The sequence below is a fragment of the Paenacidovorax caeni genome (assembly GCF_001298675.1).
Taxonomy (GTDB): domain Bacteria; phylum Pseudomonadota; class Gammaproteobacteria; order Burkholderiales; family Burkholderiaceae_C; genus Paenacidovorax; species Paenacidovorax caeni.
This window is the reverse complement of sequence record NZ_CYIG01000002.1, coordinates 111,083-159,864: the sequence shown is the minus strand read 5'-3', so window position 1 is coordinate 159,864 and position 48,782 is coordinate 111,083. Positions and strand designations below refer to the sequence as shown.

Genomic DNA, 48,782 nt, shown 5'->3' with positions numbered 1-48,782 from the left:
CATCGGCACAGGGCTGCTGTGCGAGAACAGTCACGGGTAACAGCGTCGGGGTGCCCGATTGCCAATGACCCAGCTTCATCCAGTGACGCAGCAGATTGGCATTGACGCCGTTGCGCAGCGCCAGACCCGCGACCGATGCGCCCGGTCTGCTGGCCTGTTCGACCAGCCAAGCCTTGAAGGTTGAGAAATAGATGTGCTTGCCGTTGCGAAGGGTGCGCTCAACCTTCGGGCCGCTCCACTCAGGGGTATGTCCACTGTCTTGCATATGGACGCATGCTGACCTGCTCCCCTCGGCCCGGCAACAAGGGCCTTGAGGCCACGCTTACTCAACACCTCTGACTGTGGCAGAAGATTGATCTTTGCCTTGGGTTTTTACGATATTTCCACGATAATAAAAAAATGGAAGAAAAAGACGTTGTCAAAGCCTTGGCGGCCCTGGCCCAGCCGAGCCGACTCCGCGTGTTTCGAGCCCTTGTGGCCTGCGGCAAAGAGGGGGCGACACCTGGTGCATTGGTAGACACCTTGGAAGTGCCTGCAGCCACGTTGTCGTTTCACCTCAAAGAACTCCTCAACGCCGGCCTGGTGTCTCAGGAGCGCAGTGGTCGCAATCTGATCTACCGCGCAGAGTACGCGCGGATGAACGAGGTGCTTTCTTATCTCACAAGCAATTGCTGCCAGGGCGCGCCTTGCTTGGATGAGTCCGCCACCACGTGTGGATGCTGAACACCATTTCCCCATGAAGCACCGTCCCATCCTCTGGCATTCATCGTCCGTCATCCTCTTTCAAGGAGTTCCAGCATGACAAGCATTCAAATCTTCGATCCGGCCCTGTGTTGCAGCACCGGTGTGTGCGGCGTGGACGTGGACCAGAACCTCGTGACCTTCGCGGCCGATGTGGATTGGGCCCGACAGAACGGTGCGCGGATCGAGCGTTTCAATCTGTCTCAGCAGCCCATGGCGTTTGCCGAGAACGCCATCGTGAAAGGGCTGCTGGAGCGCACCGGTCAGACCGCGCTGCCTGTGACGCTGGTGGAGGGTCAGCTGGCACTGGCGGGCCGCTATCCCTCTCGGGACGAACTGAGCCGCTGGGCGGGACTTCAAGCGCCACCGGCGCAGCCCCAGGCAGCCGCATCGTGCTGTTCCGCCGGTCGTTGCTGCTGAATCGCAGGAGTTCATCGTGCGTTTTCTCCAGAACCCACCACGCTACCTGTTCTTCACCGGCAAAGGGGGCGTAGGCAAAACGTCCATCGCCTGCGCGTGCGCCGTCGAACTGGCGGACGCTGGCAAAAAAGTGCTGCTGGTCAGTACCGACCCTGCCTCCAATGTCGGGCAGGTGTTCGGCGTCACCATTGGCAACCACATCACCGCCATTGCCAGCGTGCCCAGGCTGTCTGCACTGGAAATCGATCCGCAAGGTGCCGCGCAGGCCTACCGCGACCGGATCGTTGGGCCCGTGCGGGGTGTGCTACCCGATGACGTGGTCAACGGCATCGAGGAGCAGCTCTCAGGCGCGTGCACGACGGAAATTGCTGCATTCGACGAGTTCACCGGCCTGCTGACCGATGCGCGCCTGACCGCAGGCTTTGACCACATCATCTTTGATACGGCCCCCACGGGCCACACCATTCGCCTGCTGCAACTGCCTGGGGCATGGAGCGGGTTTCTGGACGCGGGCAAGGGCGATGCGTCTTGCCTGGGGCCGCTGGCAGGTCTGGAAAAACAACGCACCCAATACAAGGCCGCCGTGCAGGCCTTGGCCGATCCGGGGCGCACGCGCCTGGTGCTGGTGGCGCGTGCCCAGGCCGCGACCTTGCGCGAGGCGAATCGCACCCACCAGGAGTTGGCCGCCATCGGCCTGTCACAGCAATATCTGGTGGTCAACGGCGTGCTGCCCGTGGAGGCCCTGCACGCCGATCCGCTGGCCGCAGCGATCCACCAGCGCGAAGCGTTGGCGCTGGCGAACATGTCCGATGCACTCCAGGCCTTGCCACAAGACCGTCTGGCGCTCAAACCCTTCAATCTGGTGGGGCTGGAAGCGCTGCGCCATTTGCTCAATGACACGCCGGTTGCTGCCAGCACGGCGCCCTCGGCGGTGCCGACACCACAGGCACCGAACCTGTCGCAGTTGGTGGACGACATCGCTGCCGACGGCCATGGCCTGGTCATGCTGATGGGCAAAGGTGGCGTCGGCAAAACCACCCTGGCCGCCGCCGTGGCGGTGGAGCTGGCGCACCGGGGCTTGCCGGTGCACCTGACCACGTCCGACCCGGCCGCGCATCTTGCGCAGACCTTGGACGGCACGCTGGACAACCTGACGGTCAGCCGGATTGACCCCCACGAAGTCACCGAACGGTATCGCGCGCATGTGCTGTCCACCAAAGGGGCGAAGCTGGACGCAGAAGGCCGGGCCATGCTCGAAGAAGACCTGCGCTCACCGTGCACCGAGGAGATTGCAGTGTTTCAGGCCTTCTCCCGCATCATCCGCGAGGCGGGCAAAAAGTTCGTGGTCATGGACACCGCCCCGACCGGGCACACCCTGCTGCTGCTCGACGCCACGGGGGCCTACCACCGCGACATCGTGCGCCAGATGGGGGATACCGGCGTCCACTTCACCACGCCCATGATGCAGCTGCAGGACCCCAAGCAAACCAAGGTCCTGATCGTCACATTGGCCGAGACCACGCCCGTCCTCGAAGCCGCCAATCTGCAGGCCGATCTGCGACGCGCGGGCATTGAGCCCTGGGCCTGGGTCATCAACAACAGCCTGGCCGCCTGCGCGCCTGCTGCACCGTTGTTGCGTCAACGCGCCCGCAATGAACTGCGGGAAATCGAAGCCGTCGCCACACAGCACGCCCAGCGCTATGCACTGGTGCCGCTGATGGAAAACGAACCGGTCGGTGTTCAGCGTCTGCTGGACTTGGCCGGCCACTGCCTCGCGAAGGTCTGAATGATGGGCGTTTTTGAGCGTTACCTGACCGTGTGGGTCGGGCTGGGAATTCTTGCGGGCGTCGGGCTCGGACTCGTCATGCCTGGCGTTTTCCAGGCCGTGGCCGCGCTGGAGATCGCGCAGGTGAACCTGGTGGTGGCCATCTTCATCTGGATCATGATCTATCCGATGATGATCCAGATCGACTGGCATGCGGTGAAGGATGTGGGCAAGAAGCCTCAGGGCCTGATGCTTACGCTGGTGGTCAACTGGCTGATCAAGCCTTTCACCATGGCAGCGCTGGGCGTGCTGTTCTTTCAGTACGTCTTTGCGGGCTGGGTCGATCCGCAAGCGGCCAGCGAGTACATCGCCGGCATGATTCTGCTGGGCGTGGCCCCCTGCACGGCAATGGTGTTTGTTTGGAGCCAGTTGGTCAAAGGCGATGCCAACTACACCCTGGTGCAGGTGTCGGTGAACGACCTGATCATGGTCGTCGCCTTTGCCCCGATTGCCGCGTTTCTGCTCGGCGTGACCAACGTGACCGTGCCCTGGGAAACGCTGCTGCTCTCGACCGTGCTGTATGTGGTGCTGCCCTTGCTGGCGGGCATGGCCACCCGGCAGCTGCTGGTGAAACAGTCGCCCACGGCATTGGGGCAGTTTGTGGCGCGCCTCAAGCCCTGGTCGGTGGTGGGCCTGATTGCCACCGTGGTACTGCTGTTCGGTTTTCAGGCGGGCACCATTGTCGAGAAGCCCGGTGTGATTGCACTCATCGCCGTGCCGCTGATCCTGCAGTCCTACGGCATCTTCTTCATCAGCTGGTGGGGCGCCCGCTGGTTCAAGCTACCGCACGACATCGCCGGCCCGGCCTGCCTGATCGGCACCTCCAACTTCTTCGAGCTGGCCGTGGCGGTGGCGATTTCGCTGTTCGGCTTGAATTCGGGGGCTGCGCTGGCCACCGTGGTCGGCGTGCTGGTAGAGGTGCCGGTGATGCTATCGCTGGTGGCCATCGTCAACGCCTGGAAACCCCGTACCGCCTGAACCGTGGAGCATCCCATGACCACCATCACCATCTATCACAACCCCGCCTGCGGCACCTCGCGCAACGTGCTGGCCCTCATCCGCAACAGCGGTGTGGAGCCCACCATCATTGAGTACCTCAAGAATCCGCCCACCACGCAGCAGATCCAGTCCTGGCTGAGCGCCATGGGCGCCACCGTGCGCCAAGTGCTGCGAGAAAAGGGCACGCCTTACGCCGAGCTGGACCTGGGCAACCCGAAATGGACAGATGAAGAATTGCTGGACTTCATCCAGCAGCACCCCATCCTGCTCAACCGCCCCTTCGTGATCACGCCGCTGGGTGTACGGCTGTGCCGTCCCTCCGAGGTCGTCCTCGATATCCTGCCGGATCCGCAGCAGGGGGCGTTCGCCAAGGAAGATGGCGAAATCGTCATCGATGCAAAGGGCTGCCGTGTCTAAGCCAGTGACCAGTCCCCTGGCCGACCTGCCGCAGGTGCAGGCTGAACATTTCCGTGTGCCCGACCCCTCGCAGTTGCAGCGTCCGCACGCAGCCCATCCGCCACGCATCCTGCTGCTGTACGGCTCCGTGCGCGCGCGCTCCTTCAGTCGTCTGCTGGTCGAGGAAGCGGCCCGGCTGCTGCAGGCCATGGGCGCGGAAACACGCATCTTCAACCCCAGTGGACTGCCTTTGCCCGACGACGCGCCGGACACCCACCCCAAGGTGCAGGAACTGCGTGAACTGACCCTCTGGTCCGAAGGCATGGTGTGGTGTTCACCCGAGCGCCACGGAGCCATGACCAGCATCATGAAAGCCCAGATCGACTGGATTCCCCTGGCGGCCGGTGCCGTTCGCCCCACCCAAGGCAAGACGCTGGCGGTGATGCAGGTCTGTGGCGGCTCGCAGTCCTTCAATGCGGTCAACCAGATGCGCGTGCTGGGGCGCTGGATGCGCATGGTCACCATTCCCAACCAGTCGTCCGTGGCCAAGGCCTTCCAGGAGTTTGACGACAACGACCGGATGAAGCCGTCGAGTTACCACGACCGGGTGGTCGACGTGATGGAGGAGCTGGTCAAGTTCACCTGGCTGACCCGCGATGTCTCGCCCTACCTCGTGGACCGCTACAGCGAACGCAAGGAAAGTGCCGAAGAACTCATGCGGCGGGTCAATCTGTCCAAGGCCGTTTGAGAGCCTGCTTGCGATCTTTTCATCGGGCACGAGGAAAAGAGCGGAAACAGGCGCTGGGCCAATATGCTGGCGGGGTGCCCCAGCCCCGTGATGGCGCGGATACCGCGCATCTGGCGCCCCGTGTCCGGCCTTCGGGCTAGCGGACGGGGCGTGCTGATTTTTGCAGCATGCCCCGGCTCTCGATGAACCGGACCACATCGGCCACGCCCGCCAGGGTCTTGAGGTTGGTCATCACAAAGGGCTTGAGGCCCTGGGCATGGGTGCGCATGCGCTCGGTGTCGGCCCGCATCACGTCGAGGTTGGCGCCGACGTGGGGCGCCAGGTCGGTCTTGTTGATGATGAACAGGTCGCTTTTGGTGATGCCGGGGCCGCCCTTGCGGGGGATTTTCTCGCCCGCGGCCACGTCGATGACGTAGATGGTGAGGTCGCTCAGCTCGGGGCTGAAGGTGGCGGCCAGGTTGTCGCCGCCGCTCTCGACGAAGACGATGTCGGCGTTGGGGAACTCGCCCAGCATGCGGTCGATGGCCTCCAGATTGATGGAGCAGTCTTCGCGGATGGCGGTGTGGGGGCAGCCGCCGGTCTCCACGCCCAGGATGCGCTCGGGCGGCAGGGCGCCGCTCACGGTGAGCAGGCGCTGGTCTTCCTTGGTGTAAATGTCGTTGGTGATGGCGATGAGGTCGTAGTCCTCGCGCATGGCTTTGCACAGCATTTCCAGCAGCGTGGTCTTGCCCGAGCCCACGGGGCCGCCGATGCCCACGCGCAGCGGGGGCAGGGGCTTGGTGCGGCGGGGGATGTGGTGCAGTGCGTTGGTCATGGTGTTTGTTACTATTAAATCAATAGCTGCTAGCGCTTGCTGGATAAGCGCTAGGAGCGAAAAAGCCTTGAATATTGCACCTCGTGCTGGCTGCTGAGGATGGCGAGCATGGGCGAGAAGGCCTGGCGCTCGCTGTCCGTCAGGCCGATGGCATGGTCGGCCGCGGCGGGGATGGCGTCGGCCAGGCGGGCCAGGATGCGCTGGCCCGCGCTTTGGCCCAGCTGCATGGACTTGAGGGCGGCCTGCACCATGTTCTCGGCCCAGCCGAAGGCGTAGGCCAGCAGCACATCGTGCACGCTGGCCTGCGTGGCGGATGCGGCCAGCGCAAAGGCCACCGGGTAGGTGGGCGGCAGGGCGGCCAGGTGGCGCACGGCGGGCATCAGGGTCTCGTCACCCTGGTGCTGGTTGCGCAGCCAGTCGGCCATGGAGCGGCCCATCTGCTCGGCTTGCAGGCGCAGTTCGCTGGTTTCGCGGGTGTGCAGCACCCAGTGGTTCAGCGCGGTCACCTGCGCGAAGTCGTTGCGCCGCCAGGCGCCCACGGCCTTGGCAATTAACGCCATATCGCCCCGGGCCTGGGTGATGTGCAACTGGTCGAGCAGCCATTCGGCCACGGCCGCCTCGCTGGCGATGCCGGCGTTTTCAATGGCGCTTTCGAGCCCTTCGGAATACGAAAAGCCCCCCACGGGCAGCGCGGGCGAGGCAAGCCAGATGAGCTGCAGCAGGCTGGCTGCAGGCAAGGGCGTGGGGTGGTCCGGTGGCATGGCGGGGGTGGCTTGTCAGCCCCTCAGTGGCTGTGCCCGTGGTCACCGTGGGCATGACCGTGGCCATGACCGTGGCTGTGTCCATGGTCATGCCCGCCGCCATGCCCTGCGGCATAGGCGCCGCCCTCGGGTTCAAAGGGCAGGTCTTGCGCTGTCACGATGAGGTGCATCGCACGCAGCATGTCGGCCAGCACATGGTCGGGTTCGATCTTGAGGTGGTCGCGCTGCAGCTCGATCGGCACGTGCCGGTTGCCCAGGTGGTAGGCCGCGCGCGTCAGGTCGAACGGGGTGCCGTGCTGGGGGCAGTGCGTGATGACCAGTACCGGCTGCGGCGCGGCCCGCACGCGCACCAGCGAGCCGTCTTCGGCCACCAGCACGTCACCGCCGCGCACCAGCGTGCCCCGGGGCAGAAAAATGCCCAGTGCGCGCCCGGTCGAGTCGGTGGCAGCGAAGCGGCTTTTCTGGCGCACGTCCCAGTCGAGTTCGACGGTGGCGGCGCGCTGGATCAGCACAGGGGCCAGGCCCTGGCCCCGGGGGATGAGTTTGGAGACCTGGATCATCGTCAGAACAGGAAATAGCGCTGCGCCATCGGCAGCACCGTGGCGGGTTCGCAGGTGAGCAACTGGCCGTCGGCGCGCACGGTGTAGGTCTGCGCGTCGATCTCCATGCGGGGCGTGTAGCTGTTGTGCACCATGTCGCGTTTGCGGATGCCCCGGATATTGCGCACCGCGCTCAAGGTTTTGCGCAAGCCAAAGCGCTCGCCAATGCCCGCCTGGAGCCCCGCTTGCGAGACGAAGGTGAGCGAGGTCTTGGCGATGGCGCCGCCAAACGCGCCGAACATGGGGCGGTAGTGCACGGGCTGGGGCGTGGGGATGGAGGCATTCGGGTCGCCCATGGCGGCCATGGCGATCAGGCCGCCCTTGAGGATGAGCGCGGGCTTCACGCCAAAGAAGGCGGGCTTCCAGACCACGATGTCGGCCCACTTGCCCACTTCGAGCGAGCCCACCTCGTGGCTGATGCCGTGGGCAATGGCGGGGTTGATGGTGTACTTGGCCACGTAGCGCTTGATGCGCGTGTTGTCGTTGCGGGCGCTGTCGCCTTGCAGGCTACCGCGCTGCACTTTCATCTTGTGCGCCGTCTGCCAGGTGCGCAGGATGACTTCGCCCACGCGGCCCATGGCCTGGCTGTCGCTGCTCATCATGCTGATGGCGCCCAGGTCGTGCAGGATGTCTTCGGCGGCAATCGTCTCTTTGCGGATGCGGCTTTCGGCAAAGGCCAGGTCTTCGGCAATGCTGGCGTCGAGGTGGTGGCACACCATGAGCATGTCCACATGCTCGTCCAGCGTGTTGTGCGTGTACGGCATGGTGGGGTTGGTGGACGATGGCAAAAAGTTGTCCTCGCCCACCACGCGCAGGATGTCGGGCGCGTGCCCGCCGCCCGCGCCTTCGGTGTGGAAGGCGCAGATACCGCGCCCGCCCACGGCGGCGATGGTGTTCTCCACAAACCCCGATTCATTGAGCGTGTCGGAGTGGATGGCGACTTGCGTGTCGGTGGCCTCGGCCACGTCCAGGCAGTTGCTGATGGCCGAGGGCGTGGTGCCCCAGTCTTCGTGCAGCTTGAGGCCAATGGCGCCCGCATTGATCTGCTCATGCAGCGCGTCGGGCAGGCTGGCATTGCCCTTGCCGAGAAAGCCCAGGTTCATGGGAAAGGCATCGGCCGCCTGCAGCATGCGCTCCATGTTGAACGGGCCGGACGTGCAGGTGGTGGCCAGCGTGCCGGTAGCGGGGCCGGTGCCGCCGCCCAGCATGGTGGTCACGCCGCTGGCCAGGGCCTCTTCCACCTGCTGCGGGCAGATGAAGTGGATGTGGCTGTCGATGCCGCCCGCAGTGGCGATGCTGCCCTCGCAGCTGATGACCTCGGTGCCCGGGCCGATGACGATGTCCACGCCCGGCTGCGTGTCGGGGTTGCCCGCCTTGCCGATGGCGGCGATGCGCCCGGCGCGCAGGCCGATGTCGGCCTTGAAGATGCCCGTGTGGTCCACCACCAGGGCGTTGGTCAGCACCGTGTCCACGGCGCCTTGTGCGTTGGTGCGCTGGCTTTGCGCCATGCCGTCGCGGATGGTCTTGCCGCCGCCAAACTTCACCTCTTCGCCATAGCTGCCAGCGCGCAGGGTGTGGTCGGCCTCGACTTCCAGGATGAGCTCGGTGTCGGCCAGGCGCAGCCGGTCGCCCACGGTGGGGCCGAACATTTCGGCGTAGGCGCGTCGTCCAATGGTTGCCATGGTGGGTGTGCTCCGCAAGAACTGATGACTATATTTTTGATAGCTGCTAGCGCTTATCCAGAAAGCGCTAGAGGCCAATTTGGCTTGAAACTTCGTTCTGCAGTGCGCCCTGGGTGAGGCCCTGGAAGCCGTACACCCGGCGCTCGCCGGCGTAGTCCACCAGCTCCACGGTGCGCTCCTGGCCGGGCTCAAAGCGCACGGCAGTGCCCGACGCAATGTTCAGCCGCATGCCGCGCGCGGCGGCGCGGTCAAAGCCCAGGGCCTTGTTGGTCTCGGCAAAGTGGTAGTGCGAGCCGACCTGGATCGGGCGGTCGCCGGTGTTGCGCACCACGAGGGTCAGCGTGCGGCGGCCGGTGTTGAGCGGGTGGTGGCCCGCATCGGTGAAGAGTTCGCCGGGGATCATTGCGTGCTCCTGGTAGCCGGTCGATGGTTCAGGCCATGTGCGCCAGCAGCGCGCCACCGAACGCGGCCACGCCCGCGCCCGTGGCCCGCGCCAGCCATGCGTGGCGCTGGCGCAGCGCCCAGCCTGCGGCCAGCCCCGCACCATGCAGCAGCACGGTGGCGGCCAGCATGCCCGCCAGGGTTTGCCAGGCGCTGTCGCTGCCTGCCAGCTCGACGCCGTGGGCCACGCCGTGGAACACGGCAAACACCCCCACGCCCAGCGCCGCCACCAGGCCCGGCACGCGCAGGCGCGACACCACGAGCAGCCCGGTGGCCAGCAGCGACGCGGCAATCATGGGCTCCACCGCAGGCAGTGCCATGCCCTGCAAGCCCAGCACGGCGCCCGCCAGCAGCATGGCGGCAAAGCCCACGGGGCCCCACAGCAGATCGCGCCCGGCGCTGCGCGCAGCCAGGGCGCTCCACAGGCCCACGGCCACCATGGCGGCCAGGTGATCCAGGCCCAGGAGCGGGTGGGCCAAGCCGCTGAGGAAGCTGTTGTGGATGTGGAATTCTGCGCCCGTATGGGCGCTGGCGCTTGTGCTGAGGGCGCTAGCAGCTATGAAAAGAAGAGCGGCCGTGTGGCGGTGTGAGAGGGCGATGCGCATGTGGGCTCCACAGAGAGAAGAGGGGGAATAGAAAGTAGAAGGGGGTTCAGACGATCGGCTGGTGCACGGTGACGAGCTTGGTGCCGTCGGGGAAGGTGGCCTCCACCTGGATGTCCGGGATCATCTCGGCGATGCCCTCCATCACGTCGGCACGGGTCAGCACGCTGCGGCCCTCGCTCATCAGCTGCGCCACGGTCTTGCCATCGCGCGCGCCCTCCATCACGGCGGCGCTGATCAGGGCCACCGCCTCGGGGTAGTTGAGCTTCAGCCCCCGGGCCTTGCGGCGCTCGGCCAGCAGGGCGGCGGTGAAAATCAGCAGCTTGTCTTTTTCGCGGGGAGTCAGTTCCATATCGCTTCGCTTCCACATCAGGCCGCGCGGCGGCCAAGGCAGGCCGAACGCGGGGGCGGTTCCATGGTGCTCGTTCATGCAATTGCCGTGCCGCCTTCTTGTGGCTGCCAGGGCGCCCACGGGATGGCGAGGCCGCGGGCACGCCCGTGCTTGGTGCGCACGCCAGCGCGCACCACAGTGGTGCTGCGCACCATGTTGGAGTGCAAGACGAGGTGGGTTAATGGCCGGGGCTCAGCGTGCTGCCAGTCGGTCGTAGAGTTCGCCCAACTGGCGCGGCAACTGGGCGGCGGTCTCGGCCACGCGGTAGTTACGCCAGCCGAAGATGCGGCGTACGTAGGCGTCAGCCCCGGGGTCGACCACCAGGCCCTGGCACTGCACGCCCAGGCGCCGCGCGGCCAGCACGGCGGCGCGGGCATCTTCGGTGAGGTAGCGGGCATCGAACACGTCGATGTCCGACGGTGCGCCGTCGGTGATGAGCACGATGGCGCGCGGGCCGGCGGGCTCGACCAGCAGGCAGCGCGTGGCATGGCGCAGCGCAGCGCCGATGCGGGTGGACCCGGCAGCGCGGGTGCCCAGGATGCGCTGCGTGTGCACCGCATCTAGCGGCGTGCCGAAGTCCAGCAGCCGCAGGTATTGCACCGCAGCGCGGGTGTTGGAGGCAAAGCCGTGGATGGCGATGCGGTCGTGCCCGGCCTGGGCGGCACGCGCCAGCAGCAGCGCTGCCTGCTGCTCGACGGCCAGCAAGGGCTGCGTGCTGCCGGCGGCAACGTCGCCGGTGGAGGCCGACAGGTCGAGCAACACCAGCACGCTGCAGCGCGGCGCCTCGATGCCGGGGCGCACGAACAGCCGCCCATCGGGTGCCAGCGCCAGGCGCCGTTCCACCTGCACATCGATGGCGGCGTCGAGATCGAGCTCTTCACCTTCCCACTGCCGGCGCAGGCGCTGGTTGCGGCTCAGACGGCGCCGGCTGCGCCAGGGCGTGGTGGGCTCGGGTGCGGGCGGCAAGCCGTGAAGTGTTGCGGCCGGGGGCACGACCTCGCGCACGGTGCACCAGTCGGTGCGTTCGCGCTGCAGGCGGTAGTCCCATTCCGGGTAGAGGTGGCAGATGCCCTCGTCGATGGGTTGTTCTTCGGCATCGGTCGGCGGAGTGTCGGCCGCTGACGCGTCGGCGGGCGGGGGTGGCGCGGCGGGTACCTGCAGCGCTTCGGTGGTGTCGTCGGCCGTGGCGCCGTACTGCCAAAGGTAGCTATGGTCGTCGCGGTAGGCGGCCGGCACCACGCACTGCTGCGGGTCTAGCCGCACGCGCATCTGGCCCAGGTCGTTGGCGAGGATGGAGGCCAGGCGCCGGAAGGCGGCGTGGTCCGCCAGACCGTGGTCATGGCGGGTGGCGGCAAACAGTGTGCGGCCCTTGTGCACCCAGTGGTTGCCGTCGGCATAGCTGTCGTCGAGCAGCGCGCGGCCCAGGCGGGCCAGCAGGCTGGGCACGTCCAGCCCGTGCGGGTCGTGCGCCGGCTGGGCCTGCAGGAACCAGCGGCGCACGCCGGGCAGGCGCTGCATCAACAGCGCTTCAACGCGCGCATCCTCGATCATTGACGCCACGGCCAGGCCCAGTGGCTTGAGCGTGCCCGCAGACTGGGCCTGTGACGAATACAGCAGGTGCGCCGCTGCGTGGGCAATGGCCGCGCGTGCCAGCGTGGCATCCTGCATGACCGCCGCCGGCAGCAGCAGGTGCGTCGTACTGAGCACGGCGCGCGGGGCCGCAGACGGCGATGGTGAGGCGCCGGCCAGTGTTTGCAGCGTGAGCGTGCGCCGGCTCAGACCACCGAGCAGCAGGCCCAGCGCGGCAAGGGTGGGGGTGTCAGCGTCGGCGCGGCACATCGCGGCACATCGCGGCTCAGGGGAAGTGGGCATCCACGAGCTGGCGCAACGCGGCCAGCAGGTCCGGGTCGTCGGTCAGCGCGCGCGTCAGTGTCATCTCGCAGCTGTCGCGCGGGGCCACGCCGTCGCGGATCAGGATGCCGGCATAGATGAGCATACGGGTGGAGATGCCTTCGTCCAGGCCCTGCTGGCGCAGCGCACGCGAGCCCTGCGCCACGCCGACCAGTTGCGCGGCCAGCGCGGCGTCGATACCAGCCTCGTGCGCCACGATCTCGGTTTCCACCGTCGCGTCGGGGTAGTCGAACTCCAGCGCCGCGAAGCGCTGGCGGGTGGACGGCTTCATGTCCTTGGCCGCGCTCTGGTAGCCCGGGTTGTAGGAGACCACAAGCTGGAAGTCTGGGTGGGCGTGCACCAGCTCGCCCTTGCGGTCCAGCGGCAGCATGCGGCGCGCGTCGGTCAGCGGGTGGATGACCACCGTGGTGTCCTGGCGCGCCTCCACCACCTCATCGAGGTAGCAGATCGCGCCATGGCGCGCCGCCAGCGTGAGCGGCCCGTCGTGCCAGCGCGTGCCGTCGGCGTCGAGCAGCCAGCGACCCACCAGGTCGGCCGCCGTCATGTCCTCGTTGCAGGCCAGTGTCACCAGCGGGCGGCCGAGCTTCCAGGCCATGTACTCCACGAAGCGTGTCTTGCCGCAGCCGGTCGGCCCCTTGAGGATGAGCGGCAGGCGGTGGGCGTAGGCGTGCTGGTACAGCGCCACCTCGCCACTGCATGGGCGGTAGTAGGGCGCTTCGGTGATGCGGTAAGCCGCGAGCGGATCGGAGACAGGGGCAGGAGCAGACACGGCGCAGCCTCGGGACAACAGGGGACATGCCGGCCCGGGCACCGGGCCGGCGGTGGTGGCTCAGCGGTGGCTGGGGGCCTCGTTCGGGATGCCGTCAATCGGGCACTCGGCCGTGCCGACGGTGGAGCGCGTGAACGACTCGACCTGCTTGCGTGTGCCTTCGGGGTCGCTGATCCACTTGCCGTAGAACTCATACGGGCAGGCGGCTACCCCCTTGGCGTCATCCCCGCTTTCGCCGGAATTGATCTTGCCGGTGTAGCCACGGTGCAGCAGCTTGAACAGGTGGTTCTCGCTCTGGCCGTTCTTGCGGAAGTCGCGGATCAGGCTCTTGGACAGCGCTGCGTACTGCACGCCCATTTCCTCTTCCCCGCATTCACCCAGCGTGCGGCCGTCGAAGCCGATGAGCGCGCTGTGGCCGAAGTAGCTGTAGACGCCATCCCAGCCGGTGGCGTTGGCCACGGCCACGTAGCTGTTGTTGGCCCAGGCCATGGCCTTGGCCATCAGCACCTGCTGGTCTTTGGCCGGGTACATGTAACCCTGGCAGCGCACGATGAGTTCGGCGCCCTTCATGGCGCAGTCGCGCCAGATCTCCGGGTAGTTGCCGTCGTCGCAGATGATGAGACTGACCTTCAGGCCCTTGGGGCCTTCGCTCACATAGGTGCAGTTGCCGGGGTACCAGCCTTCGATCGGCACCCAGGGCATGATCTTGCGGTACTTCTGCACGATCTCGCCCTGGTCGTTCATCAGGATGAGTGTGTTGTAGGGCGCCTTGTTCGGGTGCTCTTCATGGCGTTCACCGGTGAGCGAGAAAACGCCCCAGACCTTGGCCTTGCGGCAGGCCTCGGCAAAGATGGCGGTCTCCTCGCCCGGCACGGCGGCGGCGGTGTCGTACATCTCCTTGGCGTCGTACATGATGCCGTGGGTGCTGTACTCGGGGAAGATCACCAGGTCCATACCGGGCAGGCCCTGCTTCATGCCGACCACCATGTCGGCGATCTTGCGTGCATTGGCCAGCACTTCGGCCTTGGTGTGCAGGCGCGGCATCTTGTAGTTGACGACGGCAACGCCGACGGTGTCGTTGCTGCTGGAAATATCGCCGTGGATCATGTCTTTTCTCCTTCGGAGTGAGTGTTTCGTTTATTGGGTTGGTATGAGAGGCTGCTTTTCCCACCCCCTATCCCCCCCTCGCCCCTTTCCACCGCCGCGGGGCGGAAAGGGGCGGGGGGATAGGGAGGGGAAGAAGAGGCGCACATAAAGAAGCACGACAACAAAAGAAGAAACCTCAGTGACTGATCATCCAAGGCCGCTTGGAGGGAAAGGCCTTGGCGCCATTGGGCGCCGTCACCGTGGCCCCACGCTTGCCGCTGGTCGAGCAACAACCACACCCTGCCGGGTGCTTGAGCCGCCCGTACGAGCCATCGCGCGAGGAACGCGGGGCATGCGATGCCCGTTCGTTGGTCTCGTGCGCGCGGCGCGTCTCGCTGCTCAGGCAAGCCAGGCGTGGTGCAGCCACGAACACGCGCGTGGAGGCAGTGCCGCAGTCCGGGCAGCTGCAAGGCTCATCGCGCTGCGACAGGCTGCGCAGCGCCTCGAAGCCGCCGCAGTCCGGACAGGCGTAGTCATAGGTGGGCATGCAGGGCTCCTGGGGCTTACTTCTTGTCGGGCGAGATCGGCATCTGCACGCTGCCGTCGATGAACTTCACCGGGCCGGCGGCCGTGGGGTTGATGTCGAAGTCGAAGATCTCGGTCGGCAGCCACAGCGTGGCGCAGGCGTTGGGTACGTCCACCACACCGCTGATGTGGCCCTGCACCGGTGCTGTGCCGAGAATGGAGTAGGCCTGGGCGCCGCTGTAGCCGAACTTCTTCAGGTACTCGATGGCGTTCAGGCAGGCCTGGCGGTAGGCCACGGTCACATCCAGGTAGTGCTGCTTGCCTTGCTCGTCGACCGAGACACCTTCGAAGATCAGGTAGTCCTTGTAGTTGGGCGTGATCGGGCTGGGTTTGAAGATCGGGTTCTTGATGCCGTACTTGGCCACGCCGCCCTTGATGAGGTTGACGCGCATGTGGACCCAGCCAGCCATCTCGATAGCACCGCAGAAGGTGATCTCACCGTCGCCCTGGCTGAAGTGCAGGTCGCCCACGCTCAGGCCGCCGCCATCCACATAGACCGGGAAGAAGATGCGCGAGCCGCGCGACAGGTCCTTGATGTCGCAGTTGCCACCGTGCTCGCGAGGCGGCACGGTGCGGGCGCCTTCGGCGGCCACTCTGTTGGCAACATCCCCCTGGGCCTTGCCGCAGTGCGCGGTGGCCGCAAAGGGGGGGTTGGCCAGGCCGGGCACGCGGTCGGGGTCGGTGGCGATCAACTCGGCCTCGCGCTTGTTCCACTCGTCGAGCATCTTCTTGTCGGGCAGGCAGCCGATCAGGCCCGGGTGGATCAGGCCGGCGTATTCCACGCCCGGCACGTGGCGGCTCTTGGTGAACATGCCGTTGAAGTCCCAGATCGACTTCTGCGCCAGCGGGAAGTGGTCCGTCAGGAAGCCGCCGCCGTTCTGCTTGCTGAAGAAGCCGTTGAAGCCCCACTGGCTGTCGTCCCTGGCGCCGATGTCCAGCAGGTCCACCACCAGCAGGTCGCCAGGTTCTGCGCCCTGCACGCCCACCGGGCCTGAGAGGTAGTGCACGGTGGTGAGGTCGACGTCACGCACGTCGTCCGCACTGTCGTTGTTTTTGATGTAGCCGCCGGTCCAGTCGTAGGTCTCGAGGATGAAGTCGTCGCCTGGCTTGACCCACACGGCAATCGGGATGTCCGGGTGCCAGCGGTTGTGCACCAGCGGGTTGCTTGGGGCGGGTTGGGTCAGATCAACTTTGATGAGGGTGTCAGCCATGGTGATGCTCCTTGAGGACGAAAGAAAACGGATGGATCAGACGGATGGATTTCAGACAGAGAGATAGGACTTGATGCGATTGACGTCGGTCTGCTCGCGCAGCGTCTCGTGCACGAGGCGGCCGCCTTCGATGACGAACAGGCGGTCGGCCACGTCCATGGCAAAGGACAGCACCTGCTCGGACACAACGATGGTGATCTCGCGCAGCTTGCGGATCTCGTTAAGCGCCTTGGCGATGTCCTTGATGATGGAAGGCTGGATGCCTTCGGTGGGCTCGTCGAGCAGCAGTACCTTGGGGTCGGTCACCAAGGCGCGGGCAATCGCCAGCTGCTGCTGCTGCCCGCCCGAGAGGTTGCCGCCCTTGCGCCGGCGCATGTCCCACAGCACGGGGAACAGCGCGTAGATCTCGTCCGGGATCTGCTTGGTTCTGGAGTTCTCCAATCCGGTCTCGATGTTCTCCTCCACCGTGAGCGTGGGGAAGATCATGCGACCCTGAGGCACGTAGGCAATGCCCTTGGCGACGCGCTGGTAGCTTTCGTCTTTAGAGACGTCCTGGCCCGCGACTTCGATGCGACCGGACTTCAGCGGCAGCACACCCATGAGGCTTTTAAACAGCGTGGTCTTGCCCATGCCATTGCGGCCCATGATGGCAACCGTCTCGTTCTTGTGCCCTTCGAAGGAGATGCCGTGCAGCGCTTCGCTCTGGCCATAGGCCGTGTACATGTCGGTGACTTTGAGCATGGTGTGTTCTCCGGAGAAATCAGTGGCCCAGGTAGACGTCGATCACTTTGGGGTCAGCCTGCACCGCCTCCATGGAGCCCTCGGCGAGGATCTTTCCCTGGTGCATCACGGTGACCTTGTGCGCAATCTGCTTGACGAACTCCATGTCGTGCTCGATCACGATCACCGAGCGGCCTTTGCAGATGCGCTTGAGCAGCTCGGCTGTCAGCTCGCGCTCGCGGGCGCTCATCCCGGCAATGGGCTCGTCGAGCATCAGTAGCTCGGGCTCCTGCATCAGCAGCATCCCGATCTCCAGCCACTGCTTCTGACCATGCGAGAGCAGGCCAGATTCCATCTCCAGGGCGTCGGCCAGGCCGATCTCCTCGGCCACTACCTGCACGCGCGCCTTCACCTCGTCGGTGCGTTTGAAGGCGAGGGCGCCGAAGACCGAGCGACCGGCGGGGTAGGAAACCTCGAGGTTCTGGAAGACGGAGAGGTTCTCGTAGATCGAGGGTGTCTGGAACTTGCGGCCGATGCCGCGGCGCACGCGGATGTGCTCGTCGAGCCCGGTGAGTTCCTCGTTCCTGAATTTGATGCTGCCGCTGCTGGCCTTGGTCTTGCCACAGATCAGGTCCAGCAGCGTGGTCTTGCCCGCGCCGTTGGGGCCGATGATCACGCGCAGCTCGTTCTTGTCGATATAGAGGGTGAGGTTGTCGATGGCCTTGAAGCCGTCGAAGGAGACCGTCAGGTCTTCGATGGCCACGGCGAAGTCGGTGTTGCTCATGATGGACTCCTGGGATTTCAGGCGTTTTGACCCGTGGGGGTGGCATGCAGCGGACGCACAGTACTCGGCGCGTTGATGTCGTCAGTGGGGGTCGCCGGCGTGGCAGCATCGCGCGCTACGGCCGCGCGGATGGCCAGGCGCTCGGCCTGCTTGCGCGCCCACCAGGGTTTGACTTTTTTCTCCCACACGCCAGCCAGCCCGTCGGGGAAGGCCATGGTCACGCCGATGAACAGCCCGGCCATCAGGAACAGCCAGAGGTCGGGGAAGCTCTCGGAGAAGTAGGTCTTACCGAAGTTCACCAGCAGTGCGCCGTAGACCGCGCCCACCAGGCTCATGCGCCCACCCACTGCGGCGTAGATCACCATCTCGATCGAGGGAACGATGCCCACGAAAGACGGCGACATGAAGCCCACCTGCAGCGTGAACAGTGCCCCGCCAATGCCTGAGAGCGCTGCCGCCAGGCAAAACACGAAGACCTTGAACATGGCCACGTCGTAGCCCGAGAAGCGCACCCGGTCTTCCTTGTCGCGCATGGCCAGCAGCAGGGTGCCCAGCTTGCTCTTCTGCACCCAAAGGCACAGTGCGATGCTGCCCAGCAGCATCAGGGCGCAGACGTAGTAGAGGATGTACTTGGCGCTGTCGGTGCGGATGTCCCAGCCCAGCAGCGTCTTGAGGTCGGTCATACCGTTAACGCCGCCCGTGTAGCCCTGCTGGCCGATGATGAGCACCGTGAGGATCAGAGCTACCGCCTGGGTGATGATGGCGAAGTACACGCCACCTACGCGCCGCTTGAACATGGCATAACCGATGATGAAAGCCAGCAGCGTGGGAATGGCGACAACGGCAATCATCGCGAAGGGCAGGTGTTCGAAGGGCTGCCACCACAGGGGAAGCTCTGTGAGCTGGTTCCAGTCCATGAAGTCTGGAATACCGGGTGTGGACTGGATCTTGGTACTCTCGGGGTCGGAAGCCTCCAGCTTGAGGAACATGGCCATGGCATAGCCGCCCAGGCCGAAGAAGACCCCCTGGCCCAGGCTCAGCACGCCGCCATAGCCCCAGAGCATGACCAGACCGAGCGCCACGAAGGCGTAGGTCAGGTACTTGCCCACCAGGTTGAGACGGAAGATGTCGAAGGCGAGCGGGAAGAGGACCAGCAGCACGACGGCCAGGATGAGCACGCTGCTCAGCCCCTTGCTGTTGATCCATGCGGTGAACTTGTTCATGATGGGACTCCGAAGTTGGGGGCTGGATCAGCGGCGCACCTTGCTGGCGAACAGGCCCTGCGGGCGGATCATCAGAATCACGACGATCAACGACAGCGTGAGCACCTTGGCCATGGAGCCGCTGATGAAGAACTCGCTGATGGACTGCGTCTGCGCGATGCCGAAGGCGGATACCACGGTGCCCAGCAGGCTGGCGGCACCACCAAAAGTCACCACCAGGAAGGAATCGACGATGTAGAGCGAGCCGCTGGTCGGCCCCGTGGAGCCGATGGTGGTGAAGGCAGCCCCCGCCACACCAGCGATGCCGCAACCGATGGCGAAGGTCAGGCGGTCGGTCTTGCTGGTGTTGATGCCGATGGCGTTGGCCATGGTGCGGTTGCTCACCGTGGCGCGCACCCGAAGGCCCCAGCGGCTCTTGTAAAGGGCAAGTAGAACGCCGCAGGTGACCAGCAGCGTCAGGCCCAGCACAAACAGGCCGTTGATCGGAATGTCCAACCCCGGGGCCGGAGCCCAAGAGCCCATGAGCCATTCGGGCAGCGCAGGGCTGACTTCCTTGGGTCCGATGGCTGAACGGAACACCTGCTGGATGGCCAGGCTCAGGCCCCAGGTGGCCAGCAGCGTGTCCAGCGGGCGCTTGTAGAGAAAGCGGATCAGGCCCCACTCCACCAGCCAGCCGGCGATGAAGGCCAAGATGAAGGCCACACCGATGGACAGCGGGAAGTAGTGGGGCATAAAGCCGGGTGCGAACTTCTCTGTCAGCGTGGAAAAGAGAAAGACCGTGTAGGCGCCGATGGTCATGAACTCGCCGTGGGCCATGTTGATCACGCCCATCTGGCCGAAGATGATGGCCAGGCCCAGGCCCATGAGCAGCAGCACCGAGAACAGACTCAGTCCTGCGAAGCCCTGCATGAGGGCGATGTTGAGCATTTCCGAAAATTCCATGGCGTCACCTGTCTGTCTGAGAACAAGGGTGGCGGCCATCCGTTGCTGCAACCATGGCCGCCACCGGCACCCCCTCGCGGGGATTCCTGCTTACTGATAGCCCTTCGGGAACGGATCGGGCTCGATCAGGTTGGGCGATTCGGACACCACCTTGAAGGTGCCGTCCTTGTTGCCCAGGGCGATGCGCGATTTGCTCCACAGGTGGTGGTTCTGGTGCACCTTGACATAGCCTTCGGGTGCGGTTTTGAGCTCGATGCCTGGCGAGGCGGCCACCACCTTGTCAACGTCGAAACTGCCCGCCTTCTCGACGGCGGCTTTCCACAGCCAGGGACCCAGGTAGCCCGCCTGCGTGACGTCGCCGATGACGGCGTCCTTGCCGTACTTGGCCTTGAAGGCTTCGACGAACTTCTTGTTGTTCTCGTTGTCCAGGGTCTGGAAGTACTTCATCGAGCTGTAGAAGCCGGCGAAGTTTTCGCCGCCCACGCCCGTCATCTCATCTTCGGTGACCGACAGCGTCAGCAGGAACTGCTTGTCGCCAGTGATGCCGGCGGCCTTCAGCTGCTTGTAGAACGCCACGTTGGAGCCGCCCACCACGGCTGCGAAGATGCAGTCCGGCTTGGCAACCTTGATCTTGTTGATCAGTGAGTTGAAGTTGGTGTTGCCCAGCGGGTAGTACTCCTCGCCGACCACCTTGCCCAGTTTGGCCACGCTCTCGATGTGCTTGCGCGCGATCTTCATCGAGGTACGCGGCCAGATGTAGTCCGAGCCGACCAGGAAGAAGGTCTTGGCCTTCTTCTCCTTCGCGCCCCAGTCCAGACCGTAGATGATCTGCTGTGTGGCTTCCTGGCCGGTGTAGATCACGTTCTTGGACTGCTCCAGGCCTTCGTAGAAGGTGGGGTAGTACAGCAGGCCGTTTTCCTTCTCGAAGATCGGCAGCACGGCCTTGCGCGAGGCGCTGGTCCAGCAACCGAAGACCGCGGCCACATGGTCGTTGACCAGCAGCTTCTTCGACTTTTCGGCGAAGGTTGGCCAGTCGGAGGCGCCGTCTTCCTTGATGACGCGGATCTTGCGGCCCAGGATGCCACCCATGGCGTTAATCTGGTCAATGGCCAACTGCTCGGCCTGGATGGAACCGGTTTCAGAGATGGCCATGGTGCCGGAAGACGAGTGCAACTGGCCTACCACCACCTCGGTGTCGGTCACGGCGAGCTTGGTCGTGTTGACTTTGGCGGTGGGGAACTGCTGGGCCATGGCTATGCCGGGTAGACCGACCACGGACATGGCGCCCATGGCCTGCAGAAGGCGGCGGCGCTGAAGGTCGGCGGCAGCAGACGGGTGAAGCAGGGACGGATCGGTCTGGTCTTTCATGGGGCACTCCTGAAGAGAAGAGTTGGGAACCAAGAACACCTGCGGGAGGTGCTGGGCGACACGGCGTCACCACGGCCTTGAGATTAGGGACAACCCTCTCCACGGCCCATACGTCAATTGACGTACGCGGGCTGCGCACACCCCTGAGTACGGTTCTTGCTTGTGCACTGGTATTGACAGTGCATGCACCAAAAAAGCGCAGGCATGAACCACGCACCACAAAAGATCTTTCGCATCCGCCGCGACTACAACTCCTGGGTAGCCAACGAGACGCTGGAGGACTACGCGCTGCGCTACACGCCCCAGAGTGCACGCAAATGGAGCGAGCTGCGCGTGGCCAGCACAGCCTTTGGCGGCATGTCCTTTCTGGCGCTGGAGGCCATCGGCGGCGCCATCGCGCTGAACTACGGCTTTTCCAACGCGCTCTGGGCTATCCTGGTCATGGGCCTGGTCACCTTCCTCACGGGTCTGCCCATTGCCGTCTATGCGGCACGCTATGGGCTGGACATGGATCTGCTCACGCGCGGCGCTGGCTTTGGCTACCTGGGCTCTACCGTCACCTCGCTCATCTACGCCAGCTTCACCTTCATCTTCTTCGCCCTGGAGGCGGCCATCATGGCGCAGGCGCTGCAGCTGGTGCTGGACTGGCCGCTGGTGTGGTGCTACGTGCTGTCCTCGCTGGTCATCATCCCCATGGTGCTGCACGGCATCACCTTCATCTCCCGCCTGCAGACCTGGACCCAGCCGCTGTGGGTGGTGCTGTTGCTGTGGCCCTTCGCATGGTTCGCGCTGGCCCAGCCCGATTTCTACGTTCAGTTCACGGGCCTGTCCGGACTGACCTCGGGCAGCAGCGACTTCGAGCCGCTGATGTTCGGCGCTGCCGCCGCGGTGACCTTCGCGCTCGTGCTGCAGATCGGCGAGCAGGTGGACTACCTGCGCTTCATGCCTGCACGCACCTCGGCCAACCGCTGGCGCTGGTGGGGCGCAGTGCTCGTGGCGGGCCCGGGCTGGATCTTTCCGGGCATGCTCAAGATGCTGGGCGGGGCCTTTCTGGCCTTCGTCGCGCTGCAGTACGGCACATCGCCGCTGCACGCTGCAGAGCCCACGCAGATGTACCTGGTGGGCTACCTGCGCTCACTGAGCGACCCAACGGCTGCGCTGCTGCTCACGGTGCTGTTCGTGGTGATCTCGCAGGTCAAGATCAACGTCACCAACGCCTATGCCGGATCACTGGCATGGAGCAACTTCTTCGCGCGGCTCACGCGCAGCCACCCGGGCCGCGTGGTCTGGCTGGTGTTCAACGTCATCATCGCCATGCTGCTCATGACGCTGGGCGTCTTCGGCGCGCTCGAGCGTGTGCTGGGCCTGTACGCCAACGTGGCCATCGCCTGGGTGGGCGCGCTGGTGGCGGACCTGGTCATCAGCAAGCCGCTGGGCCTGAGCCCCAAGGGCGTGGAGTTCCGCCGCGCTTACCTCTACGACATCAACCCCGTGGGCCTGGGTGCGATGGGACTGGCCGTGGTGCTCGCGGTCGTGGCCCACTTTGGCTGGCTGGGCGAATACGCGGCCGCCTTCGCGCCCTTCATCGCGCTTTTCACCGCCATGGTCACGGCGCCGCTACTGGCCTGGGCCACCCGGGGGCGCTACTACCTTGCGCGCCGCGATCCTTCGCCCTGGCAGGTCGGTGAACTCGTGCGCTGCAGCGTCTGCGAAAACCCGTTCGAGAGCACCGACATGGCTGCCTGCCCGGCCTACGGTGCGCCGATCTGCTCGCTGTGCTGTTCGATCGAATCACGCTGCCATGATCGCTGCAAGACCCAGGCGCGCGCGGCTGACCAGGTGCGCGCCGCGCTCGCAGCCATCCTGCCCCCCAGCCTGAACAACCGCTTCAACTTCCGCGTCGGCCAGTACTTCACGGTCTTCCTCTCCCTTTGCGCCGTCATGGCCTTTGTGCTGGGTGTGGTCTACATGCAGGAGAGCCTGGCCGCGCCGCCTGACGCGTTGCGTGGCCCCTTTGTCAAAGTGTTTTCGCTGCTTGCTTTACTGGCCGCGGTGTGGGCCTGGTGGCTGGTGCTGGCCAACGAAAGCCGGCGCATGGCGCACGACGAATCTGAGCGACAGACCCAGTTGCTGCAAAAGGAAATCGACGCCCACCAGCGCACCGACGCCGCGCTGCAAAGCGCCAAGGAGGTGGCCGAGAACGCGAGTCAGGCCAAGACGCGCTACGTGGCCGGTATGACGCACGAGCTGCGCACGCCCCTCAACAGCATCCTGGGCTATTCGCAAATCCTGCTGCGCAGCGGCGAGCTTCAGGGCAGCGCGCGCGAGGCCGTCACGACCATCCAGCAAAGCGGCCAGCACATGCACGCACTGATCGACGGCCTGCTGGACCTGGCCCGCATCGAGGCCGGCCGCTTGAGGCTGGACCCAGCGCCGCTGCCCTTCCAGGAATTCCTCTCCGAACTCGCGCGCATGGTGCAACCCCAGGCCGAGGGCAAGGGCCTCGCGTTCCGCCTCGAAACCCAGGGCCGCGTACCCGCTTGGGTGCAAGCCGACGCCAAGCGCCTGCGCCAGATCCTCATCAACCTGCTGGGCAACGCCGTGCGCTTCACCAACCGGGGTGCTGTCGTGCTGCGCGTGGACTGCCGACACGAAGTGGTGCGTTTCGAGGTGGAAGACACTGGCATCGGTATCGCCCCGCAAGACCAGGAGCGCATCTTCCAGCCCTTCGAGCGCGGCAGCGCCGGACGGCGTGCCAGCGAAGCGGGAACCGGCCTGGGCCTGACCATCACCAGTCTGCTCACCAGCCTCATGGGCGGTGAGCTCACACTGCGCAGCGCCGTGGGCCAGGGCAGCACCTTCAGCGTGCGCCTGTATTTGCGCGAGATCAAGGCCCCGGTCGCACGCACCCTGCGCCACCTGCGTCCCATCGTCGGCTACCTCGACCCTCGCCGCACCTTGCTCGTGGTGGACGACCAGCCCATCCAGCGGCAGCTGCTGGCCAGCCTGCTGCTGCCGCTGGGCTTCAGCATGCGCGAGGCAGCCAGCGGCCGCGAATGCCTGGAGATCTTGCAGCAGCACAGACCCGATGCGGTACTGCTCGACATCAACATGGACGACCTCAATGGCTGGCAGACCGCGCAACTCATCCGCAGCAATGTCGGGCCCGACTTGCCGATCATCTTCGTCTCGGCCGACCCGTTCGAGAACCGACCCGAGCTGCTGGAAGCCGTTGGCTGCCAGGGTTTTGTGAGCAAGCCAGTGATCGAGTCCGAGCTGCTGGATCTGCTGGCGCGGGTCCTGCAGCTGGAGTGGGTGCACGAGCACAACCTGCCGCACACCCCTCAAGTCCCATCGGTGAAGCGGGAGTCGGCAGACAAGTTGCCACTGCCCGATGAGCTGCGCCACAGTCTGATCGGCCTGGCTCGCATGGGCAATGCCAGTGGCTTGCGCAGCCTGCTGCGAAGCACTGCCGAGCAGGAGCCGGCGATTGCGGAAGTGCTGCAAAGCCTGACGGTGCACGTGGACCGTTTTGACTTCTCTGCCTTGATCGAACGCCTGAAAGAAACCGAAGATGAAAGCTGAACCCGTCATGCCGCCTGCAGTCTCCAGCGTCGTGCTGGTGGTGGACGACGCGCCCGACACCCTGCGCATGCTTTGCGATGCGCTGGCAATCGAAGGCTACACCGTGCTGGTGGCGCGCGACGCCATCGAGGCGCTGGAACGTTTCGAGATGGCGGTGCCCGACGCCGTGCTGCTCGACGCCATCATGCCGGGCGAGAACGGTTTCGCTCTGTGCCGCCGCCTCAAGTCCGAACCCTCCTGGGCTCACGTGCCGGTGATTTTCATGACTGGCTTGGCCGAAACCGAGCAGATCGTGGAAGGGTTTGCCAGCGGCGGAGTGGACTATGTGGTCAAACCGCTGAAGATTCCTGAGGTGCTGGCACGCTTGGCCACGCACCTGCGCAATGCGCATGTCAGCCGGCTGGCTCGCGAGGCGGTGGATGTGGCCGGACTCGGTGTAGTGTTGCTCGACAGCCAGGGTCGCATCGCCTGGCGTTCGCCGCAGGCCATGCACTGGCTGGAAGAAGCGCTGGGCCCGCAGGACGACGTGACGCCGCTAAAGGGCTGGTTGCAGGCTGCCATCACGCAGGGCGAGACACTGACCCCGCTGCCCAACGGCAGTCAGTTGCAGGCCCAATACCTAGGGCAGACCGGCCCCGGCGAGACCATGATCCTGTTGCGCCAGGGCGGTCCGGCAGTGAATGCAGCACACAAACGCCTGAGCGGTGCAGTCCTCACGCCGCGTGAGACCGAGGTGCTGTCCTGGCTCGCCAAGGGTAAGACCAATCGCGACATTGCCGACATCCTCGGCATGAGCCCGCGCACGGTGAACAAACACCTGGAGCACATCTTCGAGAAGCTCGGGGTGGAAACACGCACGGCGGCTGCGGCGATCGCGAGCAGCCTGTTGCAGGACGCCTGAGCCGGGGAGTTCGGAGCTCCATCGGTCGCATCGTGCCGCTACAAGCTCAGGTCGCCCAGACCCGAGGTGCCACAGCGTCCATCTGCCACAGTGCCTGGCGCCACGCTGCACGGGCCGGGCGCAACAGCTCCAGTACCGGTTCAACCAGCGGTGCCAGTACCCGCAGCACCAGCACCTGTGGATGCGGGCTGGTAGCACCGGCGCTGAGTCGCAAGGGATGCGCGTCGATCACCCGGCGCACAGCGTCGAGCGCGACGTCGCGGCGCTGGCGCTCGATTGGCGTGCCTGCCATGAAGAAAAGCGTGGCCAGGCAGCGCTGGCCGGCCAGGCCCAGCGGGCTATTGAGCAGCCGAAGGTCGTCGGCCGCGATGCGGCCCTGCTCCAGCCAGACGCCCGGCACCTCCAGATGCTGCGTGAAGCAGCCCTGCGCAAAAGGCTGGTCTGCCGCGGGCAGGCCCAGCGCGGTGATATCCCAGCCCAGCAGTTCGGCACCGGGGGCAAGATCAAACACGGCACGGTTTTCAGCCTGGCATTGGTTATAGGCCAGGGCCTCCAGCGGCAGCCACTCCAGCCGTGCGCCAGCCTCCAGCCGGGCGTGCACGCGCTGACGGGCTGGCTCGCCCAATGAGCGGTAGAAACGGGTGGCGCCGGGTGTGGTGACGAGACCGTGCGCGCCGGGCGCCACCGACACCTGGGTCTCCACCGTGTCGCCCCCCACCAGGCCGCCCGGCGGATGGACTAGTACGTTGTGGCAAACGGTGTCGCCCTCGGGGTAGAGGCTCCGCAGCACGCGCAGCGGCCCGTCATGGCGATAGCGGGCAACGGTGCGCGCTGATTCCAAGCTGTAGTGCAGCTCCAAGCAGGCGCGCCAGCTCATGGGTATCGGGACGCCACGTCGGACGGGTGCGGGGTAAGTCTCGGGTGGGCGTGATAGGTCGGCATTTGCAAGACCATGCAAGTTTTGCGCCTAACTTGGGATGTGGCCGTTGTGCGCCGGGCTGGCACCGCGAGTGGCTCACTCGGGTATGTGCGGGGCTCTAGGGTTGCCCCCCTTCCTCTGACTACTCAGCTCTGCTAGTCTGCTCACTTCGCACGAACCGGGAGAGACCGCGCATGCCGCGGCGCCGAAGGAGCAACCGCCCCGGAAACTCTCAGGCAAAAGGACCGGTTCGCTGCAACAACTCTGAAGAGTGTTTTGGCCTCGTCCGCCAAAACCGCCGCAGGAGCAAGCCCACTACGCATGCGTCGCTGGGTGAATCTCTCAGGCTCCAAACAGAGGGGGCGTCTGCCGTGCATGGTGTGCTGCAGGCCTCGTCTTCCCTCGACGTTTGGAGTATTTCCATGAAGAGTTTTGCCGTTATCGGCGGTGGTATCACTGGCGTGACCACTGCCTACGCCCTTGCCCGCCGCGGCTTCGCCGTCACCCTGCTGGAGCGGCATCGCTACGCCGCAATGGAGACATCGTTCGCCAACGGTGGCCAGCTCTCTGCCTCCAATGCCGAAACCTGGACGCATCCCTCGACGCTTGTGAAAGGCTTGAAATGGATGCTGCGCAGTGATGCGCCGTTGCTGGTCAATCCACGGCCCAGCTGGCACAAGATCTCTTGGTTCGCCGAGTTCATTGCCAGCATTCCGCGCTACGAAGCCAACACCGTCGAGACAGCCCGACTGGCCATCGCCGCACGCGAGCACCTGTTCGCCTGGGCTGAGGCCGAGGGCATTGCTTTTGATCACCGGCGCGAAGGCATCTTGCACATCTACCGCGACCGCAAGGGCTTTGAACACGCCGGACGCGTCTCGAAATTGCTGGCCGCCGGAGGCCTGGAACGCAGGGCCGTGACGCCCCAGGAGATTTCGGCCATCGAGCCCACGCTGGCGGGTAGCTACTACGGCGGCTACTACACCGAGAGTGATTCCACAGGCGACATTCATCGGTTCACGCAGGGCTTGGCGCAGGCTTGTGAGCGCCTGGGCGTGAACTGCCAGTACGGCCAGGACGTGCTGTCGGTGCGCAGCAACGGCAGCGAAGCCCGTATCGAACTGAAAGGGCCCGAGGGCGTCTCAGAGCAGAGCTATGACGGCGTGGTGGTTTGTGCCGGTGTTGGCAGCCGTGCTTTGGCCAGCCAACTGGGCGACCGGGTGAATGTGTACCCCGTCAAGGGCTATTCCATTACCGTGAATTTGCTGGACGAGGCCAGCCGCCGAGCCGCACCCACGGTCAGCTTGCTGGACGATGAGACCAAGCTGGTGACCAGCCGTTTGGGTGAAGACCGCTTCAGGGTGGCAGGCACCGCCGAGTTCAATGGCGTCAACCGCGACATCCGCGCTGATCGCATCCGGCCGTTGGTGGACTGGGTGCAGCAGTGCTTCCCAGGCGTGTCCACCCGGCAGGTCGTGCCTTGGGCTGGCTTGCGCCCGATGATGCCGGACATGATGCCGAAGGTAGGGCGTGGCCGCCAGGCCAACGTCTTCTACAACACTGGCCATGGACACCTGGGATGGACCCTCAGCGCTGCGACTGCAGACCTGCTGGGGGAACTGGTGGCAGGTGCCGCCGCCCCGACCGGTGTCCGCTTGCCGGTGACCGCGGCAGCGGTCTGAGGCAATTCCTTCTTGGTAGTCCGCCCTGAAAAATCTGCAAGCCCTTGATCGAGGGGTGATGTGCGGGGCGGGGCACAACCTGCGCCTGATCCTGGCCGCGCTGCGGTTTTATTGCGCCCGATTCGGGCTGTCGATGCAGGTAGTCATCGCAGCCCTTGTCGCTGCACCCGCTGACCGCCGACCTGTCTGCTGCTGAGAACGGAATTGTTCAGGACGGACTCGGTAACTAATTAAAAAATTTGGATTGAAAATCCTCTCATTTTCTTTCGCTCTGCCCCCGGTGCCAGCGCCAGCCGCGTGCGTTGCAGGGCCTGCTCGCCGGCCGAGCGGTAAAAACGTGTGGCGCCCGGTTTGGTGACCAGGGCATGCGCGCCCGGCCCCACGGTGGCATTCACCTCCAGCGTGTCGCCGCCCACCAGGCCGCCCGGCGGGTGCACCAGCACGTTGTGTCAGATGCCATCACCCTCGGGGTACAGGCTTTGCAGAATGCGCAGCGGGCCGCTGTGCCTGAAACGCGCCACCGTGCGCTGCTGTTCCAGGGTGTAGTCGATGTGCAGATGGGCGTGCCAGGGCATGGGTGAGGTCTGTCGCGGGAAGGGCGTGTTGCTTTCTCTGCCGCACGGCTTGGCTGCCACCGGCGGGCCCCCTAATTCTGGGCGGCTTCAAAAAAGCGTGTGTTCCATGGTCAACGCGCTGAATCCCGGCCTCATTCGCTTTGCGATCCCCGGTGTGCCCACCCTGTGGTGCGCTTTTCGATCCAGCTGAACAGCTCGTACATCACCATGGCCATGGCGCCCACCACCATCAGGCCCGCAAAGGCCAGGCCCATTTGCATAGACGAGCCTGCGCTGATCAGCAGGTAGCCGATGCCTTCGTTCGCAGCGGTCATTTCCGACACCGTGGTGCCCACAAAGGCCAGGGTAATGGCCACCTTGAGCGAGCCGTAGAAGTAGGGCATGGAACGCGGCAGCCCCACCTTGGTTAGCACGTCCCAGCGCTTGGCGCCCAGCACGCGCAGCACGTCTTCCAGCTCGGGCTCCAGCGTGGCGAGGCCGGTGGCGATGTTGGCCATGATGGGAAAGAAGCTGATGAGGAACGCCGTCAGGATGGCCGGGCCCACGCCGATGCCGAACCACACCACCAGGATGGGCACAAAGGCGGCCTTGGGCAGCGCGTTGAAGGCCGTCATCAGCGGGTACACGGCGGCATAGGCGATGCGCGAGCTGCCGATCACAAAACCCAGCAGCACTCCCACGACGATGGCGATGCCGAAGCCCGCCATGGTGACCCAGAAGGTGCGCCACGCATGGCCTGCGATGACACCGCTGAACTCCACCAGCTGCACGCCGATGGCCCAGGGGCTGGGGAACAGGTATTCAGGGATGCTGACGGCCGAGCAGATGATTTGCCACAGCAGGATGGTGGCGACGAGCAGGATCCAGGGGGACCAGCGCTCCACGGTTTTCTTGTGCATGGGGATCAGGCGCTTTCTTTGTTCTTATTGCTGGATGGGCGCGCCTGCTTTTCGCAGGGCGCCGATATGGCCGCGCAGCTCGTGCACGATGTCGGTGAACTCCTTGGTGTAGGTCACTTCCAGGTCGCGCGGGCGGGGCAGCTCGATCTCTTTGCGCACCACAAACCGGCCGGGGCTCTTGCTCATTACGTACACCGTGTCGGCCAGGAAGACCGACTCGCGCAGGTCGTGCGTGACCAGGATCACGTTGAACTGCTGCTCGGTCCACAGGTCGCGCAGGATGCACCACAGCTCCTCGCGCGTGAAAGCATCGAGCGCGCCAAACGGCTCGTCCAGCAGCAGCATCTTGGGTTCGTGGATCAGCGCGCGGCAGATGCTGGCGCGCTGCTGCATGCCGCCCGAGAGCTGCCAGGGGAACTTGTCCTCATAGCCTGCCAGACCTACCTTTTGCAGCAGGCGACGGGCGCGCTCTTCGTACTCCTTGCGCTTTTGCTTGAAGTGGCTGCGGTAGGGTTCGACGATTTCGAGCGGCAGCAGCACGTTGTCCACCGTGGTGCGCCAGGGCAGCAGCGAGGGCGCCTGAAACGCCATGCCCGACACCTTGAGCGGCCCCGTCACGGGCTGCCCGTCGATGAAAATCTTGCCCATGGAGGGCATCTTCAGGCCCGTGGCCAGCTTCATGAAGGTGGACTTTCCACAGCCCGAGGGGCCGACGATGGCGATGAACTCGCCGCGCCGCACCTGCAGGTCGATGGCTTCGACCGCAAACTGGTTCTTCGCACGCAGCTCGTCGTTGTAGGCGAGCCAGACATCGCGGAAGTCCACAAAATAGGAATCAGCAGCCTGCATCAGAGGTCCGTAGTGAGTAGTGTTTGTGCGCCGAGATTGATGCTGGGCGCGGCGCAGGCCAGCGCCCCCGTGCAAGGGCCGCCATACCGCGTAGGCGGCGCTTCGCTGGCGTGCACCGGGGGCGTCCCCCTCCCGACTCGCGCAGCGAGTCGAGAGAGGGGGAAGGCGCGAAGCGACTCAGGGGGTGTCACTTTTTCGGAAGGATGTTCAGCTCGGCCGTGCTGGGCAGAAAGCTGGGGTTCCACACATCGTCGGCGTTCACACGGGTCTTGGTGTTGAACGCATCGGATACCTGCGATGCCATCAGCGACAGGCGGCCGGGCACGGCCTTCCCAAAGCCCTCTGCGCGCGCGTCGGGGCTGTTGATCACGGTGTCGATGGCCAGTTGCAGGCGCCGGGTTTCGAGCGGCACGTTCACGATGCCGTCGCGCGCCTTCACGTATTCGATGGACGCAGCGGGGTTGGCGATGACTTCCTTGGCGCCCTTGGTGAAGGCCGACAGGAACGCCTTGATGGCGCCCGGGTTCTCCTTGATGAGCTTGGGGCTGGCGATGATCACGTTGCCGTACAGCTTCACGCCAAAGTCGGCATAGGGCAGCACCACCACGTCGGCAGCCTTGGCGCCACGGGCTTCCAGGTTGAGCAGCGAGGTGAAGGTGAAGCCGGTGATGGCGTCCACGTCACCGCGCACCAGCATGGTTTCGCGCAGTGGCGGGTCCATGGCGGTCCAGGTCACGGCGCCGATGCCGTTGGCCTTCTGGAAGATGGGGAACGCGCGGCGGCCTGCGTCAAACACGGGGGCGCCCAGCTTCTTGCCAGCCAGGTCGGCGGGCTTGGTGATGCCGCTCTTTTTCAGCGCCATGACCGAGGCGGGCGTGTTGTTGTAGACCACCATCACCGCCACGGGCTTGTTCTGCGCGTCGGGGTTGTTGGCGTGGAACTCCATCACGGCGGCCAGGTCGGCAAAACCCATGTCGTAGGTGCCCGAGGCCACGCGCTGCACGGCCCCCCCCGAGCCGTTGCCCGCATCCACCGTCACGTCCAGCCCGGCCGCCTTGAAATAGCCTTTGGCCACGGGTTGCAGGAAGAAGGCCGCGGGGCCCTCGAAACGCCAGTCGAGCTGAAACTTGATGGGCGTGGTCTGCGCATGGGCTGCGGGCACCAGGCATGCCGCTGCGGCCATCACGGCGGCGTGCAGGAAGGATCGTTTCTTCATGGAGGCTCCTCGAATCAAAGCAGGGAGAGGGGCCGTGTGTACGGCCCGGTTGGCCATACCTTCAGCAATAACAATGCCTGCTCGATGTGCCAGTGAAGAGGCGCACATGGACCGGATGACAGCCGTTGTTCACCAAAGTGGTGCGCAGCGGCATGCAGGCTTACCCGAAAGCGGGCGCTGCATGGCGGGGGAGGTTCAAAAAATCCACGCAAAGCCAGCATGCCCTGGCGTACCAGATGGCATGACGGGCAAAGCAGAAAATCAAAACCCGCGCGTCCCCGCGGCGGCAAACAAGCGCCTGCCAGGGCCGTGGCTGCGGGTGCCACGGCCGGTTGGCCGCCTCAACCTTTGAGGCGGCTCGCTTCGAAACCCTGTCGCGTGCGCGGTTGCAGCCCGCGCTTGAAGGCGTCGATCAGCATCTCGGCCTGTTGCGGGTTGCGGTACGCCGACGGGGCGGGGTTGGCTGGCCCACTTTGGACGGATTGGGTGGATTGGCGCTGCGCCAAGGCCCAAGGGGGGCGTGCGTCCATCTCCAGCGTATGCGCCGGGCAGGCAGTGTCGCGCTGGATGGGCGGCTCGCCCAGCAAATAGCGCGTTACCAGCGGATCGACACAGCGGTCGCGGTAGGGGTAAACGCCGTGTTGGTAGTCGCCCGGCACCTGCACTCGGCGGGCGGCGGGCAGGCGGGTAAAAAAGGCGTTCGCCCCTTCGGCGGGGGGGGCTGCGTCGTACTGCGCCTGCACCAGCAGCACATCCAGGCCGCCAAGCGCCTGCACATCAGGCTTTTGCACCTGGGGGCGCTGCCAGAAGGCACAGGCGTGGTTGTCCAGCAGCCCGCCAAAGTGCAAGGGCGCCTGCTGCGCCACGCTGCGCACTGCGGCAGTCCATTGCGCCAGGTCGGTGATGGAGGGCGTGCCGTTGCAGCGGATGGCCGTGCCGGTGGCCAGCGCACTGTGCAGTTCGATGCGTTTCTGGGGCCGCAGCCATATTTCGATGTGGCTGGCGTAAAACTGCTCCCAGGCTACTTTGCGCAAAGAAACATTGCGCTCGGCAATCACCGGGTCGAACACATGGCGGTTGATGGCAGCCTTGACGGCGTCGGCGTCGTCCAGGCCAGGCACCTGCTGGCGTATGGCCTCCAGCCCCTGGGCGACGGTGATGCGCTCCAGATAGCCGTTGGCATCACGCCGCCGGTAGGCTAGGTCGCTCAGGTTGTCGCCCAGCACGGACTGCACGTCCGGGCCAAGGGCCTGCACGGCGGCGCGCACCTCTTCCACGCTGCGGCCAAGGCGAAAGTAATCTGCATGGCGTAAGGGGCCAGCACCTCGTCAAACAAACGCTGGCGGGCGGCTGCACGTACAGCATCTGCTCCAGGCTGGCACCAAAGTCGAGCACGCCGTCGAGCACCATGCGCCCGACTTTCTCGGGGAACAGGCCGGCATACTAGGCCCCCAGCCAGCTGCCGTAGGAGTAGCCCAGGTCGTTGAGCCGCTCGTCGCCCAGCACCGTGCGCAGCAAATCCAGATCGCGCGCCATGGCCTCGGTGGTGATTTTGAGATTTTCTCCCTTTACTGCGCATCAATACACCTGGCAATCCGACACCCAGGGCGAATTGAAAACAATGCCGGGCGTGATCTTGACGCGCACCGAAAACCCTGGATGGGGATATTTATCTGTGCGAATATTTCTTAAATTTTTGACTTCCATGTTGACGCGAAGACTCTTGATCAACCATTTGCTTGCCACGCCGAGGTTCAAACCCTCCGGTACACCCCAATCGCGATCAAAATCAATCTTTTCTGGCGCTGCCTTGAAATATTCCATGCCAAGGTCTTCGATGTAGGTGCCCGGCAAGGTCTTGTGATCCAGAAAGGAATATTTCAAACGCCATTTGATAACCGCCTGCGCACGCCCTCTACGCCCCTTGATGTATATCTCGATAGGGCATTTGTATGCGACTCTCCATTCCGTAATTTTTCGATAGTTTTTGACGTCTCTATCCTGCATAGAAAGAATATGGACAACCCCTTGCTTGGGTGAATTGACGTTCACGTCCAATGATTTTTTTGTGAGAAAAAACGGGTTGTCCTTGGGTTTTTCTTCGCCATTTTCTGGCCTGGGGGGTGAGTCGTCAATGATCATCTGCTTGATCACGCTTTGAATTGCGACATAGCTCTCGATAAAATTCGACAACGCCATGCCACCGTCGGTGTCCCAGGCATGGTAGTGCGCCAGCAAATCGGCAAAGCCATGTCCGCGCTGCGCCATCAGTTGCAAAAAGCGTGGCCAGTCCCATTGCAGCCGCCGCAGCGTTTCTAGAAAATAGCGTTGGCTCCAGCCGGTGGCATAGAAAAATTTCAGCAGTTCTTCTTCCACCGTTTCCTGCGCGTCAAAAAACGGGTTTTCTCCCACCTGCTCGTAAAACGCCACGTAGTCTTTGACGCTGTCAAAGCCGGATTTCCGGTAATCTTCGTACAGTGCGGCAATGTCGGTCTCAAAATGGCCAATTTCAGCGGCAATGTCCGAGTCATCGTTGCGGCGCTCGGCAATGCTGCGCCACAGTTGCATGTAAAAGTCGCGCAGCGCATCAAGCCGGCGCGCGCTCTCGATGGAGCTGTAGCCCGATTCCAGCGGCAGGGCTACGAGCACGCCAGCCAAGGGCGATCTTTTGCCCGGGCCGGTGGATATTTTCAGGCTGCTGCTCTGCTCGTTCTGTCCGGTTAGCAAATCACCGTCAGCAGTCACGCCGTGCATCAGGTAATGGCTTTCCTGCACGCTGCCGTCTTCCAAGGTGGCAGAAAAGGTGACGATCTCGCCTGGCTCGAAGGGCTGCACACTGGCTTCTTCACCACCGCCGCCGCAGGCGGTCAAGGCACCGGCCAGGCACAGGGTGGCGCTGATGTGGAGGGTAGGTTTCATGTTCTCAATCTCCGCAAAATGCTCAATACACGATGTTCACATCGCAATCATTGACCCAGGGTGAGTTGAAAATTTTGTTAGGCTTGATTTTTACCTTGACCTTGAAGCCTGGGCGCGGGCTTTCTTTTGTGCCAATGTTCTTGAAGTCCATCACTTCCATGTTCACGTTCAGGCTTTTGATGAGTAGCTTGCTTCCAACCCCATAATTGAATCCATTGATGAGCCAGTCCATGAATAGATTGTGGTTTTCTCCCATTGTTTCTGCCGCGCCGAAAAACTCCATGCCAAAATCTGCGGCATAGCGTCCATAAGCCCTTGTTTTATTGTGTCCAATGGACATGTATTTCATTTTCCATGCAAGCTCTGCCCGAGCGCGTCCCAGGCGCCCTTTGATGTACATTCGTGTTGGGCATACATCCTTGATATATCCGATGCGGGCGCTGTAATAGTTTTTTACGTCCTTGTCATGGGCTGCTAAAATATCGATCGATTTTTGTTTGTTGGAATTAACATTCACGCTCAAAGATGTTTTTGTGGGGAAGAATAATTCATCCTCATTGCTTTCTCCTGTCTGCGCTGTTGCGGTGGTTGAGGCGGCAAGCGTGCCTGAGCGGGGCGGAGCCTGGAAGTTCACATAGCGCTTGATGAAGTTGGGCATATTCGTGCCCAAAAAAGAATTAAAGGAGCGGTACTGACGCAGCAAGCTGGCAAATGTGTGCCCGCGCTGTGCCATCAGCTTCAAAAATCCCGGCCAGTCCCATTGCAGCTCTGCCAGCGTTTGCAGCAATTGGCTTTGGCGGGATCCGGTGGCGTAGAAAAATTCCAGTAGTTCTTCTTCCACCGTTTCCTGTGCGTCGAAAAACGGGTTTTCGCCCACCTGCTCGTAAAACACCACGTAATCGTTGACGCTGGTAAAGCCCGAGCGCCGGTAGTCGTCGTACAGCACAGCAATGTCGGCTTCCAAATCGCCGATTTCAGCGGCAATGTCGGTGCCGGGGGCTCGGCGCTGGGCTATGCCATGCCAGAGCTGCTGGTAAAAGGCGCGTAGCGCCGCCAGCCGGGGAGTGTTGGTTTGCTGGCTGTTTTCCAGGGGCAGGGCAATCATGGGCCGCTGGTTGTCGGCGCTGGCGGCCATTTTCAGCGTGCCGTGCTGCGCGGGCGCATCTTGCGTGAGCAATCGACCATCCTGGTCCACCCCGTGCATGAGGTAATGGCTTTCCTGCACGCTGCCGTCGGGCGCAACCAGGCCCAGGGTGACGACTTCGCCGGGGACGAAATCCAGCGCCGCCTCTGCCGTGGCCTCGGGGTCGCCACTGCCCCCGCAGGCCGTTAAGGTCAGCGCCAAGACTGCAGACAAAACCAACGGCGTGCGCTGGCCTGCTGGGCGGACAGGGGTGGAGGTGAAAGGGTGCAGGGGCATGGCGGTTTCTCTGGTCGATGACAAGCCCTCGCGAGGCTAGAGAAACGCGGCGCTTTGTGCTTCCACTGAGCGCCACTGCCGGGGTATTTTGTGGCGCTGTGCTGGTGACGTTTGATGCAAAAAGGGAAGCCACCAATGAAAAAAGTTCCAGAGCCAGGGGCCCTAGAACTTCTTCAGACTGGTCAGGTTGCCACTTTCTGAGCCAAAACTGACTGAAAGCAACCGTATAACCAGCCGTATAACGGTTGGATAACTTTACTAAAAATCTTTGAAATTCAAAGAATTAGATTGATATCTGGCGGAAGCGGTGAGATTCGAACTCACGAACGGTTGCCCGTTGCCGGTTTTCAAGACCGGTGCAATCGACCACTCTGCCACGCTTCCTGCAACTTTTTTCAAGACCAGAGCAATCGACTACTCTGAGGCTCGCTGCAACTATCCCCAGGAGCGCTGGTTCAAGCTATTACCGGGCGCACATTCTACGATGTGTCCGCGCACTACATCCCAAGGGAGCGCAAAAGCTCTTCCGTCTCACTGTTGCCCGTGGTTTCTGGCGTGCTGGGTGCGGCCTCATGGTTCTGTGCCATCAGCGCATCAGGATCTGGACGTTCTTGGGGCTCGAAGTCATAGAGCTTCACAAACTCCGTGCGGTCGATGGCCAGTTCCAAGTAAAAAATATTATTGTTGCTGGTGTAGAACGTGACGCGGCGTGCTTCCGGCTTATCCAAGTTAGCGTCCACGCTGAGCATGACCTGCCGGTTGAGCACGAGCATCTTGGGCTGGTTTTGCGTGATGTGCGTTTGGAGTTCGCGGCGCACCTTGCTGGTGAAGTCGCCTGCCACCTGGTTCATCAGTTCGCCCATGACGTTGGCAACCTCATCCGAGGTGTAGGACGTGGCCAGATCCTCGCGTGACATTCCCATGTTCAGCAGGTAGCGTTCGTACAACTCCATGGCCGCGTGCGCCGTGAAATTGATGATCACCAATCCGGAAAACCCCCCGTCGAAGAGCACGAAACAGCCGATGTCAGGTCGCAGGCACGTCTTGGTGATGCGCTGAACCATGGCGGAGTAGTGAATCTGGCTATGCGTGGCCACACCGAGCACGTGGGTGACCGAATTGCATAGGCTGATCAAAAGGTCTTCGGTGCCGTAGGCCACCTGCGGTTGGTACTCGCTCATGGGTTTGCTGTGGTGAGGGAAAAGTGCTGGTGCACGGGAGGTGGGAGGCCGGGGCTTGCCCTGGGTTGTAACAGATTTATTGGGCAGCCTGCTCAAATGTACGGCCGCTAGCCTGCAGCATCGGTAAGGTCTTCGGGGGGCGCTACTTTGGTGCGCGGCAGTACCAGCCTGAATTCCGCGCCGTGTCCCTCTTGGCTTTCTACCTCGATGCTGCCCCCGTGGCGTAAAACGACCGTATGTACGAAGGCAAGGCCCAGACCTGCTCCGGCAACCGATGGGTGGCTGTGGCTGTGCATGCGTTCGAAAGGCAGGAACAGGCGCTGCTGATCCTTGGCGCTGATTCCAGGGCCTTGGTCGCGCACGGCAAGGACCCAGCTCTCAGCGCGCAGGGAGAGTGCGCAGCTCAGTTTGCCGCCTTCGGGGCTGAACTTGATGGCGTTACCCAGAATGTTCGTGATAGCGCGGCTCAGCAACGCGCGATCCCCCATGCAGTAGGCGCAGTCTTCCTCCATCACGACATCCATGGAGAGCTTGTGTTCGCGCAGTGCCGCCCAGGCGTCGTCCACCGCTTCTTCCAGCAGCGCCGCGAGGTCTACCGGCGCGAACTGGTATGCGTGGTACTTGGCGCTCGCCAGATGCACAAAGTTTTCCGCAAGGGCCAGGGAAGCCTGGGCGTAGCGCTCGATGCGTGCCATCAGTTCCGAGGCGGGCATCTGGTCGGGGTATTCGCGCTGCATTTCCAGCAATGTCAGGATGGACCCGATGGGGGCGCGGATGTCGTGCGATATGAAGTGCATGGCCTGGTCGCGTTGCTTTTGCGCCTGGCGCATATCCGTCAAATCAACTAGCGTGATGAGCCATCCTTGCGCAGGGGGGGCCGCGAACGGCTTTGCCAAAAGTAGCATGCTGCGGCCATCGGCGTCGCGCCCTTCGGATTGCGGGGGGAGCGTGCCAGTCTGGAATTGCGACTCTTGGAGCAGAGGCTGTCCGCTGTCGTCGGCCACTAACTTTTGCAACAGTGTCGGCAAAAGAGCGCCGTGGATGTCTTGAACCTTGATCCCAAGATGGAGTGCCGCAGCGGCGTTGGCCAGAAGCACGCTTCCCTGGGCATCGCACACAAAGGTGGGAGATGGCAATTGCTGCAGGCTCGTGCTCACAAAATGGTGCAGGTTGCGCAAATGCTCGGAGGCCTGTTCCACCGCCCTGATCCGCCGCTCCAGGAAGTCGCCGCGATGCAGGTCATCTTCCGCAAGGGATATCGGCAGGCCTTCACGCCGCAGGGTTTTCATTTCCAGCTCGAGGAAGCGGGTTGCAGCACTCAAGCGGCGCCAGCTCCACAAAGGGTATGCCATGGCGATCCCGGCAAGCCCTGCTGCTGGTGAAAGCATGATCTGCCATATCCAGGGAGAGAGCCCGGCGAATACCAGCATGGCGATGGCCAGTCCGATACAGCCCATGAGCGCGGCCGAAGGCCCCAGCGCTGCGAGGGCCCAAAGGGCCAGCCCTACGGGAACCAGGTTGAAGATGCTGTTGACCAGGCCCGAGGCAGGCTGAATGCGTACATCGGTCAGCGCGTTGTTGAGAATGTGGGCCACAAGTTCCACATTGGGCATGTGGTGAACCTGAAGCCCGACGGGCGCTGGCAGAAGGTCTCCCAGCCCAGGTGCGGTTGCGCCTACGAGCACGTACTTGTCACGAAAGGCGGCGGCAGGCACCTGCCCACGCAAGACGTCGATGTAGGAGTAGCTGGTGAACGGGGCCGCGCCATGGGCGAAAGCGATGATTTGCGGATCCTTCCGCACCCAGGCGCCGCGGCGGGGCAGGGAGGTGTTGCTTTGGCATGTTGGCTGGACTGCACCGGCCACGCAGGTCATCGCCAGGCTCAGGTGGGGCCATGGGGCAGATGCCGGGCCCTCTTGCCGGTAAAAGCTGCGCATGACGCCATCGCTATCCATGTGTACATGCACATGGCCGAGTTCTGCCGCAGCCTGTGCGAACGGCGTAAAGGGGCGTTCGGCGCCCGGACGTCCACCCGGCGTAGCGCCACGTCGGATGACCGGGAGCACGACACGCCCGCTGTTGCGCATGGCCTGGGCCAGCACCATGTCATCTTCGGGGTAGTCGAGGTCTTCTTCGCCCAACAGGATGTCCATGCCAATGGCGCGTGGCGTGTGCGCCGAAATCCGCTGGATCAGCTCGGCATGCAACGCGCGGCGCCATGGCCAGCGTCCAATGGCCTGAAGGCTGGGCGCATCGATGGTCACGATGACGATGTCGGGGCTGGCGCGGCGTGGATAAAGCCAGGAAACCGTGTCTTGAACTAAATGGTTGATACGCGGCATATGCTCTGGGCCGCTGAACCACAATACGAACCCGAACAGTACTGCCGCGAGTGCGCCCCATTCGAGACGAAGCAGCGGGCGGCTGGCAGGATGCGCCTGCATGGTGGCGTGCCGCCTCAGGGGCTTTGAATGGCCGTGCCCGACAGGGTGCGTACCGGCAGGCCGGAGCCGTCGAGCACCGCATGGTTCAGGGTGATTTTTCGCGGTGGCGAGAATTCACTCTGCAGGCCGGACGCAGACTTGACCTGGATGTGCACGTAGTAGGTGCCGGGAGGCAGCCCTTGGGCTAGCCAAACTGGGCGCTCAAGGATTTCATCGGCCACGCTTTGTGTGCCTTCCGCGTCACGTGTCAGCAGAAGCCGGAATGTTTGTCCCGGCAGTGCAGACCAGTGCAGTGCCAGGCCGCCTCCCGCTGCTTGCTCTTCCAGGGGGCTCACTGCGGTTGGGCGCGTTTCGACGGCGAAGGGTTGGGCTGGCGAAAATGGGCCGTGGTCGATCGAGCCGCCAGCGAGTTGCTGCACGCTGGCCGTACGCCAGTAGTAGCGGCCTGGGGCAAGTCCGGCCAAGGGCAGATGGCACTCGTTTTGGCGTTCTGCAGAGGCCTGTACATCGCGGAATCCTTCGTCCCGCGAAACCTGCAAGTGGTACCAGCGTACGCCGGGTACCTCCGTGCAACGCAATTCAACCTGGTCTTGCGCGAGGGTGGCGCCTGGCGCGGGAGACTGCGCCAGCGGAGGAATCGGTCGCGTCTTGATGCGCAGTGGGCGCTGTGCGGCGTAGCCTGGAATGCCATCTGCATCCACACCACGCACACGCAGTTGGTACAGGCCGTCGTCCAATACCGGCCAGGTGGCCAAGGGGGCACTGAAGCTGCCTTGGCGCAGTACCTGGGTGAACCGTGGATCTTGTGCGATCTCCACCTGCCACATCGTGGCTGCGCCCAGGGCAGGCAGGGGTAGATTCAGCAAGGCGGCATCATGCAGGGCCTCAGGCACTCCGGAAAGGTCGGGCTCGGGCAGTAGCGCGCGAGGCCGGCCAACCTCGCCGCGCGCACTCACTGCGACGCCTTGGCCGGGCTTGAGCAACGCAGCTGCAGAACCTTTGTCAGTATCGCGCGCTTGCACGGCCACGGATCCCTCCAGCACGGCCGTGGTGGTAGCGCCCTCCGGTGTCAGGCGTACATCAAAGCGGGTGCCACGTACGCTGGTCGATGCGGAGGGCGTACGTATCTCAAGATGGCGTGGCGTCGTATCCTGGTTCGGAACCGAAGTCTCGACGCTGCCGCGGTGCATTTCGAGCACCGACTGAAGGCTGCCCGCCCTGCCTCGGCGTCGCAGTTGTTGTAACTGCACCTCGGAATGGGCCTGTACGCGCACGATGGAACCATCGGCCAGACGCACAGCAACGAAAGAGTCCTGGCCGGACTCAAGCACCGTGCCTTCTTCCAATTCCTGCCCAGGCTGCACCAGGCCACCGCCGGACGGTGTTTTACGCGCGACGGAGCCGTGCACGAACGCCACCGTAGCACTGCTTGTGGGCAGCAGCCGCGTTGGAATGCGCAGCACCGAGCCAGGCTGCAGACGCCGAGGATCAGCGACGCGGTTGCTGGCCTGCAGGAGATGCCAGCGCCGGGCGTCTCCCAAATAGTGCAAGGCCAGGCGCTCCAGGGTGTCGCCGAGAACCACGGTATGGGCAATGTTTTGCCTGCCCGAAGGGGGAGCCGCTTGTGCTGCCGCTGCGCAGGCCAGCGTTCCGCAGAGTGCCAAGCGCATGGCGGCGTGGAACGGAGCGAGGACGGGCAGCGAGGGACAAGGCATAGGGAAGGGGAGTTAGTTCGGTACGGAGCTGGTCGGCAGGGGAGCCACGGCTTCAAAGCGGTAACCCACACCATAGATGGCGGAAACGATGTAGCCGTTCGCCGGACGCAGATCCAGCAGTGTACGCAGCCGGGAAATATGCGTGTCCAGGGAGCGGGACATCACGTCGGAGTTCTGCCCCCAGATGATTTCGCGCAGATGGTCGCGCGACAACAGTCGCCCCATGTTCTGGAACAGGAAAAGTGCCAGGTCGTACTCCCGGTTCTTCAGCTCCACGCGCTGTCCATCAACCTCGAGTGCGCGTGCATCGGGAAAGAACCGGTAACGCCCGAACTCCAGCACGCTCTGCGTGGCGGCTGGGTAGGCCCGGCGCAGCAGTGCCGTCACACGCGCGGTGAGTTCACCGACGCGCACGGGCTTGACCATGAAATCGTCCGCGCCACTGCCCAGACCTTCGACAATGTCGCGCTCCTCGCGCCGGTGCGTGACGAACAGGATCGGTAGCTCGGCCCCCAGGTTTTCACGCACCCAGCGGACGATCTCCGGGCCCGGGATGTCGGGCAGCTCCCAGTCAACAATCAGCAGGTCGAAGGTCTCGCGGCGCAACGCCTTGAGCAACGTGGTGCCATTTTGGTAGGTGTGGCACATGTGGCCCATGGCGGCGGTGGCGCGCTGGATCAGTTCCAGTTGCAGCGCATCGTCATCCAATGCAGCAATGCGCATAGATTCGCTCCTTTCTTGGGGAGCATCCTATGCGCAGGCCCATTTGCAGCTCAAGGTGGTTTGACAAATGTTGATGTTTGATCAGGCTGTCGCCAGCGCTTGCAACGCTGCAGCAGCCGCCGCATGGGCCTCCTGCGCCAGTGGCTCGAGTAGATCCAGGCACGCGTCGAGCCCTTGCTGCTGCAGGCGCGCAATCGCCTGGCCCGCGTCTTTCGGGACGTCGAACCCCTTGCTTTGCAGCAGCAAGTGACCATCGGCCGCCACGAGCTTGAAATAGAACTTGCCATCGGCCTCGCGGTACTGCTTGAAGCTGGGAACCGCAGCCTTGGTGGCCTTGGCGGCGGGCTTGCCGCTGCCTGCGCTCTGGGCCAGGCTGCGCAAGCCCACGGCGGCACGCAGTTCTTGCATGAACGGGGTGGCGATCTTGCGCGCCCGCTGTGCGCCTGCCTGCAGAATGTGCTCAACATGCTCCGGGTGGGCCAGCAAATCGTCGTAGCGCTCGCGCAGCGGTGCAATTTCACGGTCGATGCGATCAAACAGCATCTGCTTGGCGTCGCCCCAGGCAATGCCATCGGCATAGGCACGGCGCAGCGCGGCGGTTTCGTCCTCGCTGGCAAACGCCTGGTAGATCTGGAACAGCGCCGAGCCCTCGGTCTCTTTGGGTTCGCCAGGCTTACGCGAGTCGGTCAGGATGCCACCAATCAACTTGCGCAATTGTTCGCGCGGCGTGAACAGGGCGATCGTGTTGTCGTAGCTCTTGCTCATCTTGCGGCCGTCAAGCCCGGGCAGGGTGGCCACCTGGTCGTCTACCGCCGCCTCGGGCAGCACGAAGTGATCGCCGTAGAGGTGATTAAAGCTTGCGGCCATGTCGCGCGCCATTTCGATGTGCTGTATCTGGTCGCGTCCCACCGGCACCTTGTGGGCGTTGAACAGCAAAATGTCGGCACCCATGAGCACGGGGTACATGAACAGTCCGGCGCTCACCCCTTCGTCTTGCTCGCGGCCGACTTCCTGGTTCTTGTCCTGTGCGGCCTTGTAGGCGTGTGCGCGGTTGAGCAGGCCCTTGCCGGTGACGCAGGAAAGCAGCCAATGCAGTTCCGGAATCTCGGGAATATCGGACTGCCGGTAGAACGTGACGCGCTCGGGGTCAAGCCCTGCCGCAAGCCAGCTTGCCGCGATTTCCAGGGTCGAACGATGCACCCGCGCCGGGTCTTGGCATTTGATGAGCGCGTGGTAATCGGCCAGAAAGTAGAAGTTCTCGACGGCCGGTGTGCGTGTGGCCTCGATGGCCGGGCGCATCATCCCTGCGTAATTGCCCAGGTGGGGGGCGCCGGAGGGCGTGATGCCAGTGAGAAAGCGCGTGGTACTCATGTGAAAAAAAGCAAAGGCCCTAGCGCAACAGTGCGGCCAAGGGCGTGATCAAGAGATGGATGACGCCGTAGCCCAGGCTCATCAGCGGACGCAGCCACAGGGCGCCCACGACTCCCGCGATGACCAGGCCCATGACGATGAAGAACCCCCAGGGCTCGATGCGTGCCACGAAATGGGCCTGTTTCCAGGGCAGCAGGCCAACGAGGATGCGGCCACCGTCCAGCGGTGGCAGCGGGAACAGGTTGAACGCCCACATCACCAGGTTGACGAGCACGCCGGCCTGCGCCATCTCGATGAAGAAGGGCTCTTCCACACCCAGGCCTGGCAGGAGTACCCACAAGATGGCCCAGAAAATGGCTTGCACGAAGTTCGAGGCCGGGCCCGCCAAGGCCACCCACACCATGTCACGCTTAGGGTTGCGCAGTCGCCCGAACTGCACTGGAACTGGCTTGGCGTAGCCGAACAGAAACGCGCCCGACGTTGCAAAGTACAGCAGCAGCGGCATCAGGATGGTGCCTACCGGGTCAATGTGTTTGAGTGGGTTGAGCGTGCAGCGCCCCAGCATGTAGGCGGTGTTGTCGCCGAAGTGGCGTGCCGCATAGCCATGGGCCGCTTCATGCACGGTGATGGAAAACAGCACCGGCAGTGCGTAGATGAGAACGGTCTGGATGAGATTGTTGATGTCCACGGCGCAATTGTGTCAGACGCAGCGGGCGGGCCCGCTGCCCACGCGGGTCACAGGCCCAGGGCCTGCAGGCTGCCCCGGCCTTCGCGCACCACCACAGGCTCGTCGCCCGAGGCCATGGGAACGAGATCCAGCACCGTGGTTGGCGCTTGTGCGCAGGCGCCGGCATCCACGATGCCATCGAGCTGTTTTTCGTAGCGTTCGCGGATGTCCTGCGGGTCGTTCAGAGGCTCCGTCTCCCCGGCGGGTATCAGCGTGGTGGCCAGCAGGGGAGCGCCGACCAGCTCCAGCAGCATTTGCAGGCTTTTGTGCGTCGGCACGCGCAACCCGATGGTCTTGCGCTGCGGATGGCTGACGCGCCGCGGCACCTCTTTCGTCGCGTCGAGGATGAAGGTATAGGCCCCCGGCGTGGCCAACTTCAGCAGGCGGTACTGGCGGTTGTCCACGATGGCGTAACTCGCCAGCTCCGACAAGTCACGGCACAGCAAAGTGAGGTGGTGTTTCTCATCCACTTGGCGGATGCGCCGCAGCCGATCCACTGCGGCCTTGTCATCGAGCTGGCACACCAGGGCGTAGCTGGAATCTGTGGGCACTGCCAGCACGCCGCCCTGGCCCAGCAGTGCCGCCGCCTGCTTGAGCAGGCGTGGCTGCGGGTTTTCGGGGTGGACTTCGAAGTACTGGGCCATGGGATTAGGCGGGTAAACCTGGGGCGGGTTGTATGCGGCTGGCCAGCAGCTCCCACACGGGCTGCAGGCTGGACGGCAGCGGCGGGAGCGCACCAAGGTCTGTGCGCGACTCCTGCGGGCTGTGGAAGTCGCTACCGCGCGACGCGGCCAGGCCAAACTCCTTGGCCATGGCTGCGTACGTCAGGTACTCGGCGCTAGTGTGGCTGCCTGTGACCACCTCCACGCCTTGGCCGCCGTGGTGCTTGAACTCGGTGAACAGCGCGTATTCCTCATTCGGACTGAAGCCGTAGCGTGCCGGGTGGGCGATCACGGCCAAGCCGCCGGCTTCGCGGATCCAGCGCACGGCATCGCCCAGCGCCGCCCAGCGGTGTGGCACGTAGCCGGGCCGGCCTTCGGTGAGGAAGCGGCGAAACACTTCCGGCGTGTCATGGCATACCCCGATTTCCACAAGGTAGCGTGCGAAATGTGTGCGCGAGATCAGTTCCGGGTTGCCCACGTAGCGCAGCGCACCCTCGTAGGCGCCAGCAATGCCCGCAGCGGCGAGCTGCTCGGAGATCTCCTGCGCGCGCTCGCCCCGCCCGCCGCGTGTGGCGCGCAGGCCCTGGGCGAGCTGCGCATCGTCGGCATCGAAACCCAGGCCAACGATGTGGACGGTGGTTCCGATGAACGTCACGGAAATCTCGACCCCCGTCAGATAGGCCAGGCCCAGGCTGCGTGCCGCCTGGGCTGCACGGTGCTGGCCGCCGATCTCGTCGTGGTCGGTCAGCGCCCAGAGATCCACGCCGCTGGCATGGGCCCGCGCAGCCAGTGCTTCGGGCGTGAGCGTGCCGTCAGAAACCACGGAGTGGCAGTGAAGGTCGGCGTTCAGGGGAAAGGTCACCGATCCATTCTACGGGTTTGTCCTAGAGGGTGCAGCGTAGGTGAATTCCTTTAATCGCAGTCCTTCACCCGCTGGATTGTGGGTAATTGAATGTATCTTTCGCGCTGGGCCAACGACCCAGTGATTCACTCAGACGCAATGCCATGCAGTTAGACAATATTCCGGTGTTCCGCAAGCTATGGGGCATGTTCCTGCTGCTCATGCTGGCGATGCTCGTGGTGGCTGGATTCCAGCAGTACCGCGCCAACAGTTCCATGGCGCAGGCCATGCACGATGTCATGGATATCGAATCGCGCATCACCCAGTCCGTGCGCTGGCGCGGCGATTCGGAAACCACGGTCAGCATGCTGATGGGGGCCGCGGTCACTTCCGACGCGGTGCTGGCGCAGCAGTACGACGCCAAGGTCAAGGAACTGAACACGGCCATCGGCAAGATTCAGGAGGCCATCGTGGCACGCACCAGCGCGCCCGGGGAAAAGGCCGTGCTCGACCAGGTCCTGGTCCAGCACCGCGCCGTGCAGGCGGCCACGGCCAAGACATGGGACCTCAAGGGCGAGGGGGATGTGGTGGAAACCCAGCGCTTCGCCGACGAGCAACTGGCGCCGCAGGTGGCGCGCTTCCTGCAGGCGCAGGATGCCTTCGTCGCCACACTGGAGAAAAGCCGCGAGACGGTCGTCGCCACGGCTGGCGAGCGCCGCATGCGGTACATGGCCGAGGGGCTGGTCGTCGCGGCCTTGCTGATGGCGCTGTTCCTCTTCATGGCCTGGCGGCTGGTGCGCTCGATCACCACGCCGTTGCAGCAGGCCGGCCAGTTGATCGACGCGATTGCCGCGGGCGATCTCACGCAGGACCTGCGCAGTGAGCGCAAGGACGAATTCGGCCACATGCTGCGTGCGCTCTCGGCCATGGCGGCGCGCCTGCGCGGCGTGGTGGGCAACGTGCGCGCGGGTGTGGAGTCGGTATCAGCGGCGTCTGGGGAGATCGCCTTGGGCAACCAGGACCTGTCGGCGCGCACTGAGCAAACGGCGGCCAACCTGGAGGAAACGGCCGCCAGCATGGAAGAGCTCACGGCCACGGTGACGCAATCCGCCGACACCGCGCGCCAGGCCAACCAGCTTGCGTCCCATGCTGCCCAGGCGGCCGAGCGCGGCGGCGTGGTGGTGGAGCAGGTGGTGAGCAGCATGCAGCACATCACCGAAAGCTCGCGCAGGATCGGCGACATCATCGGCGTGATCGACGGCATCGCGTTCCAGACCAACATCCTGGCGCTGAACGCCGCCGTGGAAGCAGCACGCGCTGGCGAGCAGGGCCGGGGCTTCGCCGTGGTGGCGGGCGAGGTGCGCAGTCTGGCGCAACGCAGCGCCGAGGCGGCCAAGGAGATCAAGCAGCTCATTGGCCAGTCGGTGCAGAGCGTGGAGAACGGATCGGCGCAGGTGGCCCAGGCCGGGCAGAGCATGCAGGACATCGTGGCCAGCGTGCGCCGCGTGAGCGACCTGATCGGCGAGATCACCGCTTCCAGTGGCGAGCAGCGCGACGGCATCGCCCAGGTCAGCCAGGCCGTGACGCAGCTCGACCAGATGACGCAGCAGAACGCGGCGCTGGTGGAGCAGTCCAGCGCGGCCGCCGCAGCCATGCGCGAGCAGGCCGGGCGCCTGGCCGAAGCGGTGGCCGTGTTCAACGTGGGGGCGGCGGCCTCCGCGCCCGTGGCGTCCCGGGCCGCCCTGGCGGGCGCCCGGCCGGTGGCCCGGCTGGCCGCGGCCTGAGGCGCCATGGCGCATTCAACGAAAAAGGCAGCACGGGCTGCCTTTTTTCGTGGGGCGCGCCGCCCCGGCCGCAGGCGGCATGGGGACGGATGCGTGCCACCTGGGCCGTTGCGCCGCGTCGTTGTTGAGTGTTCTACCAAGGAATGTAAGAAAAAGTAAAGTCCTCGCCCGGAAAATTATCCGGCGTGCTGCACTTCACCGTCGCCATGCCGCCTGTCCGCTGTGCAGCGGCCCTTCAGAATCCCTTGGGTAACAACATGAATTTCAACCATATTTCCGTGGGCCGCAAGCTGTGGGCCATCGTCATCGGCTTGATGGCCGTGATGATGGGACTGGTGTACGGGATGCAGTCGTATGTGGCCTCCGTCGATGACGAGACCTCCCGCGTCGTGCAGTTCAACGAAGACCGCATCACCTTGGCGCTGCGCTGGAAGGGCGGCACGGAGTTGACCTCCAACAGGCTGGTCAGCAGCCTCGTTACCACCGACGACAGCCTGTCCGAAGCTCTGCTGGGCCAGGTCAAAGCCGGCATCGCGGCCGTTTCGGAGATTCAGAAACAGGTAACGGAGCTCACGGTCTCGGGCGCAAGCAAGCAGGGGCTGGAGCGCATTGCCACCGAGCGTGCGGCGGTGCTCAAGCTCGTCGCCGAGGGGCAAAAGCTACGTGCTGATGGCGACCTCGCCGGCGCGCAGCGCCTGGTGCGGGAGCGCCTGAACCCTGCCATTGCCACGTACGTCGCGGCGCAGGAAGCTTTCGTGGAACTCCAGCAGCGGGAGCGCGACGAAGCCAAAGCGCAGGGCCTTCAGGTGCGCACCGTGGCGCAATGGACCGGCATGGGCGTGTCGATGCTGATCCTGGCCATGGGCCTCGTGCTGGCCTGGCTCACGGTGCGCAGCGTCACGGTACCGCTGGAGCGCGCCGTTGGCCTGGCTGACCAGATCGCTGGAGGCGACCTGACCGCAGACATCCACGATGACCGCAAGGATGAGCTGGGCCACCTGCTGCGCTCGCTCTCGGCCATGGCCGCGCGCTTGCGCGCTGTGGTGGGCGAGGTGCGCTCCGGCGTGGAGTCGGTGTCGGCGGCGTCAAGCCAGATCGCCACCGGCAACCACGATCTGTCGGCCCGCACCGAGCAGACCGCCGCCAACCTGGAGGAAACGGCCGCCAGCATGGAAGAGCTCACCGCCACGGTGACGCAGTCGGCCGAAACCGCACGCCAGGCCAATCTGCTCGCGGGCCAGGCCGCGCAGGCGGCGCAGCGCGGCGGCGAGGTGGTGGGCCAGGTGGTCTCCAGCATGCAACACATCACCGATTCGAGCCGCAAGATCGCCGACATCATCGGCGTGATCGA

The 48,782-nt window shown here is 64.2% G+C and carries 44 protein-coding genes, 1 tRNA gene, 1 pseudogene and 1 riboswitch (1 of these 47 cut by a window edge); of the genes and pseudogenes, 11 read left to right on the top strand and 35 right to left on the bottom strand.

Annotation, left to right across the window (positions count from 1 at the left end; translation table 11 throughout):
* The coding region (locus BN2503_RS19225) for a transposase (protein ID WP_148639730.1) at positions 1-265 on the bottom strand (265 nt) is incomplete at its 3' end.
* 134 nt (positions 266-399) lie between these two features.
* On the opposite strand from BN2503_RS19225, the gene BN2503_RS01640 reads away from it, so the two are divergent.
* The 6 genes from BN2503_RS01640 (at position 400) to arsH (ending at position 5,129) form a co-directional block, all read left to right on the top strand.
* Positions 400-723, top strand: coding sequence for an ArsR/SmtB family transcription factor (locus tag BN2503_RS01640; protein WP_054254891.1), 324 nt, complete (start codon positions 400-402; stop codon positions 721-723).
* Positions 724-798: 75 nt separating this feature from the next.
* Positions 799-1,161, top strand: coding sequence for an arsenite efflux transporter metallochaperone ArsD (arsD, locus tag BN2503_RS01635; RefSeq protein ID WP_054254890.1), 363 nt, complete (start codon positions 799-801; stop codon positions 1,159-1,161).
* 16 nt (positions 1,162-1,177) lie between these two features.
* Entirely contained in the window at positions 1,178-2,947 is a 1,770-nt protein-coding gene (gene arsA, locus BN2503_RS01630) for an arsenical pump-driving ATPase (RefSeq protein WP_233494978.1), read from the top strand.
* Positions 2,948-2,950: 3 nt separating this feature from the next.
* Entirely contained in the window at positions 2,951-3,964 is a 1,014-nt protein-coding gene (gene arsB / locus BN2503_RS01625) for an ACR3 family arsenite efflux transporter (RefSeq protein WP_054254908.1), read from the top strand.
* A gap of 15 nt (positions 3,965-3,979) precedes the next feature.
* The gene (arsC, locus tag BN2503_RS01620; protein ID WP_054254888.1) at positions 3,980-4,402 is read left to right on the top strand and encodes an arsenate reductase (glutaredoxin); all 423 of its coding nucleotides are present in this window, start codon (positions 3,980-3,982) and stop codon (positions 4,400-4,402) included.
* Complete coding sequence (gene arsH, locus BN2503_RS01615) at positions 4,380-5,129, top strand: arsenical resistance protein ArsH (RefSeq protein ID WP_054254887.1); 750 nt, start codon at positions 4,380-4,382, stop codon at positions 5,127-5,129. Before arsC ends, arsH begins: the two co-directional genes overlap by 23 nt.
* Positions 5,130-5,265: 136 nt before the next feature.
* Here arsH and ureG read toward each other — a convergent pair whose 3' ends face one another.
* From ureG to urtA, 17 genes are all read right to left on the bottom strand, one after another.
* Complete coding sequence (gene ureG / locus BN2503_RS01610) at positions 5,266-5,943, bottom strand: urease accessory protein UreG (RefSeq protein WP_054254886.1); 678 nt, start codon at positions 5,941-5,943, stop codon at positions 5,266-5,268.
* A 50-nt stretch (positions 5,944-5,993) separates the two neighbouring features.
* Entirely contained in the window at positions 5,994-6,704 is a 711-nt protein-coding gene (locus BN2503_RS01605) for an urease accessory protein UreF (RefSeq protein WP_054254885.1), read from the bottom strand.
* Positions 6,705-6,727: 23 nt separating this feature from the next.
* On the bottom strand, positions 6,728-7,264 hold the full coding sequence (gene ureE, locus BN2503_RS01600) for an urease accessory protein UreE (RefSeq protein ID WP_054254884.1): 537 nt from the start codon (positions 7,262-7,264) through the stop codon (positions 6,728-6,730).
* A 2-nt stretch (positions 7,265-7,266) separates the two neighbouring features.
* Positions 7,267-8,985 (bottom strand): urease subunit alpha, encoded by a 1,719-nt coding sequence (ureC, locus tag BN2503_RS01595; RefSeq protein WP_054254883.1) that lies wholly within the window; start codon positions 8,983-8,985, stop codon positions 7,267-7,269.
* Between the two features lie 67 nt (positions 8,986-9,052).
* Complete coding sequence (locus BN2503_RS01590; protein ID WP_054254882.1) at positions 9,053-9,388, bottom strand: urease subunit beta; 336 nt, start codon at positions 9,386-9,388, stop codon at positions 9,053-9,055.
* Positions 9,389-9,416: 28 nt separating this feature from the next.
* Positions 9,417-10,031 (bottom strand): HupE/UreJ family protein, encoded by a 615-nt coding sequence (locus BN2503_RS01585; RefSeq protein ID WP_054254881.1) that lies wholly within the window; start codon positions 10,029-10,031, stop codon positions 9,417-9,419.
* Between the two features lie 46 nt (positions 10,032-10,077).
* Positions 10,078-10,380 (bottom strand): urease subunit gamma, encoded by a 303-nt coding sequence (locus BN2503_RS01580; RefSeq protein WP_054254907.1) that lies wholly within the window; start codon positions 10,378-10,380, stop codon positions 10,078-10,080.
* A gap of 231 nt (positions 10,381-10,611) precedes the next feature.
* Complete coding sequence (locus BN2503_RS01575; RefSeq protein ID WP_233494977.1) at positions 10,612-12,291, bottom strand: nitric oxide reductase activation protein NorD; 1,680 nt, start codon at positions 12,289-12,291, stop codon at positions 10,612-10,614.
* The gene (locus tag BN2503_RS01570; protein WP_082366462.1) at positions 12,275-13,099 is read right to left on the bottom strand and encodes a CbbQ/NirQ/NorQ/GpvN family protein; all 825 of its coding nucleotides are present in this window, start codon (positions 13,097-13,099) and stop codon (positions 12,275-12,277) included. Before BN2503_RS01570 ends, BN2503_RS01575 begins: the two co-directional genes overlap by 17 nt.
* Positions 13,100-13,159: 60 nt before the next feature.
* Positions 13,160-14,206 carry an aliphatic amidase gene (locus BN2503_RS01565; RefSeq protein WP_054254879.1) on the bottom strand — a complete coding sequence of 349 codons (1,047 nt, stop codon included), beginning with the start codon at positions 14,204-14,206 and terminating at the stop codon, positions 13,160-13,162.
* Between the two features lie 175 nt (positions 14,207-14,381).
* On the bottom strand, positions 14,382-14,732 hold the full coding sequence (locus tag BN2503_RS01560; RefSeq protein ID WP_054254878.1) for an FmdB family zinc ribbon protein: 351 nt from the start codon (positions 14,730-14,732) through the stop codon (positions 14,382-14,384).
* A gap of 16 nt (positions 14,733-14,748) precedes the next feature.
* Positions 14,749-15,981, bottom strand: a complete 1,233-nt coding sequence (gene fmdA, locus BN2503_RS01555) for a formamidase (RefSeq protein WP_054254877.1) — start codon at positions 15,979-15,981, stop codon at positions 14,749-14,751.
* Between the two features lie 51 nt (positions 15,982-16,032).
* The gene (gene urtE / locus BN2503_RS01550) at positions 16,033-16,722 is read right to left on the bottom strand and encodes an urea ABC transporter ATP-binding subunit UrtE (protein ID WP_054254876.1); all 690 of its coding nucleotides are present in this window, start codon (positions 16,720-16,722) and stop codon (positions 16,033-16,035) included.
* A gap of 19 nt (positions 16,723-16,741) precedes the next feature.
* Entirely contained in the window at positions 16,742-17,485 is a 744-nt protein-coding gene (urtD, locus tag BN2503_RS01545) for an urea ABC transporter ATP-binding protein UrtD (RefSeq protein WP_054254875.1), read from the bottom strand.
* 17 nt (positions 17,486-17,502) lie between these two features.
* Positions 17,503-18,708: an urea ABC transporter permease subunit UrtC gene (urtC, locus tag BN2503_RS01540; RefSeq protein ID WP_074930081.1), complete on the bottom strand. Its 1,206-nt coding sequence runs from the start codon at positions 18,706-18,708 to the stop codon at positions 17,503-17,505.
* Between the two features lie 27 nt (positions 18,709-18,735).
* Complete coding sequence (urtB, locus tag BN2503_RS01535) at positions 18,736-19,650, bottom strand: urea ABC transporter permease subunit UrtB (RefSeq protein WP_054254874.1); 915 nt, start codon at positions 19,648-19,650, stop codon at positions 18,736-18,738.
* A 90-nt stretch (positions 19,651-19,740) separates the two neighbouring features.
* On the bottom strand, positions 19,741-21,018 hold the full coding sequence (gene urtA / locus BN2503_RS01530; protein ID WP_054254873.1) for an urea ABC transporter substrate-binding protein: 1,278 nt from the start codon (positions 21,016-21,018) through the stop codon (positions 19,741-19,743).
* Positions 21,019-21,222: 204 nt separating this feature from the next.
* Here urtA and BN2503_RS01525 point away from each other — a divergent pair, with 204 nt between their 5' ends.
* Both BN2503_RS01525 and BN2503_RS01520 read left to right on the top strand, forming a co-directional pair.
* On the top strand, positions 21,223-24,603 hold the full coding sequence (locus tag BN2503_RS01525) for a hybrid sensor histidine kinase/response regulator (RefSeq protein ID WP_082366464.1): 3,381 nt from the start codon (positions 21,223-21,225) through the stop codon (positions 24,601-24,603).
* Entirely contained in the window at positions 24,593-25,504 is a 912-nt protein-coding gene (locus tag BN2503_RS01520; protein ID WP_054254871.1) for a response regulator transcription factor, read from the top strand. The genes BN2503_RS01525 and BN2503_RS01520 overlap by 11 nt, the downstream gene beginning before the upstream one ends.
* Positions 25,505-25,550: 46 nt before the next feature.
* Here the strand turns inward: BN2503_RS01520 and BN2503_RS01515 are convergent, their stop codons facing one another.
* A complete protein-coding gene (locus BN2503_RS01515; RefSeq protein WP_054254870.1) occupies positions 25,551-26,381 on the bottom strand; it encodes an urease accessory protein UreD in 831 nt (276 codons plus the stop codon).
* A 211-nt stretch (positions 26,382-26,592) separates the two neighbouring features.
* Positions 26,593-26,681: riboswitch (glycine riboswitch) on the top strand.
* A gap of 164 nt (positions 26,682-26,845) precedes the next feature.
* On the opposite strand from BN2503_RS01515, the gene BN2503_RS01510 reads away from it, so the two are divergent.
* Positions 26,846-28,105: a D-amino acid dehydrogenase gene (locus BN2503_RS01510; RefSeq protein ID WP_054254869.1), complete on the top strand. Its 1,260-nt coding sequence runs from the start codon at positions 26,846-26,848 to the stop codon at positions 28,103-28,105.
* 272 nt (positions 28,106-28,377) lie between these two features.
* Here the strand turns inward: BN2503_RS01510 and BN2503_RS01505 are convergent.
* The 16 genes and pseudogenes from BN2503_RS01505 to BN2503_RS01430 form a co-directional block, all read right to left on the bottom strand.
* Positions 28,378-28,680 (bottom strand): annotated as a pseudogene (locus BN2503_RS01505) (urease accessory protein UreD); the annotation flags it as partial.
* Positions 28,681-28,811: 131 nt separating this feature from the next.
* On the bottom strand, positions 28,812-29,579 hold the full coding sequence (locus BN2503_RS01500) for an ABC transporter permease (protein WP_054254868.1): 768 nt from the start codon (positions 29,577-29,579) through the stop codon (positions 28,812-28,814).
* 24 nt (positions 29,580-29,603) lie between these two features.
* On the bottom strand, positions 29,604-30,428 hold the full coding sequence (locus tag BN2503_RS01495; RefSeq protein WP_054254867.1) for an ABC transporter ATP-binding protein: 825 nt from the start codon (positions 30,426-30,428) through the stop codon (positions 29,604-29,606).
* 187 nt (positions 30,429-30,615) lie between these two features.
* Positions 30,616-31,644 (bottom strand): ABC transporter substrate-binding protein, encoded by a 1,029-nt coding sequence (locus BN2503_RS01490; protein WP_054254866.1) that lies wholly within the window; start codon positions 31,642-31,644, stop codon positions 30,616-30,618.
* A gap of 341 nt (positions 31,645-31,985) precedes the next feature.
* Complete coding sequence (locus BN2503_RS01485) at positions 31,986-32,921, bottom strand: alpha/beta hydrolase (RefSeq protein WP_054254865.1); 936 nt, start codon at positions 32,919-32,921, stop codon at positions 31,986-31,988.
* 301 nt (positions 32,922-33,222) lie between these two features.
* Positions 33,223-34,563, bottom strand: a complete 1,341-nt coding sequence (locus BN2503_RS01480; protein WP_054254864.1) for a hypothetical protein — start codon at positions 34,561-34,563, stop codon at positions 33,223-33,225.
* A gap of 22 nt (positions 34,564-34,585) precedes the next feature.
* Entirely contained in the window at positions 34,586-35,983 is a 1,398-nt protein-coding gene (locus BN2503_RS01475) for a hypothetical protein (RefSeq protein WP_139235329.1), read from the bottom strand.
* 296 nt (positions 35,984-36,279) lie between these two features.
* A tRNA-Ser gene (locus BN2503_RS01470) sits at positions 36,280-36,367 on the bottom strand.
* A gap of 113 nt (positions 36,368-36,480) precedes the next feature.
* Positions 36,481-37,164 (bottom strand): DUF3334 family protein, encoded by a 684-nt coding sequence (locus tag BN2503_RS01465; RefSeq protein WP_054254862.1) that lies wholly within the window; start codon positions 37,162-37,164, stop codon positions 36,481-36,483.
* 107 nt (positions 37,165-37,271) lie between these two features.
* A complete protein-coding gene (locus BN2503_RS01460; protein WP_054254861.1) occupies positions 37,272-39,608 on the bottom strand; it encodes a CHASE2 domain-containing protein in 2,337 nt (778 codons plus the stop codon).
* Positions 39,609-39,622: 14 nt separating this feature from the next.
* The gene (locus BN2503_RS01455) at positions 39,623-41,323 is read right to left on the bottom strand and encodes a FecR family protein (RefSeq protein ID WP_054254860.1); all 1,701 of its coding nucleotides are present in this window, start codon (positions 41,321-41,323) and stop codon (positions 39,623-39,625) included.
* Positions 41,324-41,335: 12 nt separating this feature from the next.
* The gene (locus tag BN2503_RS01450) at positions 41,336-42,046 is read right to left on the bottom strand and encodes a response regulator transcription factor (protein ID WP_054254859.1); all 711 of its coding nucleotides are present in this window, start codon (positions 42,044-42,046) and stop codon (positions 41,336-41,338) included.
* Positions 42,047-42,127: 81 nt separating this feature from the next.
* Positions 42,128-43,417 (bottom strand): tryptophan--tRNA ligase, encoded by a 1,290-nt coding sequence (locus BN2503_RS01445; protein WP_054254858.1) that lies wholly within the window; start codon positions 43,415-43,417, stop codon positions 42,128-42,130.
* Between the two features lie 19 nt (positions 43,418-43,436).
* Positions 43,437-44,105 (bottom strand): site-2 protease family protein, encoded by a 669-nt coding sequence (locus tag BN2503_RS01440; RefSeq protein ID WP_054254857.1) that lies wholly within the window; start codon positions 44,103-44,105, stop codon positions 43,437-43,439.
* 47 nt (positions 44,106-44,152) lie between these two features.
* Positions 44,153-44,788 (bottom strand): L-threonylcarbamoyladenylate synthase, encoded by a 636-nt coding sequence (locus tag BN2503_RS01435; RefSeq protein ID WP_054254856.1) that lies wholly within the window; start codon positions 44,786-44,788, stop codon positions 44,153-44,155.
* A gap of 4 nt (positions 44,789-44,792) precedes the next feature.
* Positions 44,793-45,668, bottom strand: a complete 876-nt coding sequence (locus tag BN2503_RS01430; protein ID WP_054254855.1) for a 3',5'-nucleoside bisphosphate phosphatase — start codon at positions 45,666-45,668, stop codon at positions 44,793-44,795.
* 143 nt (positions 45,669-45,811) lie between these two features.
* Between BN2503_RS01430 and BN2503_RS01425 the strand changes: the two genes are divergently transcribed.
* Both BN2503_RS01425 and BN2503_RS01420 read left to right on the top strand, forming a co-directional pair.
* Positions 45,812-47,431: a methyl-accepting chemotaxis protein gene (locus BN2503_RS01425; RefSeq protein ID WP_082366461.1), complete on the top strand. Its 1,620-nt coding sequence runs from the start codon at positions 45,812-45,814 to the stop codon at positions 47,429-47,431.
* 257 nt (positions 47,432-47,688) lie between these two features.
* Positions 47,689-48,782, top strand: partial view of a methyl-accepting chemotaxis protein gene (locus BN2503_RS01420; protein ID WP_054254854.1) — the 5' portion only. The gene runs 712 nt beyond the window's last position; only the first 1,094 of its 1,806 coding nucleotides appear in the window; the start codon lies at positions 47,689-47,691; its stop codon lies off the right edge, out of view.

Bases quoted from the DNA above. Each gene is read 5' to 3' on its own strand.
- BN2503_RS01640 (WP_054254891.1), top strand. From the start codon at position 400: ATGGAAGAAAAAGACGTTGTCAAAGCCTTGGCGGCCCTGGCCCAGCCG.
- arsD (WP_054254890.1), top strand. From the start codon at position 799: ATGACAAGCATTCAAATCTTCGATCCGGCCCTGTGTTGCAGCACCGGT.
- arsB (WP_054254908.1), top strand. From the start codon at position 2,951: ATGGGCGTTTTTGAGCGTTACCTGACCGTGTGGGTCGGGCTGGGAATT.
- arsC (WP_054254888.1), top strand. From the start codon at position 3,980: ATGACCACCATCACCATCTATCACAACCCCGCCTGCGGCACCTCGCGC.
- arsH (WP_054254887.1), top strand. From the start codon at position 4,380: ATGCAAAGGGCTGCCGTGTCTAAGCCAGTGACCAGTCCCCTGGCCGAC.
- ureG (WP_054254886.1), bottom strand. From the start codon at position 5,943: ATGACCAACGCACTGCACCACATCCCCCGCCGCACCAAGCCCCTGCCC.
- BN2503_RS01605 (WP_054254885.1), bottom strand. From the start codon at position 6,704: ATGCCACCGGACCACCCCACGCCCTTGCCTGCAGCCAGCCTGCTGCAG.
- ureE (WP_054254884.1), bottom strand. From the start codon at position 7,264: ATGATCCAGGTCTCCAAACTCATCCCCCGGGGCCAGGGCCTGGCCCCT.
- ureC (WP_054254883.1), bottom strand. From the start codon at position 8,985: ATGGCAACCATTGGACGACGCGCCTACGCCGAAATGTTCGGCCCCACC.
- BN2503_RS01590 (WP_054254882.1), bottom strand. From the start codon at position 9,388: ATGATCCCCGGCGAACTCTTCACCGATGCGGGCCACCACCCGCTCAAC.
- BN2503_RS01585 (WP_054254881.1), bottom strand. From the start codon at position 10,031: ATGCGCATCGCCCTCTCACACCGCCACACGGCCGCTCTTCTTTTCATA.
- BN2503_RS01580 (WP_054254907.1), bottom strand. From the start codon at position 10,380: ATGGAACTGACTCCCCGCGAAAAAGACAAGCTGCTGATTTTCACCGCC.
- BN2503_RS01575 (WP_233494977.1), bottom strand. From the start codon at position 12,291: ATGCCCACTTCCCCTGAGCCGCGATGTGCCGCGATGTGCCGCGCCGAC.
- BN2503_RS01565 (WP_054254879.1), bottom strand. From the start codon at position 14,206: ATGATCCACGGCGATATTTCCAGCAGCAACGACACCGTCGGCGTTGCC.
- BN2503_RS01560 (WP_054254878.1), bottom strand. From the start codon at position 14,732: ATGCCCACCTATGACTACGCCTGTCCGGACTGCGGCGGCTTCGAGGCG.
- fmdA (WP_054254877.1), bottom strand. From the start codon at position 15,981: ATGGCTGACACCCTCATCAAAGTTGATCTGACCCAACCCGCCCCAAGC.
- urtE (WP_054254876.1), bottom strand. From the start codon at position 16,722: ATGCTCAAAGTCACCGACATGTACACGGCCTATGGCCAGAGCGAAGCG.
- urtD (WP_054254875.1), bottom strand. From the start codon at position 17,485: ATGAGCAACACCGACTTCGCCGTGGCCATCGAAGACCTGACGGTCTCC.
- urtC (WP_074930081.1), bottom strand. From the start codon at position 18,708: ATGAACAAGTTCACCGCATGGATCAACAGCAAGGGGCTGAGCAGCGTG.
- urtB (WP_054254874.1), bottom strand. From the start codon at position 19,650: ATGGAATTTTCGGAAATGCTCAACATCGCCCTCATGCAGGGCTTCGCA.
- urtA (WP_054254873.1), bottom strand. From the start codon at position 21,018: ATGAAAGACCAGACCGATCCGTCCCTGCTTCACCCGTCTGCTGCCGCC.
- BN2503_RS01525 (WP_082366464.1), top strand. From the start codon at position 21,223: ATGAACCACGCACCACAAAAGATCTTTCGCATCCGCCGCGACTACAAC.
- BN2503_RS01520 (WP_054254871.1), top strand. From the start codon at position 24,593: ATGAAAGCTGAACCCGTCATGCCGCCTGCAGTCTCCAGCGTCGTGCTG.
- BN2503_RS01515 (WP_054254870.1), bottom strand. From the start codon at position 26,381: ATGAGCTGGCGCGCCTGCTTGGAGCTGCACTACAGCTTGGAATCAGCG.
- BN2503_RS01510 (WP_054254869.1), top strand. From the start codon at position 26,846: ATGAAGAGTTTTGCCGTTATCGGCGGTGGTATCACTGGCGTGACCACT.
- BN2503_RS01500 (WP_054254868.1), bottom strand. From the start codon at position 29,579: ATGCACAAGAAAACCGTGGAGCGCTGGTCCCCCTGGATCCTGCTCGTC.
- BN2503_RS01495 (WP_054254867.1), bottom strand. From the start codon at position 30,428: ATGCAGGCTGCTGATTCCTATTTTGTGGACTTCCGCGATGTCTGGCTC.
- BN2503_RS01490 (WP_054254866.1), bottom strand. From the start codon at position 31,644: ATGAAGAAACGATCCTTCCTGCACGCCGCCGTGATGGCCGCAGCGGCA.
- BN2503_RS01480 (WP_054254864.1), bottom strand. From the start codon at position 34,563: ATGAAACCTACCCTCCACATCAGCGCCACCCTGTGCCTGGCCGGTGCC.
- BN2503_RS01475 (WP_139235329.1), bottom strand. From the start codon at position 35,983: ATGCCCCTGCACCCTTTCACCTCCACCCCTGTCCGCCCAGCAGGCCAG.
- BN2503_RS01465 (WP_054254862.1), bottom strand. From the start codon at position 37,164: ATGAGCGAGTACCAACCGCAGGTGGCCTACGGCACCGAAGACCTTTTG.
- BN2503_RS01460 (WP_054254861.1), bottom strand. From the start codon at position 39,608: ATGCAGGCGCATCCTGCCAGCCGCCCGCTGCTTCGTCTCGAATGGGGC.
- BN2503_RS01455 (WP_054254860.1), bottom strand. From the start codon at position 41,323: ATGCCTTGTCCCTCGCTGCCCGTCCTCGCTCCGTTCCACGCCGCCATG.
- BN2503_RS01450 (WP_054254859.1), bottom strand. From the start codon at position 42,046: ATGCGCATTGCTGCATTGGATGACGATGCGCTGCAACTGGAACTGATC.
- BN2503_RS01445 (WP_054254858.1), bottom strand. From the start codon at position 43,417: ATGAGTACCACGCGCTTTCTCACTGGCATCACGCCCTCCGGCGCCCCC.
- BN2503_RS01435 (WP_054254856.1), bottom strand. From the start codon at position 44,788: ATGGCCCAGTACTTCGAAGTCCACCCCGAAAACCCGCAGCCACGCCTG.
- BN2503_RS01425 (WP_082366461.1), top strand. From the start codon at position 45,812: ATGCAGTTAGACAATATTCCGGTGTTCCGCAAGCTATGGGGCATGTTC.